This is a genomic window from Pseudomonas silensiensis (assembly GCF_050434865.1).
Classification (GTDB): domain Bacteria; phylum Pseudomonadota; class Gammaproteobacteria; order Pseudomonadales; family Pseudomonadaceae; genus Aquipseudomonas; species Aquipseudomonas fluorescens_W.
Genome location: NZ_JBNDJH010000040.1, coordinates 1 through 41,441, shown reverse-complemented (window position 1 = coordinate 41,441; position 41,441 = coordinate 1). Strand labels below are relative to the sequence as shown.

The window sequence follows — 41,441 nt, the reverse complement described above, 5'->3', positions numbered from 1 at the left end:
ACGCTCACAATGAGCCCGGATACATTAGCGCAAGCCAGCTTTACCGAAAACAGCCCATGAGGTTGCAGGAGATGGGCTGACCATACATTTTATTGCCTGTACGAAACAGCGGGCAATAAAAAAGCCGACCCAAAAAATGGGTCGGCTTGATAACAATCCCGAAGGATTATTACTTGCGGCTAGCTTTGTCCAGCATGCGCAGAGCACGCTCGTTAGCTTCGTCAGCAGTCTGTTGTGCTTTTTGAGCAGCAGCCAGAGCTTCATCAGCTTTACGGTAAGCTTCGTCTGCACGAGCCTGGGAGCGAGCTGCTGCGTCTTCAGTAGCAGTCAGACGTGCTTCGGTTTCTTTCGATACGCTGCTGCAACCGGTAGCCAGAACTGCGGCCAGAGCCAGAGCAGAGAATTTCAGAACGTTGTTCATCGTGTTCCCCTTCAAGGACTTTCTATTAAGTTAGCTGTCTCCTCAGAGTGAGGAAATAGCCGGCGTACATACTACCCATTACTTGTCGTAAGTAAACTGACGTAAAGCAAGAAGCCAAAAAAATTGTAGGCGTTGATTCTTTTTCGAGCAACTTTTAACTGCATTGTTTAAAAAATATCCAGCTGGGAGGCCCGAGCTGAGCGAGCCGCCGAAGAAAAGTTCCGCGCGCTCACAGCTCTTTTCCCAGTCTTGGCTAAAGTCTGTCTAGATGGATTCGTCCACACTTTTGTTCGGATTTTGCGTGGCGCCTCTCATATCTTTCTCCATGTTCAGGTGACTTTAACAAAGGGCGCTCGTCTTAAGTCTCAACATCCGGCAATGTTCAGGCAGTCGACCTTCAGAGATCCTGGTCGAGCCGTCTCTGCGTCACCCGGAGCAGCACCCCCGCCCCCCAGCGTGATGACGAGCGTACCTTGAGCATTTTTGCCTAAAGGTGCCTACTATTTGATACGTGCTCGGTTGCGCGAGATGGTGCAGTTCTTCTCGGTGTCCATTCAGGCACGGGGTGGCGTAGATGTTCCTTCGCCGGAAAAACATCGGTAAGGTAGGGGTCAGAATTCCAGACCCGCGAGGAGTAGTGATGAGCGAGGCGTTGTCCATCCACCATGACCAGGCTGGTCATCAGTTCGAGACCAATGTGGACGGTCATCGTGCCTACCTGACCTATATGGATCTGGGGAAACAGACCCTGGATATCTATCGCACGTTTGTGCCCAACGCGCTACGTGGCCGCGGCATTGCGGCAGCCTTGACCGAGAAGGCGTTGGAGTACGCTGATGAAATGGGTTACACCGTCATTCCATCGTGTTCCTACGTGGAACGCTACATGGAACGCCACCATCGGCATGCAGCCAAGCTGAGCCAGTAACCTTTCTCGAATCGAACGCATAAAAAAACGCCGGGTTTAGCCCGGCGTTTTTGTGTGCGGCGAAAAGGGATCAGCTGCGATCGCGTTTCGGCAGCACGTCCTTGAGCTTGGCGTGCATGCTGCGCAAGGTGTTTTCGGTGGCGGTCCAGTCGATGCAGGCATCGGTGATCGACACGCCGTATTGCAGGTCGGCGAGGTCTTTCGGGATCGCCTGGCAGCCCCAGTTCAAGTGACTTTCGACCATCAGGCCGATGATCGACTGGTTGCCTTCGAGGATCTGGTTGGCGACGTTCTCCATCACCAGCGGTTGCAGGGCCGGGTCCTTGTTGGAGTTGGCGTGGCTGCAATCGACCATGATGTTCGGCTTGATCTTCGCTTTGTTCAGCGCTTGCTCGCAGAGCGCGACGCTGACCGAATCGTAGTTCGGCTTGCCGTTGCCACCGCGCAGTACCACGTGACCGTAGGCATTGCCCTTGGTGGTGACGATCGACACGCCACCTTCCTGGTTGATACCCAGGAAGCGGTGAGGGCTGGAAACCGATTGCAGGGCGTTGATAGCGACCGTCAGGCCGCCGTCGGTGCCGTTCTTGAAGCCGACTGCCGAGGACAGGCCGGAAGCCATTTCACGGTGAGTCTGGGATTCGGTGGTGCGCGCACCGATGGCCGACCAACTGATCAGGTCCTGCAAGTACTGCGGGGAGATCGGGTCGAGGGCTTCAGTTGCGGTCGGCAGGCCCATTTCGGCCAGGTCCAGCAACAATTGACGACCGATATGCAGACCGTCCTGAATCTTGAAGGAGTCGTCCAGGTACGGATCGTTGATCAAACCTTTCCAGCCGACCGTGGTGCGTGGCTTCTCGAAATACACACGCATGACCAGATACAGGGTATCGGACACTTCGGCCGCAAGCGCCTTCAGGCGCTCGGCGTATTCGTGGGCAGCCTTGATGTCGTGGATCGAGCAAGGCCCGATGACAACAAACAGGCGGTGGTCGGTGCCATCAAGAATGTTGCGAATGACTTCGCGGCCCTTGGTGACGGTGCGCAGGGCAGCGTCGCTCAGGGGAATATCACGCTTGAGCTGATCAGGAGTGATCAGCGTCTCGTTGGAAGCGACGTTTAGGTCGTTGATCGGTAAATCAGCCATCGTTTACTCGTCAGGTCACGGGTGCCGGCCGCCAGCGAACCCGCGCGGCGGAGCACAGCAAATTAAGCGCGTCGGGGAGCAGAACCTTAGCGCGTTACACCGTGGCTCGACAATGGGCAGACACCGGTTTAAGGGGCATTCTCAATGAGTTTGCGCGGGGAAACCCATTGAAGATGCCCCTTCTAATCCAGCACAGCCTGCGCAAATGCCTTGCGAACCGTCTCGTGGGAGAACTCGTCGGCGTGCTCCTGGACCCATTCGAGTGCCAGGGCCTGGGTTTCCTGCAGATCGTCGTGGGCGTCATGCAGGCGGCAGTAACGTTCGATCTGGCACACCTGCTCGCCCATCCGGGCACTGAACATCATCTGTTCGTCAACAAAGGCTATGCCTACCAGATAACCGCGTTTGCGTCGCAGGCACCAGGCTACATAGCCCAGAAAACGCATGTCGGGGTTCAAGGTCGGCATGCGTACTTCCAGCGCCGTACCGTGGCGCCAGGCGCGGTGGTAATTGCAAGCCATGCCCCCGACGCTGATAGTGTGCAGCTGTTGTCGTGAAATACACTCAGGTTTCAGCAACGTTAATTCGACGGGTACATCGTCAGGATGAGGAATAAAACGTCCCATGAGCACGGACTCCATGTGTCGGCCATCTGACATTGTTCCACCCAGTATAGTGGTCGAATTGGAACTGACTGATTTCGACGCCGACCAACGGCTGCTGGCGATGAGCGGTGTGTCGCTGGTCATTTTCACCAGCGTCGGCTGCGCCAGTTGCCGTTTTGCCCGTGAGCAATTGCCACGACTCGATCTGGACGTCGATCGGCTTTGCTGGATCGATGCCGGGAACAATGGCGGGGTGGTCGAGCGTTATCAGGTTTTTTATTTGCCGGCGCTGTTTGTGGTGCGCGACGGTGAATTTTTCGGGGCACTAAAATCGCGCCTGACCGGCACCGAGCTCAATGCAGCCGTGGGTCAGGCGTTGAGTCGAATTGCAGAGGAGTTGCCATGATGGGGGCAGTGACCAAACCGACAATCGGTATTATCGGTACCGGTGCGATCGGCGGTTTCTACGGGTTGATGCTGGCGCGTGCCGGTTTCGATGTGCATTTTCTGTTGCGCAGTGAGTTTTCGGCGGTGGCCGAGCGTGGGTTGCAGCTCGACAGTGCGGTGCACGGCGCGCTGACGTTGAATCCGGTTCAGGCCTATTCGACGGCCGAAGACATGCCGCCCTGTGACTGGTTGCTGGTGGGCGCGAAAACCACCAGCAACGCGCAGCTGGCACCGACGATCATTCAAGCCGCGGCACCGAATGCCAAAGTGTTGTTGCTGCAAAATGGCCTGGACGTTGAAGACAGTCTGCGAGCATTGCTCCCTGATTCGCTGCACGTCCTCGGTGGGCTCTGCTATATCTGCGTTCATCGCGAGGGCCCCGGCGTCATCACTCATCAGGCGCTCGGTGCGGTGAATGTTGGCTATCACAGTGGCCCTGCAGCCGATGAGCAGGCGCGCATGGCGATTGTCGAGGAGGGTGCCGGGCTGTTCCGCGCCGCCGGCATCGATTCCCAGGCCATGGCGAACCTGCATCAGACGCGCTGGCAAAAACTGGTCTGGAATATCCCTTACAACGGCCTGTCGGTTCTGCTGGGGGCAAGCACCACGCCGTTGATGGCTGATGCCGACAGTCGGGAACTGATCAAGGCGCTGATGGCTGAAGTGGTTCAGGGCGCCATCGCCTGCGGTCACGACGTACCGGCCGGTTATGCCGATCATCTGTTCATGATGACCGAGAAAATGCCGGACTACTGGCCGAGCATGTACCACGATTTTCTGCACAAACGACCGCTTGAGCTGGAGGCGATTTACGCCCGGCCACTGGCGGCAGCCAAGGCTGCCGGATGCGAGTTGCCGCGAATCGAAGCCTTGTATCGCAGTTTGAGTTTTATTGATCGACGAAACACCTGAGTCGATCATCCTGAGGGGGAAGGGCATGGCAAAGACAATCGACGACAAACTGGTGCTGGCGATTTCTTCGCGTGCGCTGTTCGACCTGAGCGAAAGCCACAAGGTCTATCTGTCGAGCGGCGTCGAAGCCTATCGGCAATATCAGATCGAACACGAAGACGAAATCCTCGAGCCCGGTGATGCATTTCCCTTGGTGCAGAAACTCCTCAACCTCAATTCCAGCCTTGGCCGCGCACGGGTCGAGGTGATCCTGGTGTCGCGCAACAGTGCCGACACTGGCCTGCGGGTTTTCAATTCGATCCACCACTATGGCTTGGCGATTTCCCGTGCGGCGTTTGTTGGCGGGCGCAGTCCTTATCCGTACCTGAAGGCGTTTGGCTGCGACCTGTTTCTTTCGACGCATGCCGAAGACGTGCGCAGTGCGCTGGATGCCGGATTCGCCGCGGCGACCATTCTGTCGGGTGGCGCCAGCCGTGCGGCCAGTGATGAATTGCGCATTGCCTTCGATGGTGACGCGGTGCTGTTTTCCGACGAATCGGAGCGCGTCTATCAATCTGGTGGCCTGGAAGCGTTTCAGGCCAGCGAGCGTGAATCCGCCCGTGAGCCATTGCGCGGTGGGCCGTTCAAAGGCTTCCTTGCGGCCCTCAATCTGTTGCAGCGTGAGTTCCCGGAAGACGCCTGTCCGATCCGCACCGCGCTGGTGACTGCGCGATCAGCGCCCGCCCATGAACGAGTGATCCGTACCTTGCGCGAATGGGACATTCGTCTGGACGAGTCGCTGTTTCTCGGCGGCCTGACCAAGTCGGCGTTTCTCGAAGCCTTTGCCGCCGACGTGTTTTTCGACGATCAGGCGGGTCATTGCGAGTTGGCCCGCGAGGTAGTCGCCACCGGCCACGTGCCGCATGGCATAAGCAACGAGCCAAAGGTTTAAGCCCACGGTTCAATGCGTTACGCGAAACGTCGCACTCGCCAAGGCACTGCTAAGCTGAATCAATCTCCGCCATGTCGGCACTCGAGGAGGTCATATGATTCGTTCTATGTTGTACGCCACTGACCTCGGCCTGTACGCACCTTTGGTAATGCAGCATGCCTTGGCGCTGGCGCGCACATTCAATGCCGAACTCTACGTGGTGCACGCTGTTGAACCGATGGGGCTGTTCGCCGAGTCGGTGCTTCAGAGTTACCTCGATGAGCAAGCATTGAACGAGTTTCACAGTCAGGGCCTGAATACGGTGATCGCCAATATCGAGCAGCGAGTGCTCGACAGCTTTCGTGAAGAACTGGGGGATGAGGGGGAGCAGGATCTGGAGCGGATTCAAGCGGTGCGGGTGCTCCAGGGCGATCCGGCACAGGTGATTCTCGACCAGGCGCAGAAACTCTCCGTGGATTTGCTGATCGTAGGTAGTCATAGCCATCGTGCTGGCGCGGAAACGCCTCTGGGCCGGACTGCAGCGCGGGTGCTGCAACTGTCTCGGGTGCCGGTCTATCTGGTGCCGCTGGTGGAACGTCGTCGCCAAGGGGATCGCTAGAACACGAATAGTGGCAATTTGACAAAAAAGTTCTAGATTTATTCTTCAAACCATTAATATAGTTATATACCGTCGCTGATGCCCGTGGCGTCTACCTGCTTTGAGGGATTCATATGAAGCTTCAACAATTGCGCTACATCTGGGAAGTGGCGCACCACGACCTCAACGTTTCCGCTACAGCCCAAAGCCTTTACACGTCGCAGCCGGGCATCAGTAAGCAGATCCGTCTGCTGGAAGACGAATTGGGGGTCGAGGTTTTCGCTCGCAGCGGCAAGCACCTGACCCGCGTCACCCCGGCCGGCGAGCGAATTATCACCACTGCCGGCGAGATCCTGCGCAAGGTTGAAAGCATCAAGCAGATCGCCCAGGAGTTCTCCAACGAGAAGAAAGGCACCCTGTCGATCGCCACCACGCACACCCAGGCGCGTTATGCGTTGCCACCGGTGATCAGCAATTTCATCAAGCAATACCCGGACGTTGCCCTGCACATGCACCAGGGTTCGCCGATGCAGATCGCTGAAATGGCCGCTGACGGCACCGTGGATTTCGCCATCGCTACCGAAGCGCTGGAACTGTTCGGTGACCTGGTGATGATGCCGTGCTATCGCTGGAACCGCTGCGTGGTCGTGCCTCAGGGCCACCCGCTGACCAAGCTGTCGAAACTGACCCTCGAAGCGCTGGCCGAATACCCGATCGTGACGTACGTGTTCGGTTTCACCGGCCGTTCGAAACTCGACGAAGCGTTCAGCCATCGCGGCCTGACGCCGAAAGTGGTGTTCACCGCCGCCGACGCCGACGTGATCAAGACTTACGTTCGCCTGGGTCTGGGCGTGGGCATCGTGGCGAAAATGGCGGTCGATGCCAAACTCGACAGCGACCTGGTCATGCTTGATGCCAGCGACTTGTTCGAATCCAGCATTACTAAAATCGGTTTCCGTCGCGGCACGTTCCTGCGTGGCTTCATGTGCGACTTCATCGAGAAGTTCGCCCCGCACCTGACCCGCGAAGTCATGGCCAAGGCCATCCAGTGCCACAACAAGCAGGAACTGGAAGAGCTGTTCGACGGCGTCGAACTACCGGTCCATTAATCCTGCTAAATGACCTCGGTAACAGAAAACTGTTGCCGAGCACCCGCCACCAGAATCTCCACCTCGTCCCCTTCGAACTTGCCCAGCAGACTCTTGCCCAGCGGTGAGCGAGGGGTGATGACGGTAATCCATTGCCCCACCACGTCGACCTTCAAACCCGCCGCGTCGGGGGCCAGAAACAACCATTGCTCACGACCCTTTTCGTCTTCCAGACCGAGCAGGGCACCGACTTCGATGCCACGCTGATCGTCGTAAGGGCGCAGTGTCAGGTTCTGGCAAAGCATCAGTGACTGCCTGATTTCCTCCACCCGTCTGGCTTGCCCGGCTGCCAGATAAGACGCCTCCAGACCCAGCGTGTCGTACTTGTTCTCGGCGATGTTTTCTTCGTGGGTCGCGGTTTCGTAAGCGGTTTGCGCGGCGCGCTCGGCGATGTCGAGGTCGATCCGCAGCTTGTCGAGAATCAGTTGGTGGACGGTCGGCTTGTGCATAGAGAACTCATGATCAATCGCAGAATTGCTGGACGTTGGCGCGGCTTTTTTCGCTCGGTGCAGTCTGGTCCTGTTGCAACCAGAACTGGCATTTTGGGTTCGACAGATTGCGGTTGTTGCTGCGGGCCTGATCAAGCCTTTGCTGCTGCTCGTTCTTGCGCAGATTCTCTTCGTACTGTTCGAACAACGGGCTCTGCGGCGGAATGTCCGGCACCGGTTGCACCACCACCGGTGGCTTGGCCAGTTGCTGCACAGCCTCTGCCACGGGCGCCAACTGCTCGCTGAACAACAGTCGGGAGGCAAGCCAGCACGTCAGCGCGATCGCGATAAACCCCAGCCACACACCCAAGGCAATGCTGCCGGTCAGTTGCAAGGCGTTGAGCTGGATCGGCAACGGGCGACGCGGGTTGGGACGATAGGGCATGGCTGCCTCCTGGCGGGTGGTCGCGGGCGAGTGGCGATTGTCGCATGAAGATTAATCGCCGTCGGCTCTTCTGCACGGGGTAATTTATGAGGACAATCGGCGCCTTTGCCAACGGGAGCCTGGAATGCCTGAAATGAAAGCCCGGTGGGATATCTTCTGCGCGGTAGTAGACAACTTTGGTGACATCGGCGTGACCTGGCGTCTGGCCCGACAACTGGTGGCCGAACACTCGGTGGCGGTGCGTTTGTGGGTCGATGATCTGCGGGCCTTCGAGCGCTTGTGCCCGGACATTGACATCAATGCCCCGCAGCAATGGCAGCAGGGCGTCGAAGTGCGTCAGTGGACGGCCGACTGGCAGCCCGTCGAAGCCGCTGATGTAGTGATCGCAGCGTTCGCCTGCCAATTGCCGAGTGCTTACATGGAGGCCATGGCCGAGCGGGAAAAACCGCCGCTGTGGATGAATCTCGACTATCTGAGTGCCGAGGACTGGGTCGTCGGCTGCCACGGCTTGCCGTCGGTGAAATACAAGAGCGTACAAAAATTCTTCTTCTTCCCGGGGTTTCAGAAGGGCACCGGTGGCTTGCTGCGTGAAAGCGGATTGCTTGAGCGTCGTCAGCAGTTTCAGCAAAACCCCGAGGCTCAGCGAGAATTCCTGCAAGGTTTAGGGATTGATCGCGCGCAAGGTGCGCAGTTGATCTCGCTGTTTGCCTACGAAAATAACGGGCTGGCCAGTTGGCTCGATGCAATGGTTGCCGACTCGACGCCCACTCATCTGCTGGTGCCCGAAGGTCGGATTCTTGGGGATGTCGAACGTTGGCTCGGTGTGGACGGCCTGGTGGCCGGCGCGGTACATGTGCGCGGTGAATTGACCGTGCAAGTGCTGCCGTTCGTCCGACAGGATCAATACGATCACCTGCTCTGGTGCTGCGATTTCAACGCCGTGCGCGGTGAAGATTCCTTTGTCCGCGGCCAATGGGCGGGCCGGCCGCTGCTCTGGCACATCTATCGGCAGGACGAAGACATCCACTTGGACAAGCTCGACGCGTTCCTCACTCTGTACACCAAAGGCCTATCGGAGCCTGCCCGCGAGGCGATCAGCGGTCTTTGGCGAGCGTGGAATGCGGGTGACAATATGACCGGGCACTGGAAATCGACCCGAAAACACTGGCCAGAACTGCAAAAACACGCCGAAGCGTGGTGTCTGGAACAGGCTTTGCAGGCAGATCTTGCCGCGGCGCTGGTACAGTTTTATGTAAATTGGATATGATACGCGGCCTAGATTTTTGTAAATCCCATCCAAATTCGGATATTCGCAATGAAAACTGGTAAAGAACTGAAACCCGGTACCGTGATCCGTCTCGAAAACGATCCTTGGCTGGTTCAGAAAGCTGAATTCACCAAGTCTGGTCGTAACAGCGCGATCATGAAGACCAAGCTGAAAAACCTGCTGACCGGTTACAAGACCGAGATCGTTTACAGCGCCGACGACAAGCTGGACGACGTAATTCTCGACCGCAAAGAAGCGACCCTGTCCTTCATCAGCGGCGACACCTACACGTTCATGGACACCACCGATTACACCATGTACGAGCTGAACGCTGAAGACATCGAAGCCGTTCTGCCTTTCGTTGAAGAAGGCATGACCGACATTTGCGAAGCGATCTTCTTCGAAGAGCGTCTGGTTTCCGTAGAACTGCCGACCACCATCGTGCGCGTAGTTGACTACACCGAAGGTTCGGCTCGCGGCGACACTTCCGGCAAGGTGATGAAGCCTGCCAAGCTGAGCAACGGTACTGAGCTGCAAGTTGCTGACTTCATCGAAATCGGTGACAAGATCGAGATCGATACCCGCGAAGGCGGTTCCTACAAAGGCCGTGCTAAATAAGCACTGTTTTTCAGGAATGAAAAAGCCCGACCATTGAGTCGGGCTTTTTTGTACCTGCAATTTCGAATTCAACGTTGTACCCCTTGTAGGCGTGAGCCTGCTCGCGATAGCGGTGTGTCATACGAAATTGATTTCGACTGACACACCGCTATCGCGAGCAGGCTCACTCCTACAGGGTTTACTTCAGGTGTTGCTTCAGTTCTTCAGAAGCTTGCAACATCGCCGAACGCACCGCTGGCACCTGGCTCACCACGTTGAGCAAACCGTAATCGTGGATCATGCCGTTGTAGCGCACCGCCGTGACTGGCACCCCAGCTTCGTCGAGTTTGCGGGCGTAGGCTTCGCCTTCGTCGCGCAACACGTCGGCGCCGGCGGTCTGCACCAAGGCAGGTGGCAGGCCCTTGAGTTGTGCGGTGGTCGCCCGCAGTGGCGACGCGTAGATCTCGTTACGCTGTTTGGCGTCGGTGGTGTAGTTGTCCCAGAACCACTTCATCATGTTCTTGGTGAGGAAGTGTCCCTCGGCAAACTGGTTGTAGGACGCCGTTTCGAAGCTGGCGTCAGTCACCGGCCACAGCAGCACCTGGAACCTGATCGCCGGCGTGCCCTTGTCCTTGGCCATCAGCGCAACCACTGCCGCCATGTTGCCGCCGACGCTGTTACCGGCCACGGCCAGACGTTTGCCGTCGACGTTGATTTCTTTACCGTGCTCGGCCACCCATTGGGTTGCGGCGTAAGCCTGGTTGATCGCCACCGGGTAATGCGCTTCCGGTGACGGGGTGTAATTGACGAACACCGCCGCCGCCCCCGAACCGGTCACCAAGTCCCGAACCAGACGTTCATGGGTCGGAAAATCCCCCAGCACCCAGCCCCCGCCGTGGAAGAACATGAACACTGGCAACTCACCTTTGACCCCGGCCGGCCGGACGATGGTCAGGCTGAGCGGTTGGCCGTCGACTTGAATGGTCTTCTCACTGACATCGGCTTTTGGCAGCGTCAGTTTCACCCCGGCCTGCGCGCCGACCAGCACGGCGCGGGCATCTTTAGGGGTGAGTTGTTCCATCGGTTTACCGGTGCCGGCGTTCAGAACGTCGAGGAACGCCTGGGTGTTGTGTTCAACACCTTCACCTGCAAACGCGCTGTTAATGGACAAGGCGAGAAGGGTACCGGTCAAGACTTTGCTGAAAGTGTTCATGTTCGTTTCCTGGTTCGGGCCTGGGAATCAGCGGTTAGACGGTAACGTGCAGGCGCACATCGACGTTGCCACGGGTGGCGTTGGAGTACGGGCAGACCTGGTGGGCAGCATCGACCAGGCTTTGTGCGTCGGCTTGTTCAAGACCCGGCAGGCTGATGTGCAGGTCGATGTCCAGGCCGAAACCGCCAGGGATCTGGCCGATGCCGACATGGGCGGTGATCGAGGCGTCGTTCGGGATGGTGCGTTTGGTCTGGCTGGCGACGAATTTCAGTGCGCCGATGAAGCAGGCGGAGTAACCGGCGGCGAACAGTTGCTCAGGGTTGGTCGCTGCGCCGCCAGCACCACCGAGTTCTTTGGGGGTGGCGAGTTTGACGTCGAGGATGTTGTCGCTGGAAACGGCACGACCGTCACGGCCACCGGTGGAAGTTGCGATAGCGGTGTAGAGAGTTTGCATGGTGTGAGCCTCGTTCGGGGTTGGGTGTATTGCGCTAAATGTTTGCGCGCTAAGTAAGTGCGAGATAAATGTAGCTCGCGAACATTTAGCGCGCAAGATAAATTTTCAAAAAAGTTTTGGTCTGGAGGCGGGCGCTGAATTAGATGTGTTGAGCTAGAGCTGTTGCGGCAGGATTTTTAACGAGGAATTTTTTACGGGGGAAACGAGACTGGAAGGGACACCACAAAACAAATGTGGGAGCAAGCCCGCTCCCACAGGGGGTTTATGGTGGTTTGGTGGTCAGAGGCTGTCTTGAAGATTGCTACGCAGCACTTGCAGCTCCGCTTGCAGTTTCTGCAGTCTCTCCAGCGTCATCCCGCTGGCGCCGAGGATGCACTGGGGAATACCGCGGGCCCGCTCCCGCAATGCACGACCCTGTTCGGTGAGTTCGACAATCACCACTCGCTCGTCTTCACGGCTGCGGGTGCGGCTGAGTAAGCCTTCGACTTCCAGGCGTTTGAGCAACGGCGTCAATGAGCCAGGATCGGTCAGCAGGCGCGTGCTGATTTCGCCTACGGTTAAACCGTCCTGTTCCCACAACACCATCATCGCCAGGTATTGCGGATAGGTCAGGCCCAGTGCTTGCAACAGCGGCTTGTAGACCTTGGTCATCAGCAGCGAGGTGGAATGCAGGGCGAAACAGGCCTGATTGTCCAGCAGCAGGTCGTCGCAGTTATCGGGGGCGTTGCGCTCGGTGGTCATTTCGAAGCCTTGATCAGTGATCGTCATAAATCTAGCGGGCGAATCTTTAATGCACCAGACAATTCTAGCCTAGTGCCGGTCGAGGGTACTTTGCAGTGCAAGATCCCACGGCGGAATCGGGCTGAAGCGGGTTTTCAGGTATTCCAGCAACAAGCGACTGCGGGGATTGGGTTGTTGCTCAAGGCGCAAGGCATAAATACCGGTCGTTTCCGGTGGTGGCAGGCCGTGTTCGCAGAACAGCGGAAGCAGTTCACCGCGTAACAGGTATTCGCTGGTCAACCAGGTTGGCAAATGCGCGATACCCAGCCCGGCCAATGCGCCGCAGACCAAAGCCTCGGCATTGTTGGCACTCATGCGGATGCGCGCCGGGCGGTGCAAGTGCATCTGGCCGTCCCGCTCGAATCGCCAGGCGAACGGCGGGGCCAGGCCATCCCAGTCGAGCCCGTCGTGTTCAATCAACTGCGCCGGATCGGTCGGCACACCACGCCGTTGCAAATATTCCGGGCTGGCACAGGCGATGCGCACCATGCTCGCCAGCGGCGTAGCCACCAGCCGGGTATCGGCCATTTGCCCGGCGCGCAGCACCAGATCGACCTTGCCCAGATTCAAACCCTGCATGTCGACGAAACTGTCGATCAAGTGCAACTGCACGTCGAGGCCGGGGTAGAGCATCAGAAAGTCGGCAATCACCGGCGCCAGATGTCGCCGTCCAAACGCTGCCGGTGCGTCGATCCGAATCAAGCCTTCCGGTGCGCTGCTCAACGATACCGCCTCAGCCCTGGCCAGCCGCAGTTCAGCCACGATCCGCCGCGCGCGCTCGGCAAACGCCAAACCCGCCGGGGTCGCGCGCACCGCGTGGGTGCTGCGAATGAACAACTGACTGCCGACGGCGTTTTCAAGACTGTCGATGCGCCGTGCCACTGCCGAAGGGGTCAGCGGGTGGCGGCGGGACGCGGCAGAGAAACTGCCGGTTTCCAGCACGTCGAGGAACAGGCCCAGTTGTTCGGTCAATTGATTGGGGTTCATGGTTAGTCAGTGCTTGTGCGAAGTTGGCACAGCCATTGTGCGTTGCTGTGCGTTTCCCCGCCAGCGTCGACTGCGTAGGATGAATAGCCTGACGTGAAGGGAAAATCGCCTGTGATTGAGTTTTTGATGTACCTGGTATTTGGCGCTGCCCTGGGCACCCTCGGTGGGTTGTTCGGCATTGGCGGTGGTTTGATCGCGATCCCGTTGCTGGGTGTATTGTTCGGCCTCGATCAGCAAATTGCCCAGGGCACGGCGCTGGTGATGGTGGTACCCAACGTGATGCTGGCGCTGTGGCGTTACCACCAGCGCAACCGGATTGAATTGCGCCATGCGCTGCCATTGGCTTCGATGGGGTTCTGTTTTGCCTGGATCGGTTCGATCTGGGCGGTGGGCATTGATGCGCAAACCATGCGCGTCGGATTTGTTGCGTTCCTGATTGCCCTGTCGGCCTACAACCTGGTGCGAATGTTCTGCGCCAACGCGCCGGCGTCTGCACAGATGAAATATTCATGGCCATGGCTGGGCGTACTCGGCGCCGCCTCCGGCACCATGGGCGGGTTGTTTGGCGTGGGCGGGGCGGTGGTGGCAACGCCGGTGCTGACCAGTCTGTTCGGCACCACTCAGGTGGTTGCGCAAGGGTTGTCGCTGGCACTGGCGTTGCCGAGTACGGGCGTCACGCTGGTGACTTACGCGGTGCACCATCAGGTGGACTGGATGATCGGCCTGCCCTTGGCGGTCGGTGGTCTGATGAGCATCAGTTGGGGCGTGAAGATCGCCCACGCACTGCCGGAGCGACTGCTGCGCGGGTTGTTCTGTGGTTTTCTGGTGTTCTGCGCGGTGATGCTCGCCCTTAAAGTTTGAAGCCTTCGACGATGTGTTCGGCCAGGCACTCGGTGATCGGCGACGGGTTGTGCAGGTTGCGCACCAGCATGATGCTGGCCTCGGGCAGTATCGGCAGGTCTTCGGCTTCACCGAGAATGCGCATGTCTGGCGTGATCAGGCTTTCGAGTTGCGCGGTGACGGCCAGTCCGGCGCTGACCACCGCCATGATCGCCGACAGGCTGTCGCTGTTGTACGCCACGCGGTAATCGCGCCCCATGGCGTCCAGCGCATTGCAGGCCCATGAGCGGCAGAAACAATCACTGTTGAACATCGCCAGTGGCAGGGGTGTTTGCTCGTGGGCGCTGAAACATTGCGCCTCGGCCCAGACAAAATGCTCCTTGCGCAACAATTGGCCGATTTCGTTGCCCGGCTCGCGGGTGACGATGGTCAGGTCCAGGTCCTGACGTAGCAGCAATTGTTTTGATGATTCGCAGTGCACTTCGATCTGGATCAGCGGATACGTCTGGGCAAATCGCCGCAGAATCCCCGGCAAAAAACGCATCACGTAATCGTCCGGTGTGCCGATGCGCACCATGCCGACCATGTGCGGCTCGCGTAGCGTATTGAACACCTCGCTGTGCAGTTTCAGGATTCGCCGGGCATAACCCAGCAGCACCTGGCCCTCAGCCGTCAGCCGCACCTGCCGTCCGTCGCGCTGGAATAATTGACGCTGCAACACATCCTCTTCCAGCCGCTTCATCTGCATGCTCACGGCGGACTGAGTGCGATTGACCAACTCGCCGGCCCGGGTAAAACCGCCCTGGTCGGCGATGGCGACAAAGGTGCGCAGCACTTCGGTGTCGATACTGGGGAAGGCGGACATTGATCAATCTCCGAGATGTGTTACATCAGAAACATTCGTTGGATTGATCTTAGCCCCGGCGCGACACTTGAGCCATCCAAACGGAGGGCAACAAGATGAAAGGTCAACATGAATATCCAGCAGTAGAAAAACACTCGATCCACCTGGTATCCGATTTGCTGCACAAATTCAGCCGTTGGTACGAACTTCACCGGGAGCGCGAGCTGCTGGCAAGTCTGAGCGACGAAGCGCTGAAGGACATCGGCATGAGTCGTGCGGATGTGGAGTTCGAGTCGGTCAAACCGTTCTGGAATGACCCGATGCACAAATGAGTCATACACAACTACACAAACCGTCTCCCGGTGAGGTAGGTTGCGAGCAGACAAGGAGATGTTCATGCCCGCAACACTGTCCTTTTCCAACAAACAGGCTCGGCGTCTGGCGCTGGCCGCCCAAGGGTTCAACGGGCGCCAGCCGCCAGCGGCGATCAAACCGGTTCAGCTCAATCGTCTGATCGAGCGGCTGGGCATTCTGCAGATCGATTCGGTCAATGCATTGGTGCGTTCGCACTACCTTCCCTTGTTTTCCCGCCTCGGCAATTACTCATCCGACTTGCTCGACCAGGCTGCCTGGAGTTCGGGCCGGCGGCGCACGCTCTTCGAGTATTGGGGGCATGAAGCCTCGTTGCTGCCCTTGTCGATGTACCCGTTGATGCGCTGGCGCATGCTGCGCGCGACTCGTGGCGAAGATATCTACCAGCAACTGGCACGTTTCGGGCTTGAGCAGCAGGACACGATACGCCGGGTGCTGGCCTCGGTTGAGAAGCTGGGCGCGCTGGGTGCCGGAAGCCTGTCGACCCGTCAGGAACGGGCAGGGCCCTGGTGGGACTGGAGCGCGGAAAAGCATGCGCTGGAATGGTTGTTCGCCGCTGGTGAAGTGACCGTGGCCGGGCGGCGCGGGTTCGAGCGGCTTTATGATCTGCCGGAGCGGGTGATTCCTTCGGCGATTCTGGCGCAGCCGCTGCTGAGTGAGGCCGAGGCCCAGCGCAGCCTGTTGCTGCATGCCGCGACAGCGTTGGGTGTCGGAACAGAAAAAGACCTGCGGGATTACTTTCGCTTGAGTCCCGGTGATGCGCGTCCGCGCCTGGCGGAATTGGTGGAGGCGGGTGAGTTGCTGACGTGTGAAGTCCAGGGTTGGCGGCAACCGGCCTACTGTTTGCCTGAGCCGAAAGTGCCGCGCAAGGTCGAGGCCAGCGCCTTGCTTTCACCCTTTGATTCGCTGATCTGGGAGCGCAGTCGTACGGAGCGTCTGTTCGATTTCCGCTATCGGCTGGAGATTTATACGCCGCAGGACAAGCGTATCTATGGCTATTACGTGTTGCCGTTTTTGCACAACGAACGGATTGCCGCGCGGGTGGATCTACGCGCCGAGCGGGCGTTGGGCAGGCTGGCCGTGCACGCTGTGCATGAGGAAGAGCCGGGGCTCGATGAGGAGGGGATGCTGGCGTTGGCGGTCAATCTGCGGCGAATGGCGGATTGGCTGGGGCTTGAGCGGGTTCAGTTGAATTGCCCGCGGGCGAGTGCGGCGCGGTTGCGGGTGGCATTGGCGCAGATTGGCGGTGTCTGAGCCGATGCCATCGCGGGCAAGCCCGCTCCCACAATGGTCGGCGTCGTTCACACATTATGTGTCTGGCGCTATCCCTGTGGGAGCGGGCTTGCCCGCGATGGGGGCGATGTGGTTTAGCGCCGGACTTGCTTCAGGGTTTCAGCAATCAAAAACGCCAACTCCAGCGACTGATCGGCATTCATCCGCGGGTCGCAATGGGTGTGATACCGATCCGACAACCCGTCTTCGGTAATCGGCCGCGCCCCACCAATGCACTCGGTGACATTCTGCCCGGTCATCTCGATGTGGATGCCGCCGGCATACGTGCCTTCCGCTTCGTGAACCTGGAAGAACTGCTTCACCTCGCCGAGGATCTGCGCAAAGTCGCGGGTCTTGTAGCCGCTGCTGGCCTTGATGGTGTTGCCATGCATCGGGTCGGAACTCCACAGCACTTGCTTGCCTTCACGCTGAACGGCACGGATCAGTTGCGGCAGGTGATCGCCGACCTTGTTCGCACCCATCCGTGCAATCAGATTCAGACGACCCGGATCGTTGTCCGGGTTGAGCACGTCGATCAGACGAATCAGGTCTTCGGGGTTCATGCTTGGGCCGACCTTGACCCCGATCGGGTTGTTCACGCCGCGCAGGAACTCGACGTGAGCGCCGTCGAGCTGACGGGTGCGGTCGCCGATCCACAGCATGTGCGCCGAGCAATCGTAGTAATCGTTGGTCAGGCTGTCGCGACGCACGAAGGCTTCTTCGTAGTTCAGCAGCAGCGCTTCGTGGGCAGTGAAGAAACTGGTTTCGCGCAGTTGTGGCGAGCTGTCCATGCCGCAGGCGCGCATGAACGCCAGGGTTTCATCGATGCGATCGGCCAGGTGGCTGTACTTCTCGGCCAGCGCCGAGTTGGCGATGAAGTCCAGGTTCCACTTGTGCACCTGATGCAGGTCGGCAAAACCGCCCTGGGCGAAGGCGCGCAGCAGGTTCAGGGTCGCGGTGGACTGGTGGTAGGACTGGAGCAAGCGCTCCGGGTCCGGCACGCGGCTTTTTTCGTCGAAACCGATGCCGTTGACGATGTCGCCACGGTAGGCCGGCAGGGTCACGCCGTCGATGGTTTCGTCGTTGGCCGAACGCGGTTTGGCGAATTGCCCGGCCATGCGCCCGACCTTGACCACCGGGCAACCGGCGGCGAAGGTCATGACGATCGCCATTTGCAGCAGGACCTTAAAGGTGTCGCGGATTTTTGCGGCGGAGAACTCGGCGAAGCTCTCGGCGCAGTCGCCGCCCTGCAGCAGAAACGCGCGGCCCTGGGTCACTTCGGCAAACTGACGGCGCAACTCCCGGGCTTCACCGGCAAACACCAGTGGCGGATAACTGGCCAGCGTTTGCTCGACGTGCAGCAAATGCGCTGCGTCGGGGTAATGGGGTTGTTGCTGGATCGGCAGGGCGCGCCAGCTGTCAGGGCTCCAGGGTTGGCTCATCACGGTCTCTAGTGTTTTACGCTCGGACGGTCATGTTATCAGCAATTAGTGCGTGACCTGTTCCCGTCGCTTCGCGGACAATCGCGCTTTTGCCGCGCCACTCCGCGGTTTTATTGCGTTGCCGGGCCCGGTGACGATCAGGAGACGAAATGACTGAGGAGCGCGTCGAGCATCTGCTCGCCGAGGTACAGGATGAGTTCGGCGTGATTCGCGTGCTGGAAGTGGCCGATTACCGTTTTCTCGAGTTCGGTGATGCCATCGAGCAGAGCTGCGTGTTCACGGCCGACCCGAGCTGGCTCGAATACGATTACACCCGGGCGATGCTGATTGGCGCGTTGTGCCACGAGCAGCCGGAAAGCGCGCTGTTCCTCGGCCTCGGAGCCGGCACCCTGACCCAGGCCTGCCTCAAGTTCCTGCCGCTGGAAGACGTCGAAGCCATCGAACTGCGCCCCGACGTACCGCGCCTGGCCATTGAATACCTTGGGCTGGATGATGATCCGCGGCTGTATATCCGGGTGGGCGATGCGCTGGAACTGCTCGATACCGCTGAGCCGGCGGATCTGATTTTCGTCGACCTCTATACCGATGTCGGGCCGGGTGTCGGGCATCTGGCGTGGAATTTCCTGGAAAACTGTCAGAAACGCCTGAATCCGGGGGGCTGGCTGGTGATCAATCAGTGGGCCACCGATGATGGCAAACCGTTGGGCGCCGCCTTGTTGCGCGGGCTCTATCACCGGCATTACTGGGAACTGCCGGTGAAGGAGGGCAACGTGATTCTGATCGTGCCTTCGGAACTGGATCAGGACTTGGACATGGACAGCTTGATCGCCCGTGCCGAAGGGTTGGCGCCGAGGTTGGGGTATTCATTGCAGTCGTTGATCAAGGCAATCCGCCCGGCTACTTGATGCGATAAGGTCTTGTGGCGAGGGAGCTTGCTCCCGCTTGAGTGCGCAGCACTCACAAAATTTGCATTGATTTCGAAGATTTTGGGGCCGCTTCGCAGCCCAGCGGGAGCAAGCTCCCTCGCCACAAAAGCAAATTTGTCAGCAGCCTTTGAAGACTCCCGGCCGCTTCTCGATCATCGACCGCACACCTTCCCTGGCATCCTCGCTAGCCATCAACTTCTTCACCATCGGTGGCAACGCTTGTGCCGCCGCTGTTTCCCCTTCATAACGCGCCTGCCTTGCAGACATCAACGTCGCCTGAACCCCAAGCGGCGCCTGCCGGGCAATCCGCTCGGCCAACTCAATCGCCCGTGGCAGCAGATCCTCGCTGGCCATGACTTCCTGCACCAACCCCAGATGCAATGCCTCATGGGCGTCGAATTCATCACCGGTCAGCAACCAGCGCATGGCATTGCCCCAGCCGGCGACCTGATGCAGGCGCAACGTGGCGCCGCCGAACGGGAAGAGCCCGCGTTGCACTTCTTTCTGGGCGAAACGGGTATTGCTGGCGCACAGGTTGATATCGGCGGCCAGCATCAATTCGATACCGATGGTCAGGCAGTAGCCTTGCGCGGCGACGATCACCGGTTTGCTGACTCTGGGGCCGGCGAAAACACCCCACGGATCACAGCCGCCGGGCGGTGCCTGCCAGCCTTCGGCCAGGGCCGCACTGGCACTGACCAGATCCAGCCCTGCGGTGAAATGCTCACCATGGCCGAACACCACCGCCACCCGCGCCTCGCTGTCGGCTTCGAACTCGCCATAGGCCAGGCTCAGTTCGTTGAGCAGGTCGAGATCGAAGGCGTTGCGTTTGGCCACCCGATCCAGGCCGATCATCAGGACATGGCCGTGGCGTTCACGGCTCACACGGCTGGAGCAGGGCTGATTCATGGTGCATTTCCTCGGGCGGGGAAGGGGGTGTCAGACAGGAGGTCTGCGTCACAAGGGTGAACCGTTTTAGCGCGATCGTCAGCAGGGCTGGGCCTTGGAAAAATAGACCGTTGCCCGATTATCCGCAAAGCGTGTGACAGAACGCTGTACACGGCAGTTTTCCGACAAATAAAGCTCCCTTTTTGAGCGAATTCCGGTATAGTGCGCGCCGGCCTTTAACCGGGCCGCGTTTAGGTAGCGCAATTCCCCGAAGTCAGCTTCGGCTGCACGTCCGCACAGCGGACTCTCCCTTGACGAATCTTTTTCATTCATTCGTTTTCGCAAATCCCCGCCGACAAAGCAGCCAGGGCGACTCTTGAGTCTTACACGGCATGCGCAGCTTTGGAGCATGGGTCTTTGCGGATGCACTTAGAGGCAGACCCATGACCCAGGAAACCGGCGGCTTCGCCGCTTTTAATCTTAATCCGAATATTCTTGCAGCCGTCATTGCGACTGGCTACGAAGAGCCTTCGGCTATTCAGCAGCAATCGATCCCGATCATCATGGCCGGTCACGACATGATTGGTCAGGCGCAAACCGGTACGGGTAAAACCGCTGCGTTCGCCCTGCCGATCCTGCATCGCATCGATCCTGCTAAGCGCGAGCCGCAAGCCCTGATCCTGGCGCCAACCCGTGAGTTGGCGCTGCAAGTAGCAACCGCTTTCGAAACCTACGCCAAGCAAATGCCGGGCGTTACCGTTGTGGCCGTTTACGGCGGCGCCCCTATGGGTCCACAACTGAAAGCAATCCGTAATGGCGCGCAGATCGTTGTCGCCACTCCGGGCCGTCTGTGCGACCACCTGCGTCGCGACGAAAAAGTTCTGTCGACCGTGAACCACCTGGTTCTCGACGAAGCGGACGAAATGCTCAAACTGGGTTTCATGGACGACCTCGAAGTTATCTTCAAGGCTCTGCCTCCAACCCGTCAGACCGTATTGTTCTCGGCCACCTTGCCGCAGTCGATCCGTGCCATTGCCGAACGCCATCTGCGCGATCCGCAACACGTGAAGATCCAGACCAAGACTCAGACCGTTACCGCGATCGAACAGGCTCACCTGTTGGTTCACGCTGACCAGAAGACCTCGGCTGTATTGAGCCTGCTGGAAGTTGAAGACTTCGATGCCCTGATCATGTTCGTGCGCACCAAGCAAGCGACCCTGGACCTGGCCAGTGCCCTGGAAGCCAAAGGCTACAAAGCCGCTGCGCTGAACGGTGACATTGCTCAAAACCAACGTGAGCGCGTGATCGAATCCCTCAAGGATGGCCGTCTGGACATCGTTGTGGCGACCGACGTTGCTGCTCGTGGCCTGGACGTTCCGCGTATCACTCACGTGTTCAACGTTGATATGCCGTACGACCCAGAGTCCTACGTTCACCGTATCGGCCGTACCGGCCGTGCCGGTCGCGAAGGTCGTGCGCTGTTGCTGGTGACTCCACGTGAGCGCCGCATGCTGCAAGTGATCGAGCGTGTAACCGGTCAGAAAGTTGCCGAAGTTCGCCTGCCGGACGCTCAGGCTGTTCTCGATGCCCGCATCAAGAAACTGACCAACAGCCTGTCGCCGCTGGTGGCTGATGCCGAATCGACCCACGGTGATCTGCTGGATCGCCTGACTGCCGACATCGGTTGCACCCCGCGTGCACTGGCCGCTGCTCTGCTGCGCAAGGCAACCAACGCTCAAGCGTTGACCCTGGCTGCCATCGAGAAAGAACGTCCACTGGTGCCGAACAACGCACCGCGTGGCGATCGTCCAGAGCGTACCGGTGATCGTCCGGACCGTGGTGATCGTGAGCGTCGTGCTCCGGTTCCATTGGCCGAAGGTCGTGCTCGTTGCCGTACCGCGCTGGGTGCGCGTGATGGTATCGCTGCCAAGAACCTGCTGGGCGCTATCCTCAATGAGGGTGGTCTGGCTCGCGAAGCAATCGGTCGCATCCAGGTGCGTGACAGCTTCAGCCTCGTTGAGCTGCCGGAAGATGGTCTGGAGCGTCTGCTGACCAAGCTGAAGGACACTCGCGTTGCTGGTAAGCAGTTGAAGCTGCGTCGCTATCGCGAAGATTGATCCGCTCTCGGGCTGATTGATCGAACATAAAAAATCCCCGACTGGTTCGGGGATTTTTTTTGGGCGCCGTTTGTAGCAGCTGTCGAGCCTGCGAGGCTGCGTTCGGCTGCGAAGCAGTCGTAAAACCTGCAAGCACGGTGCGCCTGAAACACCGCGGCGTCTGATTTCACGACTGCTGCGCAGCCGAACGCAGCCTCGCAGGCTCGACAGCTGCTACAGGGTTATTCCGTCACCGACCCGCCACCGGCCGTGATCACTTGCACGCTCATGCGTGGTGTCGCCAGGTCTAGCCCGGCTTCGTCCAGGTGCCGCTTGAGTGACAGGTTGAACGCTCGGGACACTTCCCATTGCTTGATCGGCGCGGTCTTGAACCGGGCGCGAAGAATCGCGTTGCCCGACTCGAAACTCTCGACACCCTGAATCTCCAGTGGCGACCAGATGTTGCGCCGTTGCAGTGGGTCGGTGCGCATCTTCTGGCCGACGTCGCGCATCAGTTTGATCGCGTTATCGATGTCCATGTTGGAAGGGATCGCCACCCGGAAAATCGCGTAGCCGAATTCCCGGGAGTAGTTCTTGATGCTTTTGATTTCGCTGAATGGAATGGTGTGGACGATGCCGTCAATGTCCCGCAGGCGTACGGTACGAATGGTCAGCCCTTCGACGGTGCCCAGGTGGCCGCCGACGTCGACGTAGTCGTCGATGGCCAACGAGTCTTCGATGATGATGAACAGCCCGGTGATCAGGTCCGCCACCAGCGACTGCGCACCGAAACCGATGGCCAGACCAATCACGCCGGCACCGGCCAGCAGTGGCGTGACGTTCATGCCCATGTTTGCCAGGGCGACGATCAACGCAATGATGAAAATCGCCACGAACAACACGTTGCGGATCAGCGGCATCATCGTCTGCGCGCGTGCATTTGCCAGGCCTTTGCGCGAACGGGTGAGGGCGTGGTGCACGGCGGTGTCGCTGAGAATCCAGATCAGCCAGGCAAAAATCAGCGTGCCGCCGAGGCTGAACAGTTTGACGCTGACTTCATGGCCTTCGCCTTCGGTGAAGCGGATCAGCGACATGCCCCAGACCCGCAGGCCGAGTTCGATGAACGCCAGCCACACCAGCAAATGAGCGAGTGTGTAGAAGAAGCTTTTCAGGCGCTCCGAATACAGCGCATGACGCTTCACGCTGCGCTGTGGTTTGAGTGAATGGCGGCGCACCAGGCCGTTGATGACCATGCACAACACCAGCAGCACCGTGCAGATCAGCGACTGACGCAGCGCAGTGCTGGTATCGCCGGCCGAGACGAACGTGGCAAACAGCGAAATCCCCACCAGCACCAGCGCCGGCATGTACCAGAAGGTCCCGAGAATCTCGATCGTGTCGCTGAGGGCGCGGCGGGTCAGGCGCCGGGACAGCGGTTGGTTGCGGATCAGGTGGGCGATGGGACGACGGAACCGCAGGATGAACAGCCCCGTGGACAATGCCGCCAGTACGTTGGCGACCGTCGAGGCAGTGTGCGCCAGATGACTGCCAAGGCTTTCGACCAGTCGCGGATCGCTCAGGGCTTCACCGAAGGCGGCGAAACTGCCGATCAGCCACAGCGGCCGAAAGGCTTGATGCCGCAGGATGTACAGGGCGCGGTGGCGGTGTGGGCCGTCGAGCAGCGAAAAGGCGATCACGCAGATCGCCGAAAAACAGGTGCCAACCACCAGCGCATAAGCCAGCACCATGGCCAGGCTTTTGCCCAGTGACGAGGGCAGGGCGTAGCTCATGTAGACCGTCATCACCAAGGCAATCAGCCACGGCCCGAGTTTGCGCAGGGCGAAGCGCAACATGTCCAGGGCCTTGGGGTGCTGCGGCAGTTCTTCGGTCAGGCCGAAGCGCATCCGCACCCGGTGGCCGACCCAGATCAGCGCGGCGGCCAGCAAACTCCAGACCATCAGGATCATGGCAAAGGCAAAGATGATCGGTAGCCATTCATTGGTCGGGAGCACCAGCGCTGACAGTTCATCCTCAGCCAGTTTGAACTCTTCGGACCAGCGAGTGAGAGGGCTGTCCGCGCCTGAAAACTGTTTTTCGAAACTGGCCAGGGTGCCACCGATCAGACCCAGGACGCCTACTTCGGTGGCTGGCTGGGCCTTTTTGGTGGCATCGCGCAGCTTCTTCAAATCCGCCAGCAATTTGCTGCGTTGCTGATCGTTCTCCAGCGACTTGATGACTTCGTCCAGGGATTGCCCCAAGGGCTCTTGCGCCTCTGGCTGTTTTGCCGAGCTGTTGAGCAGGCTGGGCAAGCCGACCGCCTGGGCGGGTGCCATCGGCAGCAGCGTCATGAGGCAGACAAGGAAAAAACACGGCAGGGCAAAAAGACGAGCGAACACTAGGCGGTCAACCTCGGGATGAGCGGATCGACCGAGTGTACGAGCCCGTCAAAATCAATGCGAGCCAGGGGTGAGGATTTATTCGTTGAGTTTGGCGAGGATCTTGAAAATCACGGTGGCGAGGATCATCAACATGCCGATCCACATGGCGAACACACCGACGTTTTTGTCGCGAAAATTGAAGCCGATTGCCAGCATGATCATCCCGGAAAGAATCGGGATCAGCATGGCGTGAAACGAAGACAACGAGATCATGAGCGACTGCCTTGTCGGAAGGGGTGGTTAAAGTCTAGGTGGCTTTTGAGCGATCGGTGGTGAGCTGTATCAGAGAACAGCGAGACCACTGTGGCGAGGGAGCTTGCTCCCGCTGGGCTGCGCAGCAGCCCTTAAAAATGTTGCGGCTGCTGCGCAACCGAGCGGGAGCAAGCTTCCCCGCCACAGGGTTTGTTACGGCAGCTCGTGGCAGGCGTAAAACGCGCTCAGCACTTTGACCAGGTGCGCCAGATCATGGCTGCCGCACAGTTCACGGATCGAATGCATGGCGAAGGTCGGCAGGCCGATGTCCACGGTGCGTACGCCCAGGTGGCTGGCGGTGATCGGGCCGATGGTCGAGCCGCAACCCATGTCGCTGCGCACCACGAAGCTCTGTACCGGCACTTCTTCGGCCATGCACAGGTGGCGGAAGAACCCGGCGGTTTCGCTGTTGGTGGCGTAGCGCTGGTTGCTGTTGACCTTGATCACCGGGCCGGCGTTGAGTTTCGGGCCGTGGTTGGCGTCGTGCTTGTCGGCGTAGTTGGGATGCACGCCGTGGGCGTTGTCAGCCGAGACCAGCAGGGATTTCTGAATGGTGCGCACGAACTCATCGCCTTCAGGCAGCAGGCGACGCAGCGTCTGCTCCAGCATCGGGCCATCGGCGCCGCAGGCCGAGCAGGAACCGACTTCTTCGTGATCGTTGCAGACCAGCACGCAGGTTTCGTCGGTTTCGGTGGTCAGTAAGGCTTGCAGGCCGGCATAGCACGACAGCAGGTTGTCCAGGCGCGCCCCGGCAATGAAGTCGCCGTGCAGGCCGATGACCGCAGCGCTTTGGGTGTCGTAGAAGCTCAGCTCATAGTCGAGCACCACGTCGGCGTTCAAGCCATGTTCGCGAGCGAGTTGGTCGGTGAGCACGGCGCGGAAGTCCACGCGCTCGTCACCGGCAAATTGCGCAAGGATCGGCGGCAGTTCGGTCTGGGCGTTGATTGCCCAGCCCATGTTGGCTTCACGGTTCAGGTGAATGGCCAGGTTCGGGATGATGGCGATCGGCGCCTTGAAGTCGACCAGCTGGCTCTCGACCTTGCCGTCACGGCGGAAGGTTACGCGGCCGGCCAGGGACAGGTCGCGGTCGAACCATGGCGCCAGCAGTGCGCCGCCATAGACTTCGACGCCCAGTTGCCAGAAGCCCTGACGTTGCAGTTCCGGCTGGGGTTTGACCCGCAGGCACGGGCTGTCGGTGTGCGCGCCGACCAAGCGAATGCCGCCGTGCAGGGGCGAATGACGGCCCATCTTGAACGCGACGATCGACGAGTCGTTACGGGTGACGTAGTAACGACCGTTGGCTTCGGTGGTCCATGGCTCGCGCTCGTCAAGGCGTTGATAGCCCGCCGCTTCCAGGCGCTGGACAAGGCTGGCGGTGGCATGGAATGGGGTAGGGGAGGCCTTGAGGAAATCGATCAGGCCTTGGTTCAACTCTTCGCGCATAAGTAGCTCCAGACAGCAATGGCGCCAGTTTAACGTATTGGCTCACGGCATTGCAGAGACAATGCCGTTCGACGTACGCCAGCTGCCGATTGGCGAAGAGGATGAGTCAACCGGTGATCAGCGTGCCATTGAGGAACACTTCGCGACGTTGCTTGCGGCCCACATATTCATGTTTGCTCGCGAGGTACACCTCGTTGAATTTTTCCTTCGAGATCCCCGGGATCTGTCGAATGTAGTCGTCCACCAGTCGGTCATAGGCGGCTTCGGTGATGAGCTTGTAGATGTCCCGGCGATAGAAGAAGCCCAGTTGAAAGCCGAGGGTTTCGCTTTGATGATTTGTCTGCCCGGCAAAGCAGTTTTCAAAGTCGATGGCTTTGAGCGGAGTCTGTGGTGTTTGCGGGATCATGATGTTGCCGGCCCAGAAATCCATGTGCGTAATGTTCTTCCGGGACAGGGAAGTCAGCAATTCGAAGGCGTCGAGAATGAATGTTTCGACGTTGTCCGGGTTGCGTTTAAGCCATTGCACGCCGTCGATATGATCGTCGAGCAGGCGCGTGATAATGAAATACTCCTGGGTCAGCCCCAGTCGGTCCTTGGTGTAACCGAACCCTTGCAGCGGCGGCATTTGCACGCCACGGCGTTGTGCTTCGAGCGTATTGATCAACTCTTCCAGCGGCCAGTCGAACCGGCCATTGCACTGCGGTTTGCCAAAGGTCACGCGCACTTTTGCCTTCAAGGTATCCAGCGGCTGGACCTTGGCAAACAGCGGCGCATCGCCGGAGGTCAGCGGCGCACTCGCACGGGTCAGCTTGTGGGCACGTCGTTTGTGTATGAGCTGTTCTAGGGCTTGTTGTGCTTCGGTAGAAGGCTGCTCGCTAAGGTGCAGCGTGGTGTTGAACAGGCAGAAGGTGAGCGGGTAGTCGTCTTGGAATGTCTTGTTGCTGAGCACGAGGGCTTCCTGCCTGATATCAAAGTGCTGGCATTTTACGTTTCATTACAAATTCATGACAATATTTTCACGCCATTTTCACGTCGATTTGTAACAAGAAACAAGAACGCCCTTCAATGGAAGGGCGTTTTTTGGTTAGGCGGCTGCTTAAAAAGGAGCAGGGCACTCGAAGCGCATGCGTTCGCCGCTTTGCGGGTGAGTGAAGCTCAGCATGCTCGCGTGCAGACATAACCGTGGCCAGGCGGCCAGTGCTTGCTCGTGGGCATACAGCCCGTCACCCAGCAGTGGGTGGCCGATGGAAAGCATGTGCACGCGCAACTGATGGGAGCGACCGGTGATCGGCGTCAATTCGACACGACACCAATCGCCGCAACGCTCCAGTACGCGCCAGAAGGTCAGGGCATGTTTGCCGAATTCATGGTCCACCACATGGCGTGGCTTGGTCGGCGGGTCGTAGCGCAAGGGCAGATCGATGCTGCCACTGTCCAGTTCCGGTTGTCCCCAGCACAGGGCGGTGTAGGCCTTTTCGGTTTCGCGGTCGTGAAATTGCCGAGACAGTTCGCGATGCGTATCCGCATCACGGGCCAACAGAATAATGCCGGAGGTTTCCCAGTCCAAACGATGGACGATTCGGGCTTCCGGGTAACCGTTTTCCTGCAGACGGGTAATCAGGCAGTCCTTGTTGTCATCGGCCCGGCCAGGGACGGAGAGCAGCAGGGTCGGTTTGTTCACCACCAGTACGGCGGCGTCCTGATGGATGATGCTGATGTTGGACAGCGGCATTAAAACAGCCTCGTAACAAACGCCAACGGCGACTCAGGCCCCTTCCTTTAATAGAAGGGGCCTGAGCCGCCGTGGCTCCAGCCGGATCGACTCAGCGGTCAGGCAGGGTGATATTGAGTTCCAGAATCGAGCAGCTGCCCTGGTTTTCCAGAGCGACGTGCACGTCATCGGACCCGATATTGACGTACTTGCGGATGACCTCGACCAATTCCTTCTGCAAGGCTGGCAGGTAGTCCGGTGTACTGCGTTGGCCGCGTTCGTGCGCCACGATGATCTGTAGACGCTCTTTCGCTACCGACGCGGTGCTGACCTTTTTGCTGGCACGAAAGAAGTCAAAAAGATTCATTATCTACCTCCAAACAGGCGCTCGAAGAATCCCTTCTTCGTTACATCGAGAAAACGATGCTCCACGGTTTTGCCCAGCAGACGATCGACCGCATCGCTGTATGCCTGACCGGCATCGCTCTGGTCGTCGAGAATGACTGGCACGCCCGAGTTGGAAGCTTTGAGTACCGCTTGGGATTCCGGAATGACACCCAGCAGGGCGACCGCCAGAATCTCTTTGACGTCTTCGACGCCGAGCATCTCGCCGTCACTGACGCGTTGCGGGTTGTAGCGGGTCAGCAGCAGGTGTTCCTTGATCGGCTCTTCGCCCTTTTCAGCGCGGCGCGATTTGCTGGCCAGCAGGCCCAGCATGCGGTCCGAGTCACGAACCGAGGACACTTCCGGGTTGGTCACGATAATCGCTTCGTCTGCGAAGTACATGGCCAGGTGGGCACCTTTTTCGATGCCGGCCGGAGAGTCGCAGACCACGTATTCGAAGTCTTCTTTCAACGCCATCAACACTTTTTCCACGCCTTCGACGGTCAGCGCGTCTTTGTCGCGGGTCTGACTGGCGGCCAGTACGTAGAGGTTTTCCAGGCGTTTGTCTTTGATCAGGGCTTGTTGCAGGTTGGCTTCGCCGTTTACCACGTTGACGAAGTCATACACCACGCGGCGCTCGCAACCCATGATCAGGTCGAGGTTACGCAAACCGACGTCGAAGTCGACGATAACTGTTTTGTGACCGCGCAGTGCGAGGCCGGTACCGATAGCAGCACTGGTGGTGGTCTTACCCACACCACCCTTGCCGGATGTAACCACGAGAATCTTGGCCAAGGTGTTTCACCCCTAAGGAAAAAGGACATTTAGCCCCTGAAAAACATCTCTAGAAAAACTACTGCAGTCGGACAGCCTTGGCTGGAATTCGGTCCAGAACGGCGCTTACCTCGGGTAAACACTGCCTATAGCCTTTTTCCTACTTCGTTTGAGCCGTTTTCGCTACGTTTTAGAGATGCTTGGAAAATGCGGCAGTATCCGTTAAAGCCGAATGATGTTCAACACATCGCCCGACAGGCTGACCTGTACGCCCGCGCCCCACAAAGGGTCGCGACGCAGATCCTCCGAAACCTTGTAGTGGCCCGCGATGGAAACCAGTTCAGCGCTCATTTGCTGACAGAAAATCCTGGCTTTCGTGTCGCCTTTGACGCCGGCCAACACTCGACCACGCATCGGGCCGTATACATGGATGTTCCCGTCGGCGAGAAGTTCCGCCCCCGGGCTGACCGACGAGATCACCACCAGATCGCAGCCCTGGGCATAAATCTGCTGCCCACCGCGCACGGGCGAGGTGATGATCTTCGTTGGCTTGATAGTCGGCTCCGGCGGTTTTTCCGGTATTTTCTTGACCTGGCCTTCGAGCGGGTCCAGCGGACGCTCACGGGCGCCGGACGGTGGCAGCACTGGCAGGTCGACCGCGATGGCCGCGGCGATGTCTTCGATGCGGCTGGCCCGGATCGCCAGGGTACGCAGGCCATGCTGGCGGCAAACGCGCATCAGGCCCGGCAGATCGACCGCGCCTTCGCTGGCCGGGAGTTTGTCCAGGGCCAGCACCAGTGGCGCGTTACTAAAGAAGTTCGGCGCCTGGGCAACCTTGGCGGCCAGTTGACGATCGAGGTTCTCGAGGTCGTTACGGGCCAGTTCCAGCACCGTAATGGCGAGCATGCTGCCCTTCAGCTGGAACACGGGATCTTGGTCTAGCGGTTCGGTTTGGCTCATGGTCGGCATACAACGACTTGTCACTAAAAGTGCCGAGACTTATAACGAGAACGCCCGCGAGCCGCAAGCCGGGTCTAACGATGTAGAATGCGCGGCCATTGTCTTTCCGGAACCTTTAATGGATCGCCCGCGTTTTCGAACAGCATTTCTATCTCCCCGTTTCTGGCCGCTGTGGTGTGGCTTGGGGCTGTTGTGGCTGATTGTGCAGCTGCCGTATCCGGCGTTGCTGTCGATCGGTCGCGCCCTGGGTGCATTGATGTATCGAGTAGCGGGCGACAGACGGCGCATTGCCAAGCGCAATCTCGAACTGTGTTTCCCTGAAAAAACCGCTGCCGAGCGCAAGCGCCTGCTCAAGGAAAACTTCGCCTCCACGGGCATCGCGTTTTTCGAGATGGCGATGAGCTGGTGGTGGTCGCGCGAGCGTCTGGCGAAGCTGGCCCATGTCGAAGGGCTGGAGCATCTGAAAAAAGCCCAGCGCGACGGCAAAGGCGTGATCTTGATGGCCGTTCATTTCACCACGCTGGAAATCGGCGCGGCGTTGCTCGGCCAGCAGCACACCATTGACGGCATGTACCGCGAACACAAAAATCCGTTGTTCGACTATGTCCAGCGCCTGGGGCGCGAGCGGCACAACGTCGATTCGCTGGCGGTGGAGCGCGACGACGTGCGCGGCATGCTCAAATTACTGCGCGCTGGCCGGGCAATCTGGTACGCACCGGATCAGGACTATGGCGCCAAGCAAAGTATCTTCGTGCCACTGTTCGGGATTCAGGCCGCCACCGTCACCGCCACCAGCAAGTTTGCTCGGTTGGGCAAGGCGCTGGTGGTGCCGTTCACTCAGGAACGTCTGGCGGACGGCAGCGGTTATCGACTGGTGATTCATGCACCGCTCGAGGGTTTCCCCGGCGAAACCGAAGAGGCCGACTGCCTGCGGGTCAACCAATGGATCGAAGGCGTCTTGCGCGAATGTCCGGAGCAATACCTTTGGGCTCATCGCCGCTTCAAGAGCCGTCCCCCGGGCGAGCCGAAGCTGTACGCAAAACGCGGTTGAACCACCGTCCTTATAAGCACCATGGAGTGTTGCGATGAGTCCTGCTGAACCGGTTACAGGGTTGATTCTTTCCGGCGGCGGGGCTCGGGCGGCTTATCAGGTTGGTGTGCTGGCGGCGATTGCCGAGCTGTTGCCGGTCGGCGCGAATAATCCGTTTCCGGTGATCGTCGGCACCTCGGCCGGCGCAATCAACGCGGTCAGCCTCGCCAGTGGGGCGATGGATTTTCGGAGCGCGATTCAACGTCTGACAGCCTTCTGGCAGGGCTTTCGCAGTCATCTGGTGCTGCGCAGCGACTGGCCGGGCGTGATCCACCAGGCCAGCCGATTTGTCAGCCACAGTTTGCTCGGGATTGGCGCTCAGGTGCCGGTGGCCTTGCTCAACAGTTCGCCGCTGCGCCGATTGCTCGACGACAAACTGCAAATGAGCGGGATTGCCGAGGCCATTGCACAGAAGCAGTTACAAGCGGTTGCGGTGACCGCGTTCGGCTACGAGTCCGGTCAGGCGGTGACCTTTTATCAGGGCGGCGGCACCATCAATGCCTGGTTGCGCCATCGGCGAATCGGCGTCCCCACGCAATTGACTGTCGATCACTTGCTGGCCAGTTCCGCCATTCCGCTGTTGTTTGCGCCAGTGAAAATCGGTGAAGAGTATTTCGGCGACGGCGCAGTACGTCAGTCGGCACCGATCAGTCCGGCGCTGCACCTGGGCGCGAGCCGAGTGCTGGTGGTGGGCGTCAGCGGCAACCCCCGCGGCGTCGACCCGGAACAACCGCTGCAACGCGCCTATACCGGCCAGCAGCCGAGCCTGGCACAGATCGGTGGGCACATGCTCAACAGCACGTTCATTGACAGCCTGGAAAGCGACATCGAGTTGCTGCAGCGGCTCAATCAGTTCAGTCATCTGATGCCCGCTGGCACGCCAACGCGCGCACTGGGTGTAGCGCCGGTGGAAGTGTTGGTGATTTCGCCGAGTCAGCCGATCGATGAGATTGCGGCGCGGCATCGGCAGGAATTGCCGGCAGCGCTGCGCCTGTTTCTGCGCGGACCGGGGGCGACCAAGACGAGCGGGGCGGGGGTGCTGAGTTATCTGCTGTTCGAGGCGGGGTATTGCAGCGAATTGATTGATTTGGGGCGGCGGGATGCGTTGGCCAAGCGCGGGGAGCTGTGCCGGTTTCTCGGGTTGGCGGAGCCTGCCGTTACAGCTTGAGATCGGCGGTGTGGCCATCGCGGGCAAGCCCGCTCCCACAGGTTTTGTATCGTCCACATAATCGACGAACGACACAAAACCTGTGGGAGCGTGGCTTGCCCGCGATGGCGTCCTTACAGACGCCGCCGGATCAGAAGTGAACCTTGACCAGGAAGCTGGTTACGCTCTGATCGGTTTTGAAGCCCTGACTGTCTTCAATACCGTACTTGTTTTTCCAGTAGTCATACTCGACACCGACGTACAACTGCTTTTCACCAAGGTTCAGCGCCTTGCCCAAGTCGTATTTGACCTGTGGGTTGAAGTGCAGGTTGGCGTGGTATTCGCCTTTTTTGTTGACGTCGTTGTCGACCACCCAGTCCATGAAACCGTCGATCAGGATGTTCGAATCGCCCACCGGGATGGTGTAGGACCAGACCGGAGTGACCTGCCAGATATTGTCACCTGGGCGGTCGCCTTCGGTATGACGGTTGTAGAAGTTCAGCTGGAAGTAGTCGAAGCCCGGGATCGCCAGGTCGAAACCAGGACCGATCAGGTAGGACTCGGTATCGTCTTCACCGAACTCGTAAGTCATGGCCAGCAGTACGTCTTTGACCGGGCCAAACGCAAATTTCTGATCGAAGATCTTATTGAACGACAAGCGTGGGCTGAATTCACCGTAGTGAGTGTTCTTACCCGCGAAAGCGTCTTCCTTGCCGTTGTAGAAGATCTTGTCGATGAAGAAGAAGTTGTCGCCGTATTTCCAGCCATCGGCGTGTTCAAAGGTCACCGTCTGCTGAATGCGTGGGTTGACCTGGAAGTCCTTGCCATACAGGTAGGTCAGGCTGTTGTTCTGCCATTGCAGCAAGTCGCCGGCCATGGCCTGGCCCCCGGCCAGCAAAGATCCCGCCAGCATCAGGCTAGTGCACGTACGTTTCATTCGGTTGCTCCCAAAAAGTAGGTGGTTCCACGTTATTTTTTTAAGGTCGGCGCTCTGGTGTGGCGCCTTTTTCTGTAGCTGTAAAAAATCATCCAATCGGTCAGTTTCAGTGCTGTTAGCAAGAGCTGAGCCAAGGCTTTTGAAAAGCCAAAAAACTCCCGCTCGGCGGCTCAAGAGCAGTCGATTGAGAGTGTTTTTGGAGTGCCTTGGTACTGTCCAGCGCCGGGATAAGTTGGCTTTCTGGTCAGGAATTAAATCCGGGCTTTTTTTTAGACCAGATTCGGGCGGCCGCGGAGAATACTGACTCCTTGGCCAGGTCTCAAGTGCCCCGCAACAGCGCACCGACGACAGGTTTGGAGCGCGGTTGCGGGCCATTTTAGAAGTGCACCTTCACCAGCAGGCTGGTGGTGTTCTCATTGGTGTCGAAGTTGTCGGTGTTTTCGATGCCGTATTTGTCTTTCCAGTAGCTGTATTCGACGCCGACGTACACCTGCTTCTCCCTCCAGCCCAAGGCCTTGCCCAGGTCATATTTGATCTGTGGGTTGAAGTGCAGGTTGGCGTGGTAGGTGCCCTGTGAGTTCTGGTCGTTATCCACGACCCAGTCGATGTAGCCGTCGATCAACAGGTTCGAGTTGCCCAATGGCAGGGTGTAGGACCAGGCCGGCGTGATCTGCCAGACATCGTCGCCGGGACGCGAGCCTTCGGTCTGGCGATAGTAGAAGTTCAAGGTGAAAAAATTGAAGCCCGGTACCGCGAGGTCGAAACCGGGGCCGATCAGATAGGCCTCGGTGTCGTCTTCGCCATTCTCGTAGGTCATGGCCAGCAACACGTCCTTGATCGGGCCGAATTCGAAACGGCGGTCGAGGATTTTACCGAAAGACAGGCGCGGGCTGAACTCGCCGTAATAAGCGTGAACGCCTTTGTTCCGGTCTTTCTCGCCGTTGTAGTAAGTGCTGTCGACGAACAGGAAGTTGTCGCCGTACTTCCAGCGGTCGGCGTGCTCAAAGGTTATCGTCTGCTGGATGTGCGGGTTGACCACGAAATCCTTGCCGTACAGATAGCTCAGGCTGTTGGTCTGCCACAGCAGCAAATCGCCGGCCATGGCCTGGCTGGCGACCAATAGACCAGCGCCTAACAGCATGTTTGTCTGTGTCCGAATCATCTGTTGCTCCCTCTTGTTTTTATTTTCAAGGCGCAGGAAACCCCGGCCCCTGTAGGAGCGAGCCTGCTCGCGATAGCGTTGAATCAGTCAACACAAGTGTTGAATGTCATACCGTCATCGCGAGCAAGCTCGCTCCCACAGGGTTCTGTGGCGTTATTGGGTTAGTGCGGGTGGGCTTGGCAGTCGTTGATGGCCGCGCGTTCGGCGCCGCCGAGGATGTTGAACAGCAGGTTCAGCGACAGCGCACTGAGCGTGGCCATGGCGATTCCGCTGTGGGTGATCGGGCTCATCCACAGCGGAAGGTGGGCGAAGAATTCCGGACGGACCACCGGGATCAGCCCCATGCCGATGCTCACCGCCACCAGCAATTGATTGCGACGGTCACCGATGTCGGCTTCCTGAAGAATCTTGATGCCGGTGGCGGCGACCATGCCGAACATCGCAATCGCCGCGCCGCCCAGTACGGCAGGTGGAATCGAGGCCACCAGAAACGCCGCTTTCGGCAACAAACTCAACACCACCAGCAAACCGCCGGCGACGATGGTCACCGAGCGGCAACGCACGCCGGTCATCTGCACCAGGCCGATGTTCTGCGCGAAAGAGGAGTGGGTGAAGGTGTTGAAGAAACCGGCGAAGAACGAGGCGCCGGCATCACACAACAAGCCGCGCCGGAGCATGCGTGGGCAGACGTCCTGGCCGGTGATTTTGCCCAGTGCCAGGAACATTCCGGTGGACTCGACGAAGATGATCACCACCACCAGGCACATGGACAGAATCGGTGCGAGTTCGAATTTCGGCATGCCGAAATGCAGCGGGGTGACGAATTGCAGCCACGGCGCCTGGGCCATGCCGCTCAGGTCGACCATGCCGATCAGGCCGCAGAGTACGTAACCCAGGCACATGCCTATCAGCACGGAAATGTTGACCCAGAAACCGCGCATGAAGCGGTGGACCAGCAGAATGGTGGCCAGCACCAGTGCGGCGATGGCCAGGTAAATCGGTGAGCCGAATTGTGCGGCACCTGCACCGCCGCCGGCCCAATTCACGGCCACGGGGAACAGCGACAAACCGATCGAGGTGATGACCGTGCCGGTCACCAAAGGCGGGAAGAAGCGTACGACTTTGGACATGAATGGCGCGATGATCATGCCGAAGAATCCGGCGGCGATGGTTGCGCCGAAGATCCCCTGCAGACCGATGCCCGGCATGCCGGCCATGGCGACCATGCTGCCGACAGCGGCGAAACTGGCGCCCATCATCACCGGCATGCGGATGCCCATGGGGCCGATGCCCAGCGACTGCACGATGGTAGCGATCCCGGCCACCAGCAGGTCGGCGTTGATCAGGAAGGCGATTTCTTCACGACTCAGGCCAGCGGCCTGTCCGATGATCAGCGGCACTGCGATGGCTCCGCCGTACATCAGCAGAACGTGTTGCAGGCCAACCAGGATCAGTTGCAAAAGGGGCAAACGCTGAATGGCGGGTGCGTCGGGGATGCGCGCTTGGGATAGCTCGGACATGCAACACCTCGGATCTTTTTTATTCTTGTGATTTTGTGCATCAGGGGGACCGCAGTGCGGCCATTCGCGGGCAAGCCTCGCTCCTACAGGTTTGGGGGTGATTTGCGTCATTTGCGAACGACGCAAAACCTGTAGGAGCGAGGCTTGCCCGCGAAGCTTTTCAACGGTTAGTTGGTTGGAGCTCCCTGCACAATCCACGCGCCGATCAAGTCACGTTCCTGCTGGGTCATCTGGGTGATGTTGCCCAGTGGCATGATCTGGCTGGTGACGGCTTGAGCCTGGATACGCGCCGCGTTCTGACGGATCTGCTCGGGGGTATCGAACATCACGCCAGCCGGTGCCGCACTGAACAGCGGGCTGGTTGGTTTGGCCGAATGGCAAACCGCGCAACGTTCCTGGATCACGCTGTGAACCTTGTCGAAACCGGGGCCGGCGTTGGACGCCTGAGCCGGTGCAGCGGCAGGTGCAGCAGGTTTCGCCGCTTCAGGTTTCACACCACCACCGAGGGCAGTTTCCGGCAACGGCTGGTACTCGATGGTGCCAGGTGCCTTGGCCACTTCAGGAGCGCTGGGCATCTGCGCCGGGCCAGTCACGTAAGCCAGGCAGATCATGCCCACGGCCGCAACGGGCAGGGTCCAGGCAAATTTGTGGCTGTCATGACGGGTGTTGAAGTAGTGACGCACCAACACCGCCAGCACCGCGATCCCGGCCAGGATCAGCCAGTTGTATTGGCTGCCGTAGGTGCTCGGGAAGTGGTTGCTGATCATGATGAACAGCACCGGCAAGGTGAAGTAGTTGTTGTGACGCGAACGCAGCAAGCCTTTGGCCGGCAGCGCCGGATCCGGCGTGCGGTTCTCGGCAATCGCGGCAACCAGTGCGCGCTGCGCCGGCATGATGATGCGGAACACGTTGCCGACCATGATGGTGCCGATGATCGCGCCGACGTGCAGATACGCACCACGACCGCTGAACACTTTGCTGAAGCCGTAGGCCGCGCCGATGATCAGCACGAACAGGATTCCGCCTAGCAGGGCAGGGCGTTTGCCCAGGGCCGAGTCGCACAGGAAGGAGTAGACGAACCAACCGACGAACAACGAGGCAATGCCCAGCGCGACCCCTTCAGGACCGGTCAGGCTGCTGCCCGGAGCCAACAGGTACAGCGTCGGGTTGGAGTAGAACACCACGCACAGCAGCGCGATCCCCGACATCCAGGTGAAGTAGGCTTCCCATTTGAACCAGTGCAGGTTGTCCGGCATGGTCGGTGGAGCCAGTTTGTATTTTTCCAGGTGGTAGATACCGCCGCCATGGATCGCCCACAAATCGCCCGCCAGACCGCTTTTCGGGTTGACCCGATTGAGGTTGTTTTCCAGCCAGACGAAATAGAACGACGCACCGATCCAGGCCACGCCAGTAATCATGTGAACCCAGCGCACGCTCAGGTTCAGCCATTCCAACAGATGTGCTTCCACAGTCTTTACCTCTCGCCTGTCACTCTGTTGTCGAGTGATCAGACCTTCTCTTATTGGTGGGGGGCGAGGATCAAACGCTCATCCTCTTTGAAAAAATGCTCATCGCAGTTATTGCCTGTGCCACTGCGATCAACCACCAGGAAGTCATCCCGCTTTTCGATCGTCAGCACCGGATGGTGCCAAACGCCGCGATGGTAATTAATGCCCTGCCTGCCGTTGGTGACGAAGGCGCGGACCAAGCCTGATACAGGTTCATCGCCAAGTGGCGCGACCACGATCAGAAAGGGGTTGCCGAGCAGCGGAATGAAAGCCTGGCTGCCCAGCGGGTGACGCTCCAGCATGCAGACGGTCAGCGGCATGTCCTGCGCGTCGGCGCGGAAGATGCTGATGATCGCGTTGTCCTCTGGCGTGGCGGTTTCCACCGTCGCCAGTTTATGGAAGCGCATGGTCGAACCGTTGTTGATCATGAAGTGATCGCTGCCGTCGGTTTCGATCACGTCACCGAAAGGGGCGAAGGCTTCTTTGGTCAGCGGTTCAATCGTCAGTGTGCGCATGCTGTTCTTTTCCGAAATCTATGTTGTTGGTTCTATTGCCATCGCTGGCAAGCCAGCTCCCACAGGTTTTGTGTACACCACAGCCCACTGTGGGAGCGGGCTTGCCCGCGATTGGGTTCACCCTTATTTAGCGACCTTGCCCAAAACGCGCAGGCGGCTCACACCACCATCCGGGAACACGTTCAGGCGGATGTGGGTGATCGGGCCCAGCGCCTTGATCTGCTCGGCGAAGGTGTGTTCGGCGTGCATTTCCAGTTTCTGCGCCGGCAGCAGTTCACGCCAGAACAGCGATTGGGTTTCGATCTGGCTGTCGGTGCCGCCCTTCACGAACGCGCCCTGGATAGAGCAGGTGTCCGGGTAGTTGCCCTTGAAGTGCAGGGTGTCGACGATGACTTTCTCGATTTCGCCGGCATGACCCAGCGCGACGATGACCCAGTCATTGCCCGGCGTGCGACGACGTGCGGTTTCCCAGCCGTCGCCCATGTTGATGCCACGGCCAGGGTTGAGGATGTTGCTCATGCGACCGAAGTGTTCGTCAGAGCAGGCGAGGGCGCGGCCACCGTTCAGGGCTGCTGCCAGGTCAACTTGCTCGTTGTCGCCGACAGCGGACCAGTCGCGGAACGGAATACCGTAAACACGCAGGCGGGCCACGCCACCATCCGGGTAGATGTTGAAGCGCAGGTGGCTGAAGGCCTGGTCGTTGTTGATTTCGTGGTAGTGGTGGCTGTTGCCTTGCAGCTCGACGGCGGACAGCACTTCAGTCCACTGGGTGTTGTCGTCCGGCTCGCCCGAGGCCAGGAAGCACGCTTCCAGGGAGGCCGACGGCGGGAAGTTGCCGGTGAAGAATGAAGTGTCGATGTCCACGCCTTTGATAGAACCCGGTACGCCCAGGCGGATCACGGCGCTGTCGTAGCCTTCGAAGCGCTTGCGGCGCGACTCCCAGCCGTCCATCCACTTGCCGTTGTCATCGAACACGCCCTCCTTCCACACAGCCGGGGTCGGCTGGAACAGGCGGTTGGCATCAGCGAACCAGTCATCGGTGACCGAGATGATTTTGGTGCCCAGGCGGGCGTCGGCCAGGTTGACGAACTTCTCGAAAGGTACGGCGTAAGCTTTCATTCTTCTTGTCTGCCTTTAATAAGTTGGCTTGGGATGCTTGCAGTGCCCTGGGTGCTGTGTGCGTTTGAGAACACTCGGGCAAGGCTCGCTATAGGGTCAGTAATCGGAACAGGGCGATCTTGTTGATCTCCGCCAGCGCGCACTTGAACTCGGTGTCTTGCGGGTTGTGAATGCGCGTTTCGAACGCCGCGAGGATCTGATGCCGGTTGCTGCCTTTTACCGCCATGATGAAGGGAAACTTGAACTTGGCTTTGTAGGCGTCGTTCAGCTCGGTGAAGCGAGAAAACTCTTCGGCCGTGCATTGGTGAATACCGGCGCCAGCCTGTTCATTGGTGCTGGCTTCGGTAAGCTGGCCCTGGACGGCGGCTTTGCCGGCCAGGTCCGGGTGAGCGTTGATCAGGGCCAGTTGACTGGCATGATCGGCGCTCAACAGGATGTCGCTCATGCGTTGGTGCAGGGTTTCGATCTGGTCGATCGACGCGTCCTGGCCCAGGTCGAAGGCCTTTTCGGCCACCCATGGCGAATGTTCGTAGATGTCGGCGAAGGCAGCGACAAACGCGTCGCGGCTCAGGGTCGAGGGCTTCAGGGTTTGGAAGTGGCTCATTTCGCGGCCCCTTGGTACGGGTGGGTTTCGTGCCAGTGGCGAGCGATGTCGACGCGACGGCTGAACCACACCTGTTCATGACTTTTAGCGTATTCGATAAATCGTTTGAGCGAGGCCAGGCGCGCCGGACGGCCGATCAGGCGGCAGTGCAGGCCGATCGACAGCATCTTCGGTGCTTCGGCGCCTTCAGCGTAAAGCACGTCGAACGCATCCTTGAGGTATTCAAAGAAGTCGTCGCCCTTGTTGAAACCCTGGACCTGGGTAAAGCGCATGTCGTTGGTGTCCAGCGTGTATGGAATCACCAGGTGCGGCTTGCCGGTCGGGTTGTTCGGTTCCCAGTAGGGCAGGTCGTCGTCGTAGGTGTCGCAGTCGTAGAGGAAACCGCCTTCTTCCATCACCAGACGACGGGTGTTCGGGCCGGTGCGGCCGGTGTACCAGCCCAGTGGGCGCTCGCCGGTGATTTCGGTGAGGACGCGGATCGCTTCGAGCATGTGCTCGCGTTCCTGCGCTTCGTCCATGTACTGGTAGTCGATCCAGCGATAGCCGTGGCTGCAGATCTCATGGCCGGCATCGACCATCGCGCGGATCACGTCCGGGTGGCGCTGGGCGGCCATGGCCACGGCGAAGATGGTCAGCGGAATGTCGAATTCCTTGAACAGTTTCAGAATCCGCCAGACGCCGGCACGGCTGCCATACTCGTAAAGGGATTCCATACTCATGTTGCGCGCGCCTTGCAGCGGCTGCGCCGAGACCATTTCCGAAAGGAAGGCTTCAGATTCTTTATCGCCGTGCAGGATATTGCGCTCGCCGCCTTCTTCGTAATTGAGCACGAAGGACAAGGCGATGCGGGCATTGCCCGGCCAGTGTGGGTGAGGAGGGTTACTGCCGTAACCGATCAGGTCGCGTGGGTAGTCAGCGCTCACTGCAGTCTTCCTTCTTATTCGTTCGACTTGTTCAAGGTCAGGTTTGTGAGGCGGCCTGCAGTGTGATGACAGGCTGGCGTCACAGCGATGGGCTGATTGTATACAACTTTACATCCACTTTGTAAGCCTGTTTTTTTGCATTTTTCACTGGCGGTCATCTACACATGTTATTGCAAGAAACCTGCCTGATCGGTCAGCTAATGGATAGAAGGTCCTTTGATCCTATGGCTCGGTGGCAGATTCGCCGGGAATCCCTGAATGACGGGCATAACGCTAAAAATCTCGTTTTTATTGTGTACAATTTTTTTGAAAAGTGTCTTAATCAGTCGCTCGCCGCAGCGTTTCGTGCTCCGAATCGGTGCGGTCTCCTTTACAACTGACTTCGGGAGGCGCGAGGTCTGACTGCTCCACGCAGGCAGGCGCGCAGAATCAATGGGACGTTTGACTACTCACGTTTTAGACGCTGCACATGGTTGCCCGGGCAGCTCGATCAAGGTCGAGTTGTACCGCGTTGAAGGTTCGCAGCTGGAATTGGTCGCCACTGCGATAACCAACAGCGACGGCCGGGTCGATGCACCGCTGCTGCAAGGTGATGACTACCGTTCCGGGGTCTATCAGGTTCAGTTTCATGCGGGCGATTACTACCGCGCCCGTGGCGTTCAGCTGCCGGAACCGGCGTTCCTGGATGTGGTGGTGCTGCGTTTTGGCATCTCTGCGGAACAGGATCACTACCACGTGCCGTTGCTGATTTCGCCGTACAGCTATTCGACCTACAGAGGAAGCTAGGACTTTCCCCCCAAAAATCCTGCGCATATAGCTTCTTTGGTCTTTCGCCCGCTCACACTGCGGGCTTTTTTTTGCTCTGAGGAATGTGGTGCATGTGTCGACGCCTTCGCGAGCAGGCTCGCTTGTATGTTTAGACTTGAAGGGGTGGGTGGGACTACAGACTCGATTCTGACTCTGACCAGTACAGACCGTGGGAGACTT

General features: G+C 59.0%; 44 protein-coding genes. 16 read left to right on the top strand and 28 right to left on the bottom strand.

From position 1 onward, the window contains the following. Window positions 1–169: 169 nt before the first annotated feature. Window positions 170–421 (bottom strand): outer membrane lipoprotei OprI, encoded by a 252-nt coding sequence (oprI, locus tag QF010_RS33125; RefSeq protein WP_002553018.1) that lies wholly within the window; start codon window positions 419–421, stop codon window positions 170–172. A 640-nt stretch (window positions 422–1,061) separates the two neighbouring features. Here oprI and QF010_RS33120 point away from each other — a divergent pair. After that, complete coding sequence (locus QF010_RS33120) at window positions 1,062–1,349, top strand: GNAT family N-acetyltransferase (protein WP_033057190.1); 288 nt, start codon at window positions 1,062–1,064, stop codon at window positions 1,347–1,349. Between the two features lie 70 nt (window positions 1,350–1,419). Here the strand turns inward: QF010_RS33120 and QF010_RS33115 are convergent, their stop codons facing one another. After that, window positions 1,420–2,496: a 3-deoxy-7-phosphoheptulonate synthase gene (locus QF010_RS33115; protein ID WP_007899930.1), complete on the bottom strand. Its 1,077-nt coding sequence runs from the start codon at window positions 2,494–2,496 to the stop codon at window positions 1,420–1,422. A 182-nt stretch (window positions 2,497–2,678) separates the two neighbouring features. Further along, the gene (locus QF010_RS33110; protein ID WP_429534773.1) at window positions 2,679–3,122 is read right to left on the bottom strand and encodes a PilZ domain-containing protein; all 444 of its coding nucleotides are present in this window, start codon (window positions 3,120–3,122) and stop codon (window positions 2,679–2,681) included. Between QF010_RS33110 and QF010_RS33105 the strand changes: the two genes are divergently transcribed. The 5 genes from QF010_RS33105 (at window position 3,121) to cysB (ending at window position 7,077) form a co-directional block, all read left to right on the top strand. Next, window positions 3,121–3,507: a YbbN family protein gene (locus tag QF010_RS33105; protein WP_033057186.1), complete on the top strand. Its 387-nt coding sequence runs from the start codon at window positions 3,121–3,123 to the stop codon at window positions 3,505–3,507. The two genes, QF010_RS33110 and QF010_RS33105, sit on opposite strands and share 2 nt — an antisense overlap. Beyond that, window positions 3,504–4,460 carry a putative 2-dehydropantoate 2-reductase gene (locus tag QF010_RS33100; protein WP_033057184.1) on the top strand — a complete coding sequence of 319 codons (957 nt, stop codon included), beginning with the start codon at window positions 3,504–3,506 and terminating at the stop codon, window positions 4,458–4,460. The genes QF010_RS33105 and QF010_RS33100 overlap by 4 nt, the downstream gene beginning before the upstream one ends. Before the next feature lie 25 nt (window positions 4,461–4,485). Next, window positions 4,486–5,391 (top strand): 5'-nucleotidase, encoded by a 906-nt coding sequence (locus tag QF010_RS33095; protein WP_033057183.1) that lies wholly within the window; start codon window positions 4,486–4,488, stop codon window positions 5,389–5,391. 94 nt (window positions 5,392–5,485) lie between these two features. Further along, window positions 5,486–5,989 (top strand): universal stress protein, encoded by a 504-nt coding sequence (locus QF010_RS33090; RefSeq protein ID WP_033057182.1) that lies wholly within the window; start codon window positions 5,486–5,488, stop codon window positions 5,987–5,989. A gap of 113 nt (window positions 5,990–6,102) precedes the next feature. Next, window positions 6,103–7,077: an HTH-type transcriptional regulator CysB gene (cysB, locus tag QF010_RS33085; protein ID WP_008148549.1), complete on the top strand. Its 975-nt coding sequence runs from the start codon at window positions 6,103–6,105 to the stop codon at window positions 7,075–7,077. A 5-nt stretch (window positions 7,078–7,082) separates the two neighbouring features. On the opposite strand, the gene QF010_RS33080 is transcribed toward cysB, so the two are convergent. Both QF010_RS33080 and QF010_RS33075 read right to left on the bottom strand, forming a co-directional pair. Further along, window positions 7,083–7,565 carry a GreA/GreB family elongation factor gene (locus QF010_RS33080; RefSeq protein WP_429534772.1) on the bottom strand — a complete coding sequence of 161 codons (483 nt, stop codon included), beginning with the start codon at window positions 7,563–7,565 and terminating at the stop codon, window positions 7,083–7,085. Window positions 7,566–7,578: 13 nt separating this feature from the next. After that, window positions 7,579–7,989: a hypothetical protein gene (locus QF010_RS33075; protein ID WP_429534771.1), complete on the bottom strand. Its 411-nt coding sequence runs from the start codon at window positions 7,987–7,989 to the stop codon at window positions 7,579–7,581. A 124-nt stretch (window positions 7,990–8,113) separates the two neighbouring features. Here QF010_RS33075 and earP point away from each other — a divergent pair, with 124 nt between their 5' ends. Continuing rightward, window positions 8,114–9,256 carry an elongation factor P maturation arginine rhamnosyltransferase EarP gene (gene earP, locus QF010_RS33070; RefSeq protein WP_429534770.1) on the top strand — a complete coding sequence of 381 codons (1,143 nt, stop codon included), beginning with the start codon at window positions 8,114–8,116 and terminating at the stop codon, window positions 9,254–9,256. Between the two features lie 48 nt (window positions 9,257–9,304). After that, on the top strand, window positions 9,305–9,874 hold the full coding sequence (locus tag QF010_RS33065; protein ID WP_033057178.1) for an elongation factor P: 570 nt from the start codon (window positions 9,305–9,307) through the stop codon (window positions 9,872–9,874). Between the two features lie 178 nt (window positions 9,875–10,052). Here the strand turns inward: QF010_RS33065 and QF010_RS33060 are convergent, their stop codons facing one another. The 4 genes from QF010_RS33060 to QF010_RS33045 form a co-directional block, all read right to left on the bottom strand. Further along, window positions 10,053–11,066: an alpha/beta hydrolase gene (locus QF010_RS33060; protein WP_429534769.1), complete on the bottom strand. Its 1,014-nt coding sequence runs from the start codon at window positions 11,064–11,066 to the stop codon at window positions 10,053–10,055. A gap of 34 nt (window positions 11,067–11,100) precedes the next feature. Beyond that, a complete protein-coding gene (locus tag QF010_RS33055) occupies window positions 11,101–11,520 on the bottom strand; it encodes an organic hydroperoxide resistance protein (protein WP_027925717.1) in 420 nt (139 codons plus the stop codon). Between the two features lie 279 nt (window positions 11,521–11,799). Then, window positions 11,800–12,261 carry a MarR family winged helix-turn-helix transcriptional regulator gene (locus QF010_RS33050; protein ID WP_033057393.1) on the bottom strand — a complete coding sequence of 154 codons (462 nt, stop codon included), beginning with the start codon at window positions 12,259–12,261 and terminating at the stop codon, window positions 11,800–11,802. A gap of 69 nt (window positions 12,262–12,330) precedes the next feature. Further along, the gene (locus tag QF010_RS33045; RefSeq protein WP_095128929.1) at window positions 12,331–13,287 is read right to left on the bottom strand and encodes a LysR family transcriptional regulator; all 957 of its coding nucleotides are present in this window, start codon (window positions 13,285–13,287) and stop codon (window positions 12,331–12,333) included. Window positions 13,288–13,398: 111 nt separating this feature from the next. Here QF010_RS33045 and QF010_RS33040 point away from each other — a divergent pair, with 111 nt between their 5' ends. Then, entirely contained in the window at window positions 13,399–14,148 is a 750-nt protein-coding gene (locus tag QF010_RS33040) for a sulfite exporter TauE/SafE family protein (protein WP_429534768.1), read from the top strand. Here QF010_RS33040 and QF010_RS33035 read toward each other — a convergent pair. Further along, window positions 14,138–14,992, bottom strand: coding sequence for a LysR substrate-binding domain-containing protein (locus tag QF010_RS33035; RefSeq protein WP_033057174.1), 855 nt, complete (start codon window positions 14,990–14,992; stop codon window positions 14,138–14,140). The genes QF010_RS33040 and QF010_RS33035 overlap by 11 nt on opposite strands. Window positions 14,993–15,087: 95 nt before the next feature. Between QF010_RS33035 and QF010_RS33030 the strand changes: the two genes are divergently transcribed. Together QF010_RS33030 and QF010_RS33025 are read left to right on the top strand one after the other, a co-directional pair. Continuing rightward, window positions 15,088–15,303 carry a DUF1127 domain-containing protein gene (locus tag QF010_RS33030; RefSeq protein WP_033057173.1) on the top strand — a complete coding sequence of 72 codons (216 nt, stop codon included), beginning with the start codon at window positions 15,088–15,090 and terminating at the stop codon, window positions 15,301–15,303. Window positions 15,304–15,367: 64 nt separating this feature from the next. Continuing rightward, window positions 15,368–16,597 carry a winged helix-turn-helix domain-containing protein gene (locus tag QF010_RS33025; protein WP_429534767.1) on the top strand — a complete coding sequence of 410 codons (1,230 nt, stop codon included), beginning with the start codon at window positions 15,368–15,370 and terminating at the stop codon, window positions 16,595–16,597. Between the two features lie 113 nt (window positions 16,598–16,710). Here QF010_RS33025 and QF010_RS33020 read toward each other — a convergent pair whose 3' ends face one another. After that, window positions 16,711–18,057, bottom strand: coding sequence for a class II 3-deoxy-7-phosphoheptulonate synthase (locus QF010_RS33020; protein ID WP_008031425.1), 1,347 nt, complete (start codon window positions 18,055–18,057; stop codon window positions 16,711–16,713). Window positions 18,058–18,206: 149 nt separating this feature from the next. Here QF010_RS33020 and QF010_RS33015 point away from each other — a divergent pair, with 149 nt between their 5' ends. Further along, entirely contained in the window at window positions 18,207–18,962 is a 756-nt protein-coding gene (locus QF010_RS33015) for a spermidine synthase (protein WP_033057171.1), read from the top strand. Between the two features lie 138 nt (window positions 18,963–19,100). Here QF010_RS33015 and QF010_RS33010 read toward each other — a convergent pair whose 3' ends face one another. Next, the gene (locus QF010_RS33010; protein ID WP_429534766.1) at window positions 19,101–19,892 is read right to left on the bottom strand and encodes a crotonase/enoyl-CoA hydratase family protein; all 792 of its coding nucleotides are present in this window, start codon (window positions 19,890–19,892) and stop codon (window positions 19,101–19,103) included. 422 nt (window positions 19,893–20,314) lie between these two features. Between QF010_RS33010 and QF010_RS33005 the strand changes: the two genes are divergently transcribed. Then, window positions 20,315–21,988: a DEAD/DEAH box helicase gene (locus tag QF010_RS33005; RefSeq protein ID WP_008146183.1), complete on the top strand. Its 1,674-nt coding sequence runs from the start codon at window positions 20,315–20,317 to the stop codon at window positions 21,986–21,988. 221 nt (window positions 21,989–22,209) lie between these two features. On the opposite strand, the gene QF010_RS33000 is transcribed toward QF010_RS33005, so the two are convergent. From QF010_RS33000 to minC, 8 genes are all read right to left on the bottom strand, one after another. Next, window positions 22,210–24,363: a mechanosensitive ion channel family protein gene (locus tag QF010_RS33000; RefSeq protein WP_033057169.1), complete on the bottom strand. Its 2,154-nt coding sequence runs from the start codon at window positions 24,361–24,363 to the stop codon at window positions 22,210–22,212. Between the two features lie 78 nt (window positions 24,364–24,441). Next, window positions 24,442–24,618, bottom strand: coding sequence for a hypothetical protein (locus tag QF010_RS32995; protein ID WP_185753141.1), 177 nt, complete (start codon window positions 24,616–24,618; stop codon window positions 24,442–24,444). A gap of 192 nt (window positions 24,619–24,810) precedes the next feature. After that, window positions 24,811–26,100, bottom strand: coding sequence for a M18 family aminopeptidase (locus QF010_RS32990; protein ID WP_033057168.1), 1,290 nt, complete (start codon window positions 26,098–26,100; stop codon window positions 24,811–24,813). Window positions 26,101–26,206: 106 nt separating this feature from the next. Further along, window positions 26,207–27,049 (bottom strand): protein kinase family protein, encoded by an 843-nt coding sequence (locus QF010_RS32985; RefSeq protein WP_429534765.1) that lies wholly within the window; start codon window positions 27,047–27,049, stop codon window positions 26,207–26,209. Window positions 27,050–27,196: 147 nt separating this feature from the next. After that, window positions 27,197–27,832, bottom strand: a complete 636-nt coding sequence (locus QF010_RS32980) for an RluA family pseudouridine synthase (RefSeq protein ID WP_033057166.1) — start codon at window positions 27,830–27,832, stop codon at window positions 27,197–27,199. A gap of 91 nt (window positions 27,833–27,923) precedes the next feature. Continuing rightward, window positions 27,924–28,178, bottom strand: a complete 255-nt coding sequence (minE, locus tag QF010_RS32975; RefSeq protein ID WP_007898843.1) for a cell division topological specificity factor MinE — start codon at window positions 28,176–28,178, stop codon at window positions 27,924–27,926. Next, a complete protein-coding gene (minD, locus tag QF010_RS32970) occupies window positions 28,178–28,990 on the bottom strand; it encodes a septum site-determining protein MinD (protein ID WP_033057165.1) in 813 nt (270 codons plus the stop codon). The genes minE and minD overlap by 1 nt, the downstream gene beginning before the upstream one ends. 201 nt (window positions 28,991–29,191) lie before the next feature. Next, a complete protein-coding gene (minC, locus tag QF010_RS32965) occupies window positions 29,192–29,929 on the bottom strand; it encodes a septum site-determining protein MinC (RefSeq protein WP_033057392.1) in 738 nt (245 codons plus the stop codon). A gap of 118 nt (window positions 29,930–30,047) precedes the next feature. Here minC and QF010_RS32960 point away from each other — a divergent pair, with 118 nt between their 5' ends. Both QF010_RS32960 and QF010_RS32955 read left to right on the top strand, forming a co-directional pair. Continuing rightward, window positions 30,048–30,980: a lipid A biosynthesis lauroyl acyltransferase gene (locus QF010_RS32960; RefSeq protein WP_033057164.1), complete on the top strand. Its 933-nt coding sequence runs from the start codon at window positions 30,048–30,050 to the stop codon at window positions 30,978–30,980. 34 nt (window positions 30,981–31,014) lie between these two features. Next, the gene (locus tag QF010_RS32955) at window positions 31,015–32,187 is read left to right on the top strand and encodes a patatin-like phospholipase family protein (protein ID WP_429534764.1); all 1,173 of its coding nucleotides are present in this window, start codon (window positions 31,015–31,017) and stop codon (window positions 32,185–32,187) included. 130 nt (window positions 32,188–32,317) lie between these two features. Here QF010_RS32955 and QF010_RS32950 read toward each other — a convergent pair whose 3' ends face one another. The 8 genes from QF010_RS32950 to puuE all read right to left on the bottom strand — a co-directional run bounded on the left by QF010_RS32950 (window position 32,318) and on the right by puuE (window position 40,454). Further along, window positions 32,318–33,103, bottom strand: coding sequence for an outer membrane protein OmpK (locus QF010_RS32950; protein ID WP_033057162.1), 786 nt, complete (start codon window positions 33,101–33,103; stop codon window positions 32,318–32,320). A gap of 376 nt (window positions 33,104–33,479) precedes the next feature. Next, a complete protein-coding gene (locus QF010_RS32945; protein WP_429534763.1) occupies window positions 33,480–34,265 on the bottom strand; it encodes an outer membrane protein OmpK in 786 nt (261 codons plus the stop codon). 161 nt (window positions 34,266–34,426) lie between these two features. Further along, window positions 34,427–35,785: a nucleobase:cation symporter-2 family protein gene (locus QF010_RS32940; RefSeq protein WP_429534762.1), complete on the bottom strand. Its 1,359-nt coding sequence runs from the start codon at window positions 35,783–35,785 to the stop codon at window positions 34,427–34,429. Between the two features lie 167 nt (window positions 35,786–35,952). After that, window positions 35,953–37,254, bottom strand: a complete 1,302-nt coding sequence (locus tag QF010_RS32935) for a urate hydroxylase PuuD (RefSeq protein ID WP_429534761.1) — start codon at window positions 37,252–37,254, stop codon at window positions 35,953–35,955. Between the two features lie 50 nt (window positions 37,255–37,304). Continuing rightward, window positions 37,305–37,808 (bottom strand): ureidoglycolate lyase, encoded by a 504-nt coding sequence (locus QF010_RS32930; RefSeq protein ID WP_008005655.1) that lies wholly within the window; start codon window positions 37,806–37,808, stop codon window positions 37,305–37,307. A 123-nt stretch (window positions 37,809–37,931) separates the two neighbouring features. Beyond that, on the bottom strand, window positions 37,932–38,927 hold the full coding sequence (alc, locus tag QF010_RS32925; RefSeq protein WP_033057158.1) for an allantoicase: 996 nt from the start codon (window positions 38,925–38,927) through the stop codon (window positions 37,932–37,934). Window positions 38,928–39,015: 88 nt separating this feature from the next. Then, entirely contained in the window at window positions 39,016–39,531 is a 516-nt protein-coding gene (gene uraD / locus QF010_RS32920) for a 2-oxo-4-hydroxy-4-carboxy-5-ureidoimidazoline decarboxylase (protein WP_033057157.1), read from the bottom strand. Next, window positions 39,528–40,454, bottom strand: a complete 927-nt coding sequence (gene puuE, locus QF010_RS32915; protein WP_059404690.1) for an allantoinase PuuE — start codon at window positions 40,452–40,454, stop codon at window positions 39,528–39,530. Before puuE ends, uraD begins: the two co-directional genes overlap by 4 nt. Before the next feature lie 432 nt (window positions 40,455–40,886). Here puuE and uraH point away from each other — a divergent pair, with 432 nt between their 5' ends. After that, window positions 40,887–41,240 carry a hydroxyisourate hydrolase gene (gene uraH / locus QF010_RS32910; protein WP_008146146.1) on the top strand — a complete coding sequence of 118 codons (354 nt, stop codon included), beginning with the start codon at window positions 40,887–40,889 and terminating at the stop codon, window positions 41,238–41,240. Window positions 41,241–41,441 lie beyond the last annotated feature (201 nt).

Bases quoted from the DNA above. Each gene is read 5' to 3' on its own strand.
- minE (WP_007898843.1), bottom strand. From the start codon at position 28,178: ATGAATCTTTTTGACTTCTTTCGTGCCAGCAAAAAGGTCAGCACCGCG.
- QF010_RS33025 (WP_429534767.1), top strand. From the start codon at position 15,368: ATGCCCGCAACACTGTCCTTTTCCAACAAACAGGCTCGGCGTCTGGCG.
- QF010_RS33120 (WP_033057190.1), top strand. From the start codon at position 1,062: ATGAGCGAGGCGTTGTCCATCCACCATGACCAGGCTGGTCATCAGTTC.
- QF010_RS32995 (WP_185753141.1), bottom strand. From the start codon at position 24,618: ATGATCTCGTTGTCTTCGTTTCACGCCATGCTGATCCCGATTCTTTCC.
- QF010_RS33020 (WP_008031425.1), bottom strand. From the start codon at position 18,057: ATGAGCCAACCCTGGAGCCCTGACAGCTGGCGCGCCCTGCCGATCCAG.
- QF010_RS32955 (WP_429534764.1), top strand. From the start codon at position 31,015: ATGAGTCCTGCTGAACCGGTTACAGGGTTGATTCTTTCCGGCGGCGGG.
- QF010_RS33055 (WP_027925717.1), bottom strand. From the start codon at position 11,520: ATGCAAACTCTCTACACCGCTATCGCAACTTCCACCGGTGGCCGTGAC.
- earP (WP_429534770.1), top strand. From the start codon at position 8,114: ATGCCTGAAATGAAAGCCCGGTGGGATATCTTCTGCGCGGTAGTAGAC.
- QF010_RS33005 (WP_008146183.1), top strand. From the start codon at position 20,315: ATGACCCAGGAAACCGGCGGCTTCGCCGCTTTTAATCTTAATCCGAAT.
- QF010_RS33100 (WP_033057184.1), top strand. From the start codon at position 3,504: ATGATGGGGGCAGTGACCAAACCGACAATCGGTATTATCGGTACCGGT.
- cysB (WP_008148549.1), top strand. From the start codon at position 6,103: ATGAAGCTTCAACAATTGCGCTACATCTGGGAAGTGGCGCACCACGAC.
- QF010_RS33075 (WP_429534771.1), bottom strand. From the start codon at position 7,989: ATGCCCTATCGTCCCAACCCGCGTCGCCCGTTGCCGATCCAGCTCAAC.
- QF010_RS33080 (WP_429534772.1), bottom strand. From the start codon at position 7,565: ATGCACAAGCCGACCGTCCACCAACTGATTCTCGACAAGCTGCGGATC.
- QF010_RS33110 (WP_429534773.1), bottom strand. From the start codon at position 3,122: ATGGGACGTTTTATTCCTCATCCTGACGATGTACCCGTCGAATTAACG.
- oprI (WP_002553018.1), bottom strand. From the start codon at position 421: ATGAACAACGTTCTGAAATTCTCTGCTCTGGCTCTGGCCGCAGTTCTG.
- QF010_RS32950 (WP_033057162.1), bottom strand. From the start codon at position 33,103: ATGAAACGTACGTGCACTAGCCTGATGCTGGCGGGATCTTTGCTGGCC.
- QF010_RS33060 (WP_429534769.1), bottom strand. From the start codon at position 11,066: ATGAACACTTTCAGCAAAGTCTTGACCGGTACCCTTCTCGCCTTGTCC.
- QF010_RS33065 (WP_033057178.1), top strand. From the start codon at position 9,305: ATGAAAACTGGTAAAGAACTGAAACCCGGTACCGTGATCCGTCTCGAA.
- QF010_RS33015 (WP_033057171.1), top strand. From the start codon at position 18,207: ATGACTGAGGAGCGCGTCGAGCATCTGCTCGCCGAGGTACAGGATGAG.
- QF010_RS33105 (WP_033057186.1), top strand. From the start codon at position 3,121: ATGAGCACGGACTCCATGTGTCGGCCATCTGACATTGTTCCACCCAGT.
- QF010_RS32930 (WP_008005655.1), bottom strand. From the start codon at position 37,808: ATGCGCACACTGACGATTGAACCGCTGACCAAAGAAGCCTTCGCCCCT.
- minC (WP_033057392.1), bottom strand. From the start codon at position 29,929: ATGAGCCAAACCGAACCGCTAGACCAAGATCCCGTGTTCCAGCTGAAG.
- uraH (WP_008146146.1), top strand. From the start codon at position 40,887: ATGGGACGTTTGACTACTCACGTTTTAGACGCTGCACATGGTTGCCCG.
- QF010_RS33045 (WP_095128929.1), bottom strand. From the start codon at position 13,287: ATGAACCCCAATCAATTGACCGAACAACTGGGCCTGTTCCTCGACGTG.
- QF010_RS33090 (WP_033057182.1), top strand. From the start codon at position 5,486: ATGATTCGTTCTATGTTGTACGCCACTGACCTCGGCCTGTACGCACCT.
- QF010_RS32990 (WP_033057168.1), bottom strand. From the start codon at position 26,100: ATGCGCGAAGAGTTGAACCAAGGCCTGATCGATTTCCTCAAGGCCTCC.
- QF010_RS33050 (WP_033057393.1), bottom strand. From the start codon at position 12,261: ATGACCACCGAGCGCAACGCCCCCGATAACTGCGACGACCTGCTGCTG.
- QF010_RS33035 (WP_033057174.1), bottom strand. From the start codon at position 14,992: ATGTCCGCCTTCCCCAGTATCGACACCGAAGTGCTGCGCACCTTTGTC.
- QF010_RS32945 (WP_429534763.1), bottom strand. From the start codon at position 34,265: ATGATTCGGACACAGACAAACATGCTGTTAGGCGCTGGTCTATTGGTC.
- QF010_RS33010 (WP_429534766.1), bottom strand. From the start codon at position 19,892: ATGAATCAGCCCTGCTCCAGCCGTGTGAGCCGTGAACGCCACGGCCAT.
- QF010_RS32980 (WP_033057166.1), bottom strand. From the start codon at position 27,832: ATGCCGCTGTCCAACATCAGCATCATCCATCAGGACGCCGCCGTACTG.
- QF010_RS32940 (WP_429534762.1), bottom strand. From the start codon at position 35,785: ATGTCCGAGCTATCCCAAGCGCGCATCCCCGACGCACCCGCCATTCAG.
- alc (WP_033057158.1), bottom strand. From the start codon at position 38,927: ATGAAAGCTTACGCCGTACCTTTCGAGAAGTTCGTCAACCTGGCCGAC.
- uraD (WP_033057157.1), bottom strand. From the start codon at position 39,531: ATGAGCCACTTCCAAACCCTGAAGCCCTCGACCCTGAGCCGCGACGCG.
- QF010_RS33030 (WP_033057173.1), top strand. From the start codon at position 15,088: ATGAAAGGTCAACATGAATATCCAGCAGTAGAAAAACACTCGATCCAC.
- QF010_RS33115 (WP_007899930.1), bottom strand. From the start codon at position 2,496: ATGGCTGATTTACCGATCAACGACCTAAACGTCGCTTCCAACGAGACG.
- QF010_RS33095 (WP_033057183.1), top strand. From the start codon at position 4,486: ATGGCAAAGACAATCGACGACAAACTGGTGCTGGCGATTTCTTCGCGT.
- QF010_RS32960 (WP_033057164.1), top strand. From the start codon at position 30,048: ATGGATCGCCCGCGTTTTCGAACAGCATTTCTATCTCCCCGTTTCTGG.